Annotated in this window: 49 protein-coding genes (1 of these 49 running past the window's edge); 30 read left to right on the forward strand and 19 right to left on the reverse strand. The window is 70.6% G+C overall.

All coding sequences use genetic code 11. From position 1 onward, the window contains the following. Window positions 1-626, reverse strand: partial view of a metallophosphoesterase gene (locus FCI23_RS27750; RefSeq protein WP_136726675.1) — the 5' portion only. The gene continues 346 nt to the left of window position 1, outside the view; 626 of the gene's 972 nt are visible here — the first part of the coding sequence; it begins with the start codon at window positions 624-626; its stop codon lies beyond the left edge, outside the window. Window positions 627-724: 98 nt separating this feature from the next. Here FCI23_RS27750 and FCI23_RS27755 point away from each other — a divergent pair, with 98 nt between their 5' ends. Next, entirely contained in the window at window positions 725-1,183 is a 459-nt protein-coding gene (locus tag FCI23_RS27755) for a GatB/YqeY domain-containing protein (RefSeq protein ID WP_136726676.1), read from the forward strand. A gap of 100 nt (window positions 1,184-1,283) precedes the next feature. Here FCI23_RS27755 and FCI23_RS27760 read toward each other — a convergent pair whose 3' ends face one another. Beyond that, window positions 1,284-3,506: a transglycosylase domain-containing protein gene (locus tag FCI23_RS27760; RefSeq protein WP_136726677.1), complete on the reverse strand. Its 2,223-nt coding sequence runs from the start codon at window positions 3,504-3,506 to the stop codon at window positions 1,284-1,286. 385 nt (window positions 3,507-3,891) lie between these two features. Between FCI23_RS27760 and FCI23_RS27770 the strand changes: the two genes are divergently transcribed. Further along, complete coding sequence (locus FCI23_RS27770; RefSeq protein ID WP_136726678.1) at window positions 3,892-4,230, forward strand: WhiB family transcriptional regulator; 339 nt, start codon at window positions 3,892-3,894, stop codon at window positions 4,228-4,230. On the opposite strand, the gene FCI23_RS27775 is transcribed toward FCI23_RS27770, so the two are convergent. Next, window positions 4,212-5,558 (reverse strand): ArsA family ATPase, encoded by a 1,347-nt coding sequence (locus FCI23_RS27775; protein ID WP_136726679.1) that lies wholly within the window; start codon window positions 5,556-5,558, stop codon window positions 4,212-4,214. The two genes, FCI23_RS27770 and FCI23_RS27775, sit on opposite strands and share 19 nt — an antisense overlap. Then, window positions 5,555-6,598: an ArsA-related P-loop ATPase gene (locus FCI23_RS27780; RefSeq protein ID WP_136726680.1), complete on the reverse strand. Its 1,044-nt coding sequence runs from the start codon at window positions 6,596-6,598 to the stop codon at window positions 5,555-5,557. Before FCI23_RS27780 ends, FCI23_RS27775 begins: the two co-directional genes overlap by 4 nt. Window positions 6,599-6,669: 71 nt before the next feature. On the opposite strand from FCI23_RS27780, the gene FCI23_RS27785 reads away from it, so the two are divergent. From FCI23_RS27785 to FCI23_RS27800, 4 genes are all read left to right on the forward strand, one after another. Beyond that, window positions 6,670-6,831 carry a DUF4177 domain-containing protein gene (locus tag FCI23_RS27785; protein WP_136726681.1) on the forward strand — a complete coding sequence of 54 codons (162 nt, stop codon included), beginning with the start codon at window positions 6,670-6,672 and terminating at the stop codon, window positions 6,829-6,831. Next, window positions 6,828-7,292, forward strand: coding sequence for a RidA family protein (locus FCI23_RS27790; RefSeq protein ID WP_136726682.1), 465 nt, complete (start codon window positions 6,828-6,830; stop codon window positions 7,290-7,292). The genes FCI23_RS27785 and FCI23_RS27790 overlap by 4 nt, the downstream gene beginning before the upstream one ends. A 73-nt stretch (window positions 7,293-7,365) precedes the next feature. Next, window positions 7,366-8,211: an NUDIX hydrolase gene (locus FCI23_RS27795; protein ID WP_136726683.1), complete on the forward strand. Its 846-nt coding sequence runs from the start codon at window positions 7,366-7,368 to the stop codon at window positions 8,209-8,211. Next, window positions 8,208-9,032, forward strand: a complete 825-nt coding sequence (locus FCI23_RS27800; protein ID WP_136726684.1) for an MBL fold metallo-hydrolase — start codon at window positions 8,208-8,210, stop codon at window positions 9,030-9,032. The genes FCI23_RS27795 and FCI23_RS27800 overlap by 4 nt, the downstream gene beginning before the upstream one ends. 199 nt (window positions 9,033-9,231) lie before the next feature. Here the strand turns inward: FCI23_RS27800 and FCI23_RS27805 are convergent, their stop codons facing one another. After that, complete coding sequence (locus FCI23_RS27805) at window positions 9,232-9,906, reverse strand: Crp/Fnr family transcriptional regulator (protein ID WP_136726685.1); 675 nt, start codon at window positions 9,904-9,906, stop codon at window positions 9,232-9,234. A gap of 377 nt (window positions 9,907-10,283) precedes the next feature. Here FCI23_RS27805 and nth point away from each other — a divergent pair, with 377 nt between their 5' ends. Genes nth through FCI23_RS27820 form a run of 3 tightly spaced genes read left to right on the forward strand, consistent with a single transcriptional unit; the run spans window position 10,284 to window position 12,977 of the window. Next, window positions 10,284-11,060, forward strand: coding sequence for an endonuclease III (gene nth / locus FCI23_RS27810; RefSeq protein ID WP_246144084.1), 777 nt, complete (start codon window positions 10,284-10,286; stop codon window positions 11,058-11,060). After that, complete coding sequence (locus FCI23_RS27815) at window positions 11,057-11,755, forward strand: NUDIX hydrolase (RefSeq protein WP_136726686.1); 699 nt, start codon at window positions 11,057-11,059, stop codon at window positions 11,753-11,755. The genes nth and FCI23_RS27815 overlap by 4 nt, the downstream gene beginning before the upstream one ends. Before the next feature lie 22 nt (window positions 11,756-11,777). Then, the gene (locus FCI23_RS27820; RefSeq protein ID WP_136726687.1) at window positions 11,778-12,977 is read left to right on the forward strand and encodes a MarP family serine protease; all 1,200 of its coding nucleotides are present in this window, start codon (window positions 11,778-11,780) and stop codon (window positions 12,975-12,977) included. Window positions 12,978-13,154: 177 nt separating this feature from the next. On the opposite strand, the gene FCI23_RS60160 is transcribed toward FCI23_RS27820, so the two are convergent. From FCI23_RS60160 to FCI23_RS27855, 7 genes are all read right to left on the reverse strand, one after another. Further along, a complete protein-coding gene (locus FCI23_RS60160; RefSeq protein WP_136726688.1) occupies window positions 13,155-13,337 on the reverse strand; it encodes a hypothetical protein in 183 nt (60 codons plus the stop codon). 101 nt (window positions 13,338-13,438) lie between these two features. Continuing rightward, window positions 13,439-14,362 (reverse strand): alpha/beta fold hydrolase, encoded by a 924-nt coding sequence (locus FCI23_RS27830; protein WP_136726689.1) that lies wholly within the window; start codon window positions 14,360-14,362, stop codon window positions 13,439-13,441. Window positions 14,363-14,426: 64 nt separating this feature from the next. Continuing rightward, window positions 14,427-14,873: a phage holin family protein gene (locus tag FCI23_RS27835; protein WP_136726690.1), complete on the reverse strand. Its 447-nt coding sequence runs from the start codon at window positions 14,871-14,873 to the stop codon at window positions 14,427-14,429. 103 nt (window positions 14,874-14,976) lie between these two features. Continuing rightward, complete coding sequence (nhaA, locus tag FCI23_RS27840; RefSeq protein ID WP_136726691.1) at window positions 14,977-16,398, reverse strand: Na+/H+ antiporter NhaA; 1,422 nt, start codon at window positions 16,396-16,398, stop codon at window positions 14,977-14,979. A 181-nt stretch (window positions 16,399-16,579) separates the two neighbouring features. Next, entirely contained in the window at window positions 16,580-18,535 is a 1,956-nt protein-coding gene (gene acs, locus FCI23_RS27845) for an acetate--CoA ligase (RefSeq protein WP_136726692.1), read from the reverse strand. 140 nt (window positions 18,536-18,675) lie between these two features. Continuing rightward, window positions 18,676-20,934, reverse strand: coding sequence for a bifunctional SulP family inorganic anion transporter/carbonic anhydrase (locus FCI23_RS27850; protein ID WP_136726693.1), 2,259 nt, complete (start codon window positions 20,932-20,934; stop codon window positions 18,676-18,678). Window positions 20,935-21,210: 276 nt separating this feature from the next. Beyond that, entirely contained in the window at window positions 21,211-22,209 is a 999-nt protein-coding gene (locus tag FCI23_RS27855) for an ATP-binding protein (protein ID WP_136726694.1), read from the reverse strand. 145 nt (window positions 22,210-22,354) lie between these two features. Between FCI23_RS27855 and FCI23_RS27860 the strand changes: the two genes are divergently transcribed. Next, the gene (locus tag FCI23_RS27860) at window positions 22,355-23,200 is read left to right on the forward strand and encodes a Fic family protein (protein ID WP_211265495.1); all 846 of its coding nucleotides are present in this window, start codon (window positions 22,355-22,357) and stop codon (window positions 23,198-23,200) included. A 314-nt stretch (window positions 23,201-23,514) separates the two neighbouring features. On the opposite strand, the gene FCI23_RS27865 is transcribed toward FCI23_RS27860, so the two are convergent. Continuing rightward, window positions 23,515-24,345, reverse strand: a complete 831-nt coding sequence (locus tag FCI23_RS27865; protein WP_136726696.1) for an HAD family hydrolase — start codon at window positions 24,343-24,345, stop codon at window positions 23,515-23,517. A 460-nt stretch (window positions 24,346-24,805) separates the two neighbouring features. Between FCI23_RS27865 and ssd the strand changes: the two genes are divergently transcribed. The 7 genes from ssd (at window position 24,806) to FCI23_RS27900 (ending at window position 29,727) form a co-directional block, all read left to right on the forward strand. Continuing rightward, window positions 24,806-25,915 carry a septum site-determining protein Ssd gene (gene ssd, locus FCI23_RS27870; RefSeq protein ID WP_136726697.1) on the forward strand — a complete coding sequence of 370 codons (1,110 nt, stop codon included), beginning with the start codon at window positions 24,806-24,808 and terminating at the stop codon, window positions 25,913-25,915. A 65-nt stretch (window positions 25,916-25,980) separates the two neighbouring features. Further along, the gene (locus tag FCI23_RS27875) at window positions 25,981-27,162 is read left to right on the forward strand and encodes a TadA family conjugal transfer-associated ATPase (RefSeq protein WP_136726724.1); all 1,182 of its coding nucleotides are present in this window, start codon (window positions 25,981-25,983) and stop codon (window positions 27,160-27,162) included. Window positions 27,163-27,233: 71 nt separating this feature from the next. Continuing rightward, window positions 27,234-28,079: a type II secretion system F family protein gene (locus tag FCI23_RS27880; protein ID WP_246144087.1), complete on the forward strand. Its 846-nt coding sequence runs from the start codon at window positions 27,234-27,236 to the stop codon at window positions 28,077-28,079. Then, window positions 28,076-28,843: a type II secretion system F family protein gene (locus FCI23_RS27885; protein ID WP_136726699.1), complete on the forward strand. Its 768-nt coding sequence runs from the start codon at window positions 28,076-28,078 to the stop codon at window positions 28,841-28,843. Before FCI23_RS27880 ends, FCI23_RS27885 begins: the two co-directional genes overlap by 4 nt. 14 nt (window positions 28,844-28,857) lie before the next feature. Further along, window positions 28,858-29,058 carry a DUF4244 domain-containing protein gene (locus FCI23_RS27890; RefSeq protein ID WP_136726700.1) on the forward strand — a complete coding sequence of 67 codons (201 nt, stop codon included), beginning with the start codon at window positions 28,858-28,860 and terminating at the stop codon, window positions 29,056-29,058. After that, window positions 29,045-29,395, forward strand: coding sequence for a TadE family type IV pilus minor pilin (locus tag FCI23_RS27895; RefSeq protein ID WP_136726701.1), 351 nt, complete (start codon window positions 29,045-29,047; stop codon window positions 29,393-29,395). The genes FCI23_RS27890 and FCI23_RS27895 overlap by 14 nt, the downstream gene beginning before the upstream one ends. Continuing rightward, window positions 29,392-29,727 carry an Rv3654c family TadE-like protein gene (locus FCI23_RS27900; RefSeq protein ID WP_136726702.1) on the forward strand — a complete coding sequence of 112 codons (336 nt, stop codon included), beginning with the start codon at window positions 29,392-29,394 and terminating at the stop codon, window positions 29,725-29,727. The genes FCI23_RS27895 and FCI23_RS27900 overlap by 4 nt, the downstream gene beginning before the upstream one ends. Before the next feature lie 382 nt (window positions 29,728-30,109). Here the strand turns inward: FCI23_RS27900 and FCI23_RS27905 are convergent, their stop codons facing one another. Beyond that, a complete protein-coding gene (locus FCI23_RS27905; protein ID WP_136726703.1) occupies window positions 30,110-32,476 on the reverse strand; it encodes a DEAD/DEAH box helicase in 2,367 nt (788 codons plus the stop codon). 135 nt (window positions 32,477-32,611) lie between these two features. Between FCI23_RS27905 and bldG the strand changes: the two genes are divergently transcribed. The 5 genes from bldG to FCI23_RS27930 all read left to right on the forward strand — a co-directional run bounded on the left by bldG (window position 32,612) and on the right by FCI23_RS27930 (window position 38,650). Continuing rightward, window positions 32,612-32,953: an anti-sigma factor antagonist BldG gene (bldG, locus tag FCI23_RS27910; RefSeq protein WP_136726704.1), complete on the forward strand. Its 342-nt coding sequence runs from the start codon at window positions 32,612-32,614 to the stop codon at window positions 32,951-32,953. A gap of 86 nt (window positions 32,954-33,039) precedes the next feature. Further along, window positions 33,040-33,513, forward strand: coding sequence for an ATP-binding protein (locus FCI23_RS27915; RefSeq protein WP_136726705.1), 474 nt, complete (start codon window positions 33,040-33,042; stop codon window positions 33,511-33,513). A 362-nt stretch (window positions 33,514-33,875) separates the two neighbouring features. After that, window positions 33,876-36,281 carry a sodium-translocating pyrophosphatase gene (locus FCI23_RS27920; RefSeq protein WP_136726706.1) on the forward strand — a complete coding sequence of 802 codons (2,406 nt, stop codon included), beginning with the start codon at window positions 33,876-33,878 and terminating at the stop codon, window positions 36,279-36,281. Window positions 36,282-36,510: 229 nt separating this feature from the next. Further along, window positions 36,511-37,062 carry a small secreted protein gene (locus FCI23_RS27925; RefSeq protein WP_136726725.1) on the forward strand — a complete coding sequence of 184 codons (552 nt, stop codon included), beginning with the start codon at window positions 36,511-36,513 and terminating at the stop codon, window positions 37,060-37,062. A gap of 67 nt (window positions 37,063-37,129) precedes the next feature. Then, the gene (locus FCI23_RS27930; protein ID WP_456318839.1) at window positions 37,130-38,650 is read left to right on the forward strand and encodes a DUF7059 domain-containing protein; all 1,521 of its coding nucleotides are present in this window, start codon (window positions 37,130-37,132) and stop codon (window positions 38,648-38,650) included. A gap of 97 nt (window positions 38,651-38,747) precedes the next feature. On the opposite strand, the gene FCI23_RS27935 is transcribed toward FCI23_RS27930, so the two are convergent. Continuing rightward, window positions 38,748-39,011, reverse strand: coding sequence for a TM2 domain-containing protein (locus tag FCI23_RS27935; RefSeq protein WP_136726708.1), 264 nt, complete (start codon window positions 39,009-39,011; stop codon window positions 38,748-38,750). A gap of 165 nt (window positions 39,012-39,176) precedes the next feature. Beyond that, entirely contained in the window at window positions 39,177-39,611 is a 435-nt protein-coding gene (locus FCI23_RS27940) for a DUF2752 domain-containing protein (RefSeq protein WP_407646036.1), read from the reverse strand. A 103-nt stretch (window positions 39,612-39,714) separates the two neighbouring features. Between FCI23_RS27940 and FCI23_RS27945 the strand changes: the two genes are divergently transcribed. From FCI23_RS27945 to FCI23_RS27965, 5 genes are all read left to right on the forward strand, one after another. Continuing rightward, a complete protein-coding gene (locus FCI23_RS27945; RefSeq protein WP_322973902.1) occupies window positions 39,715-39,963 on the forward strand; it encodes a hypothetical protein in 249 nt (82 codons plus the stop codon). A 261-nt stretch (window positions 39,964-40,224) separates the two neighbouring features. Then, window positions 40,225-43,092: a type I DNA topoisomerase gene (gene topA, locus FCI23_RS27950; protein ID WP_136726710.1), complete on the forward strand. Its 2,868-nt coding sequence runs from the start codon at window positions 40,225-40,227 to the stop codon at window positions 43,090-43,092. Between the two features lie 133 nt (window positions 43,093-43,225). Continuing rightward, window positions 43,226-46,225 carry a dTMP kinase gene (gene tmk, locus FCI23_RS27955; protein ID WP_136726711.1) on the forward strand — a complete coding sequence of 1,000 codons (3,000 nt, stop codon included), beginning with the start codon at window positions 43,226-43,228 and terminating at the stop codon, window positions 46,223-46,225. Between the two features lie 533 nt (window positions 46,226-46,758). After that, window positions 46,759-47,316: an AfsR/SARP family transcriptional regulator gene (locus FCI23_RS60165; RefSeq protein ID WP_246144091.1), complete on the forward strand. Its 558-nt coding sequence runs from the start codon at window positions 46,759-46,761 to the stop codon at window positions 47,314-47,316. Next, window positions 47,313-48,014 carry a DsbA family oxidoreductase gene (locus FCI23_RS27965; RefSeq protein WP_136726712.1) on the forward strand — a complete coding sequence of 234 codons (702 nt, stop codon included), beginning with the start codon at window positions 47,313-47,315 and terminating at the stop codon, window positions 48,012-48,014. The genes FCI23_RS60165 and FCI23_RS27965 overlap by 4 nt, the downstream gene beginning before the upstream one ends. Before the next feature lie 21 nt (window positions 48,015-48,035). Here FCI23_RS27965 and FCI23_RS27970 read toward each other — a convergent pair whose 3' ends face one another. Both FCI23_RS27970 and FCI23_RS27975 read right to left on the reverse strand, forming a co-directional pair. Continuing rightward, window positions 48,036-49,808 (reverse strand): sigma-70 family RNA polymerase sigma factor, encoded by a 1,773-nt coding sequence (locus FCI23_RS27970; RefSeq protein ID WP_136726713.1) that lies wholly within the window; start codon window positions 49,806-49,808, stop codon window positions 48,036-48,038. Window positions 49,809-50,149: 341 nt separating this feature from the next. Further along, window positions 50,150-50,845 (reverse strand): TetR/AcrR family transcriptional regulator, encoded by a 696-nt coding sequence (locus FCI23_RS27975; RefSeq protein ID WP_136726714.1) that lies wholly within the window; start codon window positions 50,843-50,845, stop codon window positions 50,150-50,152. A gap of 188 nt (window positions 50,846-51,033) precedes the next feature. Between FCI23_RS27975 and FCI23_RS27980 the strand changes: the two genes are divergently transcribed. Next, window positions 51,034-52,497 carry an NAD(P)/FAD-dependent oxidoreductase gene (locus FCI23_RS27980; protein WP_136726715.1) on the forward strand — a complete coding sequence of 488 codons (1,464 nt, stop codon included), beginning with the start codon at window positions 51,034-51,036 and terminating at the stop codon, window positions 52,495-52,497. Window positions 52,498-52,565: 68 nt separating this feature from the next. Beyond that, window positions 52,566-54,197: an ATP-binding SpoIIE family protein phosphatase gene (locus FCI23_RS27985; protein ID WP_136726716.1), complete on the forward strand. Its 1,632-nt coding sequence runs from the start codon at window positions 52,566-52,568 to the stop codon at window positions 54,195-54,197. 67 nt (window positions 54,198-54,264) lie between these two features. Here FCI23_RS27985 and FCI23_RS27990 read toward each other — a convergent pair whose 3' ends face one another. After that, entirely contained in the window at window positions 54,265-55,554 is a 1,290-nt protein-coding gene (locus FCI23_RS27990) for an MFS transporter (RefSeq protein WP_136726717.1), read from the reverse strand. 117 nt (window positions 55,555-55,671) lie between these two features. On the opposite strand from FCI23_RS27990, the gene FCI23_RS27995 reads away from it, so the two are divergent. Further along, entirely contained in the window at window positions 55,672-56,232 is a 561-nt protein-coding gene (locus FCI23_RS27995; RefSeq protein ID WP_136726718.1) for a MarR family winged helix-turn-helix transcriptional regulator, read from the forward strand. The last annotated feature ends 397 nt before the right edge of the window (window positions 56,233-56,629 follow it).

Genomic DNA, 56,629 nt, shown 5'->3' on the forward strand with positions numbered 1-56,629 from the left:
TCGGGGTCGGGGCCGCCGGCGACCCGGGGGTAGCGGTCGCGCTTGATGTGCGGGTCGTCCAGGCCGGTGAGGGCGATCTGGATGCCGTCGTCGAGCTTGAGCCGGCCACGGGTGTTGGACAGGCCGACCCAGCCAGCCGCGTCGAAGGCGTCGCGTAGGCCCTCCCAGGGGTTGCGGAGGACGCCGGTGGCGTGGCTGGGCTTCTTGCCGTTGAGACCGTGCTGGCCCTTTGACTTCTCGACGAGATAGCGGGCGGGGTTACGGAACTTGGGGCCGTAGTAGTCGTTGGAGCCGAAGACATAGGTGCCGGGGAACTGGAGCAGCGGCCCGAGAGCGTCGAGGACTTCGGGGACGGCCTCGGGGTCGGAGAGGTTGTCGCCGGTGTTCACCACGAAGTCCGGACGGAGCCCGGCAAGGCTCTGCAGCCAGCGGCGCTTCTTGTTCTGGCCGGAAACCATGTGGATGTCGGAGACCTGGAGGACCCGGATCGGCCGCATGCCGGCGGGAAGGACCGGCACCTCCACCCGGCGCAGCCGGAAGGACCGCGCCTCGATCCCGGCGGCGTACGCCACGCAGGCCGCGCCGACTGCCGTGATGCCAAGGGGAACTCCGTATCGCGCGCGCATGGGTCCATGGTGTCAGACGGGCCGTTGGACCGTGTCAGGGCGGTGTCAGGTCCATATCCGCGGGCGTCCGGGGGCGTGCGCGTGCGAGACTCGACGGCATGACCACCACGCTCAAGCAGCGCCTTCGCGAGGATCTCACCGCGGCCATCAAGGACCGCGACGAGCTGCGCTCCGCCACCCTGCGGCTCACGCTCACCGCCATCACCAAGGAGGAGGTCGCGGGGAAGACCGCCCGCGAGCTCTCGGACGACGAGGTGCTGAAGGTGATCACCCGGGAGGCGAAGAAGCGGCGTGAGGCGGCCGAGGCCTTCGCCCAGGGCGGCCGTAAGGATTCCGCGGAGCGGGAGCTGGCGGAGGGGGAGCTGCTGGCAGCGTATCTGCCGAAGCAGCTCGGCGACGGCGAGCTGGCGGAGATCGTTTCCAGCGCGATCAAGGAGGCCGGGGCCGAGGGGCCGAGGGCGATGGGTGCGGTCATGAAGATCGTGAACCCGAAGGTCGCCGGACTGGCCGAGGGCGGCCGGGTGGCGGCCGAGGTACGGAAGCAGCTCGCGGGCTGAGGCAGCCGGTACGCCGATAGGTCGGCACGCTGGAAGGGGCGCGCCCGGGATTCCGGGCGCGCCCCTTATATGTGCGTCGTATATGCGCGGTCAGCCGTGCTCAGCCGTGGCCCCCGCCGTTCCCATTACCGCCGTTCCCGTTCCCGCCGATGATGTTCGGGAAGGAGAAGGTGGGGTTGGGATTGGCGCTGGCGCCGCCAGTGGTGGGGGTGCCGGTGGTGCCGCCGTTGTTGTTGCCGTTGCCCTTGTTGTTCTGGCTGGGGTTGGCGATGGGGACCGTCGGGAGGTTGGCGGAGGACTGGCCGGCGAGGGCACCGGTCATGGCCGCCTTCCAGATCGGGCCGGGCGTGTCGGCGCCGAAGACCTTGGCGTGGTAGACGCCGCCGATGGTGATGTCGGTCATCATCCGCTTGTGCGCCGGGTCGCCGACCCAGACCGCGCCGGCCATGTTGGAGGTGTAGCCGACGAACCAGGCGGCGTAGCGGGAGTCGGTGGTGCCGGTCTTGCCCGCGCTGTCGCGGTCGGAGAGGCCGGCCTGCTGGCCGGTGCCGTCCTCGACGACCCCCTTGAGGAGGGTGTTGAGGGTGGAGGCGGTGGTCTCCGACATGGCGCGCGTGCAGGTGCTCTGCGGGACGGCGAGTTGCTTGCCATTGGTGGTGTCGGTGATCGACTCGATGGCGACCGGGGAGCAGTAGACACCCTTGTTGGCGAAGGTGGCGTAGGCGTTCGCCATGGTCAGCGGGGTGACCTCCTGGGTGCCCAGGGTTATCGAGGGGACCTGTTGGATCTTCTTGCCGTCGGAGCGCTGGATGCCCATCTTGGCGGCCATCCGCGTCACGGGGCAGACGCCGATGTCGCTGATGAGCTGGACGTAGTAGGTGTTGACCGACTTGGCGGTCGCCTCCTTCATCCCCATCGGGCCGACTTCGCTCTGGCTCTCGTTGGAGACCATCGCGGGGCTGGTGGTGCTGTTGTGCCAGGTGCCGTTGCAGGTGGAGACCGGGCTCGGGTAGGCCATCTGGTACGGGGCCGGGTAGACGGTCGAGGCGCTGGTGCCCTGCTCGATGGCGGCGGCCGCGGTGATGGCCTTGAACGTCGAGCCGGGCTGGTAGCCGATGCCACCGCCGCGGTTCTCGTTGACCGAGAGATTGATCTGGGTCTGGTTCTTCCCGAAGCCGTACGGGCGGGACTGGCCCATGCCGAGGATCTTGCCGGTGCCGGGCTGGACGAGGGTCACCGCGGTGGCGACGGAGTCGCTGGAGTAGACGTGCGAGGCTATGGCGCTCTGGACGGAGGCCTGGGCGGTCGGGTCGAGCGTGGTGCGGATGGTGAGGCCGCCCTGGTTCCAGCGCTGGGCGCGGATCGCCTGGGTCTTGCCGAAGGTGCTGTCGTTGAGGAAGACCTCGCGGACGTAGTCACAGAAGAAGCCCGCGCCGTTGACGGCGGTGATGCAGCCGCTCTTCGGAGCGGTGATCTTCAGGCCGAGCGGCGTCTTCCCGGCGGCGTCGGCCTGCGCCTGTGTGATGTCCTTCACGTCGGCCATCCGCTGGAGCACCGTGTTGCGGCGCTTGAGGGCTTCCCGCGGGTCGTTGACCGGGTCGTAGACGGTCGGCGACTGGACGAGCCCGGCGAGCATGGCGGCCTGGGGGAGCGTGAGGTTCTTGGCGGAGGTGCTGAAGTAGCGCTTGGCGGCGGCCTCGACACCGTAGGCCTGCTCGCCGAAAAAGGTGATGTTGAGGTAGTTCTCCAGGATCGTCTTCTTGCCCAGCTCCTTCTCGAGCTGGATCGCGTACTTCATCTCTTTGATCTTGCGGCCGAGCGTCTGCTGGGTGGCCTGGGCGACCTTGGTCGGGTCGTCACCGGCCTCCTCGACGAAGACGTTCTTGACGTACTGCTGGGTGAGGGTGGACGCGCCCTGGGAGACCCCGCCGTTCTGGGCGTTGGTGTTGAGCGCGCGCAGGATGCCCTTGACGTCGATCGCGCCGTGCTGCCAGTAGCGCGAGTCCTCGATGGCGACGATCGCCTTCTGCATGGTCGGATTGACGTTGTTGAGCGACACGATCTGCCGGTCGCGGGAGTACACCGTCGCGATCAGGCCACCCTTGGCGTCCAGGATCTGGGTGCGCTGGCTCAGTGCCGGGCGCTTCAGTTCGCCCGGCAGTGAATCGAATTCGGCCGCTGTGCCCTTCGCCGACAGCCCGAGGGCGCCGGTCGCCGGCAAGGCGATGCCGGCCAGCACTACTCCGGCCAGCACACTGACTCCGAGGAACTTGACGGCCTGCTGGGCTGTGGTGAGCCCTCCGCCCGATCGCTTGTGACCCATGGGGAGCAGCCTACGTTGCCAATCGCCGGACGTACGCCCGTCTGTTCGCCTACTCTGTTACAGACAGGCGCGACCGTACATCTTGTGCCTGCCTCTCCTCCTCACTCTTGTGAGTGATGAGACTTGTCGCAATTATCGGCATATGCCATAGGTGCCGGGCAGTAGAACCAGTGAATTGACCGATTTGCCCGGTAAGTCAGTTATGGGATCACCTCACTCCGTTGGGTGATCTGTCACGTCTGCATAGTCCGTTCGGGCCATTCAACATTGGGCCTGAAAGGGCTGTTGCGCGGTGCCCACCTTCCGTAACGTCCTCAACTGGCGACGGCGAATATGCTGTTCGCCGCCGTGGGGGAGCCTCGATTCGGGAGAGGACGGCGCCAGCATGAGCGGCTGGGTAACCGACTGGAGCACGCAGGCAGCGTGCCGCACGACAGATCCAGATGAGCTTTTCGTCCAGGGAGCGGCCCAGAACAGGGCCAAGGCGGTGTGCACCGGCTGCCCGGTGCGGACCGAGTGCCTGGCGGACGCCCTCGACAATCACGTCGAGTTCGGAGTTTGGGGTGGGATGACCGAGCGGGAGCGCAGGGCGCTGCTGCGCCGGCGGCCCACCGTCACCTCGTGGCGCAGGCTGCTGGAGACGGCGCGGACGGAGTACGAGCGCGGCAGCGGCATCCTGTCGCTGGACGATGACGAGTACGGCGACTACGCGGCCGTCGGCTGAGCTTGGGCGAGGCGTTCACCGATCTCGCGCAGGCCCGCGAGGTCGTGCACGTCGCCGGGCAGCGCGGCCACGTCCACCATCGGCACCTCCGGGTGCACGGAGACGAACCGGTCGCGGGTGCGGCGCTCGCGTACGACCAACTGCATGCGCTCCGCGTGCAGGCGGAGAAGGCCGGCCGCGAGCTGGTCGGCGCTGTAGACATGGGTGCCGGGTTCGGGAGAGGCAGCACCGTCGGCGTCATCGGCGCTACGGAGTCCAGCCTTCCCGTCCGGGTGATCCACAATGCCGACGCTGTGAAGATTTTTTACCGGTGCCGCAGGCTCCGGGGGTTCCGCGGAACCCCCGGGTTCGTCCAACTCCCCGCTGGGGAGGGGAGTTGATGCCTCGGCCAGATCGTCCAGTGCCTCGGCCGCCGCCAGTGCCCGTTCAGCGGTGAGCTGGGCGGCCCCGCTGCTGTGCACCCGGTTCAGCACCAGCCCGGCCAGTGGCATGTCCTCCGCCGCCAGCCGCTCCACGAAGTACGCCGCCTCACGCAGCGCGTCCCGCTCCGGGGCCGCCACCACGAGGAACGCCGTGCCGTTCGCCTGCAGCAGCTTGTACGTGGCGTCAGCCCGCTTGCGGAAGCCGCCGAACATCGAGTCCATGGCGGCCACGAAGGTCTGCACATCGCGCAGCAGATGAGCGCCCATCACCTTGCTGAGCGCGCCCGTCATCATCGACATCCCCGCATTGAGGAACGCCATCCCGGCCCGGCCGCCGACCTTCGCGGGCGCCATCAGCAGCTTGATGAACCTGCCGTCCAGGAAAGAGCCGAGCCGCTTCGGCGCGTCCAGGAAGTCCAGCGCGGACCGGCTCGGCGGGGTGTCCACGATGATCAGATCCCACTGGTCCAGCGCTCTCAGCTGGCCCAGCTTCTCCATCGCCATGTACTCCTGCGTGCCCGCGAAGCCCGCCGACAGCGACTGGTAGAAGGGGTTCTCCAGGATCGCCCGGGCCCGGTCCGGGTCGCTGTGCTGGAGTACGACCTCGTCGAAGGTCCGCTTCATGTCCAGCATCATCGCGTGCAGCTCGCCGCCGGCCGACTCATCGATGCCCGCCACCTTGCGCGGGGTGTTGTCCAGCTCTGTAAGGCCCATGGACTGCGCCAGACGGCGCGCCGGGTCGATCGTGAGCACCACGGCCTTCCGGCCGCGCTCCGCGGCCCGTACGCCCAGCGCGGCGGCCGTCGTCGTCTTGCCGACGCCTCCGGATCCACAGCACACCACGATCCGGGTCTTCGGATCATCGAGGAGCGGATCGATCTCCAGTACCGGACTCTCTAGGGTCATGCGACCCCCACCCCCTGCTTACGCATGTTTTCAGCCAATCGGTAAAGCCCACCGAGGTCTACTCCGTCGCCACCCATCAGCTCCAGCTCGTACGTCGGCAGGCCCAGCTCCTCGATCTCCGCCCGCTCGCGCCGCTCCAGAGCGACCCGCTCCGCGTGCTCGTGCGCCTGCGCCAGCAGCGGGTCCACCAGACGCTCCGCCCGGCCGCCCCGCTGGGCCCCGCCCAGCCCCGCCTGCGACAGGGCCTTGGCCACGGCCGTACGGCGGCTGTTGGCGGCGTCCCGCACCGCGCCGTCGTCGAGCAGCACCGGCCGCAGCATGTTGACCACCACACCGCCCACCGGCAACCCCGCGGCCCGTAGTTCGGCGACCCCGTCCACGGTCTCCTGGACCGGCATCTCCTCGAGCAGCGTCACGATGTGCACCTGCGTCTCCGGTGATTTCAGCACCCGCATCACGGCCTGCGCCTGGTTGTATATGGGCCCGATGCGCGCCAGGCCCGCCACCTCGTCGTTCACATTGAGGAAGCGGGTGATCCGCCCGGTCGGCGGGGCGTCCATCACCACCGCGTCATATATGCGCCACCCGGCCTTGTCCTTGCGCCGCACCGCCTCACACACTTTCCCGGTCAGCAGCACATCACGCAGGCCCGGCGCGATCGTCGTCGCGAAGTCGATCGCGCCGAGCTTTTTCAGCGCCCGGCCGGCCCGGCCCAGCTTGTAGAACATGTCCAGGTAGTCCAGCAGCGCCAGCTCCGGGTCGATGGCCAGGGCATGCACATCCCCGCCGCCCGGCGCCGCGGCGATCTTCCGCTCCTCATAGGGCAGCGCATCGGTCTCGAAGAGCTGGGCGATGCCCTGCCGCCCCTCGACCTCGACCAGCAGTGTCCTGCGGCCCTCCGAAGCCAGGGCGAGGGCCAGCGCGGCGGCGACGGTGGTCTTTCCGGTGCCGCCCTTGCCCGTGACGATATGGAGCCTGGTGGCATTCGGCTCTTCGGCGCCTCGAGCGTTTCGAGGATTCTGCGGATTTCGAGGGCTCACATTGCGAGCCTAACCAGTGACCGGACAGGCTAAGCAGGAGGCTGTCGGTGGGAGGCATTACAGTCCCTCCCATGGCTAAGTGGGAATACGCGACCGTGCCGCTGCTTGTGCACGCGACGAAGCAGATTCTGGACACCTGGGGCGAGGACGGCTGGGAGCTCGTCCAGGTCATCCCCGGACCGAACAACCCCGAACAGCTCGTCGCGTACTTCAAGCGGGAGAAGCAGGCATGAGCGCTGTCGAGGACAAGCTCGCCGACCTCGGCCTGACCCTCCCCGGCGTCGCCGCGCCGCTGGCCGCCTATGTCCCGGCCGTCCGCACCGGCGCTTACGTCTACACCAGCGGCCAGCTGCCGCTGGTCGACGGCAAGCTGCCCCTCACCGGCAAGGTCGGCGCCGAGGTCACCCCCGACGAGGCCAAGGACCTGGCCCGTACGTCCGCGCTGAACGCCCTGGCGGCCGTCAAGTCCGTCATCGGTGATCTGGACCGGATCGCCCGCGTCGTCAAGGTCGTGGGCTTCGTCGCCTCCGCCCCCGACTTCACCGGCCAGCCCGGCGTCATCAACGGTGCCAGCGAGCTGCTCGGCGCCGCCCTGGGCGACAAGGGCATCCACGCACGCAGCGCCGTCGGCGTTGCCGTACTGCCGCTGGACGCGCCGGTCGAGGTCGAGATCCAGGTCGAGGTGGCGGACTAGCCCGCCACCGCCCCCGGGGCCTTTCCCTGGGGCCCTATCGAACATCGTCCCGGAAGCGCATAGCATCCGGGCCATGACCACCACTAACGGTCAGTGGTTCCCACCGTCCTGGCCGGACCGGATCAGGGCGCTGGCCGCCGGCACACTGGAGCCCGTCACGCCCCGGCGGGCCGCGACCGTGATGCTGCTGCGGGACACCCCCGCCGGGCCGGCCGTCCATCTGCTGCGCAGACGCGCCTCCATGGCCTTCGCCGGAGGCGCGTACGCGTACCCCGGCGGCGGGGTCGACCCCCGCGACGAACGCAACGTCGGCTGGGCCGGCCCCTCACCCGCACACTGGGCGGCCCGGCTGGGCGTCGACCCGGCCCCCGCGCAGGCGATCGTCTGCGCCGCGGTACGGGAGACCTTCGAGGAGTCAGGCGTGCTGCTCGCGGACGTCGCCGACACCACCGGCGACGACTGGGAGGCCGGCCGCTGCGCCCTGGTCAGCCACGAGCTGTCCCTCGCCGACTTCCTCACCCGCCGCGACCTGACCCTCCGCTCCGACCTCCTCGCGCCCTGGGCCCGCTGGATCACCCCGGAGTTCGAGGAGCGACGCTACGACACCTGGTTCTTCGTCGCCGCCCTCCCGCCGGGCCAGCGCGCCCGCGACGTCTCCGGCGAAGCCGACCACACCGTGTGGCTGCGCCCCGCGGAGGCCGCCGCCCGCTACGACCGCGGCGAGGTCCGCATGCTGCCGCCGACCATCGCCACACTCCGCCAGCTCGCCTCGTACGCCACCGTCGCCGATGTCCTCGCCGCCGCCCCGGGCCGCGACCTCAGCCCCGTACTGGCGCACGCGGCCCTCGACGGCGGCCAGATCGTCCTTACCTGGCCCGGCCACGAAGAATTCACCAAACGGATCGGAGCCGCCGAATGACCGCCGCCATCCTCCCCGGCGCTCCCCGCCCCACGGTCGGCGGCCGTGCCACCCCGCGTGCCCTCTGCGTACTCGCGCCGAACCCCTCGGCCATGACCCTCGACGGCACCAACACCTGGATCCTCGCCGAGCCCGATTCGAAGCTCGCGGTCGTCATCGACCCCGGGCCGTTCGACGAGGACCATCTGCGGAACGTCATCGCCACCGCCGAGTCCCTCGGCAAGCGCATCGCGCTCACCCTGCTCACCCACGGCCACCCCGACCACGCCGACGGCGCCGCCCGCTTCGCCGAACTCACCCGCACTTCCGTACGAGCCCTTGACCCCGCCCTCCGTCTCGGCAGCGAAGGCCTCGTCGCCGGCGACGTCATCACCACCGGCGGCCTTGAACTCCGAGTCGTTCCCACCCCCGGCCACACCGCCGACTCGCTCACCTTCCACCTCCCCGCCGACCAGGCCGTCCTCACCGGCGACACCGTCCTCGGCCGCGGCACCACAGTCGTCGCCCACCCCGAGGGCCGTCTCGGCGACTACCTGGACTCCCTCCGCCGGCTCCAGACCCTCACCATGTCCAGCTCCGTCGACACGGTGCTCCCCGGCCACGGGCCCGTACTCACGGACGCACGCGGAGCCGTCGAGTTCTACCTCGCGCACCGCGCGCATCGGCTGGCGCAGGTCGAGACCGCCGTCGAGGAGGGGTACACCGCCCCTGCGGAGGTCGTCGCGCAGGTGTACGCGGACGTTGACCGGGCGCTGTGGCCCGCTGCCGAGCTGTCCGTACGGGCGCAGCTCGAGTACTTGCGTGAGCACGGGCTGATCTGAAACTTTTCTGCCGCCCTCGCGCCGCTCGGCCCTGGCGGCCCTCCCGGGCGTGGGGACGGCCGCGCCGGACTCCGCCCGGCGGGCCCCGGCGCCCCCGTCCCGACCATGCAGGGCGAAGTGGTGCCGTCACGCTACGGCGGACAGTGGGGGTCCCCCCGCCGGAGGCTGGGGGAGGGCGGGCAAACACCCCAGGCGCGCGTCAGCGCGAACGCTTGGCCAGCCGCTCGACGTCCAGCAGGATGACCGCACGGGCCTCAAGCCGCAGCCAGCCACGCCCCGCGAAGTCCGCCAGCGCCTTGTTCACGGTCTCGCGGGAAGCTCCCACAAGCTGGGCGAGCTCTTCCTGCGTGAGGTCGTGGACGACATGGATGCCCTCCTCGGACTGCACGCCGAAGCGTCGCGAGAGATCGAGCAGCGCCTTGGCGACACGCCCCGGAACGTCCGAGAAAACCAGGTCGGACATGACGTCGTTGGTCCGGCGCAGCCGGCGCGCGACGGCCCGCAGCAGCGCGGTGGAGACCTCGGGCCGGACATTGAGCCAGGGCTGGAGGTCGCCATGGCCCAGACCGAGAAGCTTCAGCTCGGTCAGAGCGGTGGCGGTCGCGGTCCGCGGACCCGGGTCGAAGAGCGAAAGCTCGCCGATCAGCTCGCCGGGGCCGACGACGGCGAGCATGTTCTCACGACCGTCCGGCGAGGTCCGGTGGAGCTTCACCTTGCCCTCGGTGACGACGTAGAGCCGGTCCCCGGGGTCGCCCTCGTGGAAAAGCGAGTCGCCACGCGCGAGCGTGACTTCCTGCATGGAGGCGCGCAGTTCAGCGGCCTGCTCATCGTCGAGCGCCGCAAAAAGCGGTGCGCGCCGCAGAACGTCGTCCACGAGCTCTCTCCTTGTCTACATCGCTGGGTCGGTCCCCATCATGCCTGACAGCAAAACAGTGCGATCAATCACAAGTCTGTCTTATGCGTGCGCGACACCGTGCCCCGGGGGTCCGTTTGGGGTGCGGATCGCTGAGCGCCGGGGCGGATGTCAGTGCCGAGCCTTAGGCTGGCCGGGTGTCTGATACGCCGACTGCGCAGAGGAAACAACCGGACAAGAGGGCCGAGCGGGTGACGCGAACCGCAGATTCCGCTCTGAGCGAACAGAGTCGTGAGCCCGACGACCACAGTGTCGACGAGGGCGCCGAAAAGAGCGGCGAAAAAAGCGCCGACAAGGCAGACAAGGGCGTCGGCAGGCCGGCCGAGTCGCGCCTCGCGTTGGTGCGGCGCGCCCGCCGCATCAACCGCGAGCTCGCCGATCTCTACCCGTATGCCCACCCGGAGCTGGACTTCGAGAACCCGTACCAGCTCCTGGTCGCCACCGTCCTGTCGGCCCAGACCACCGACCTGAGGGTCAACCAAACCACCCCCGCGCTCTTCGCGAAGTACCCGACCCCCGAGGATCTGGCCGCCGCCGACCCGGAGGAGCTGGAGCAGCTCATCCGGCCGACCGGGTTCTTCCGGGCCAAGGCCAAGTCCCTGCTCGGCCTGTCCGCCGCGATCCGCGACCGCTACGACGGTGAGGTCCCGGGCCGCCTCGAAGATCTGGTGACCCTCCCCGGCGTCGGCCGGAAGACCGCCAATGTCGTCCTCGGCAATGCGTTCGGCGTCCCTGGAATCACTGTGGACACCCACTTCGGGCGGCTGGCCCGACGATTCGGCTGGACCACCTCCGACGATCCGGAGAAGATCGAGCAGGAGGTCGGCGCGCTGTTCCCCAAGTCCGAGTGGACAATGCTCTCGCACCGGCTGATCTTCCACGGCCGTCGGATCTGCCACTCCCGCAGGCCGGCCTGCGGCGCGTGCCCGATAGCGCCGCTCTGCCCCTCCTACGGCGAGGGCGAGACGGACCCGGAGAAGGCGAAGAAGCTGCTGAAGTACGAGATGGGCGGCGCCCCGGGCCAGCGGCTGCGACCGCCCGCCGGATACCCGGGCCGCCCGGCGCCCGCGCAGACACCGCGCCCCGCGACAGACGACAGACAGGAGAACGGATGACGACAGCGCACAACGGAGGAGCCGTCGGCGGAGCCACTGACGCGATCGGCGTGAGCTCCGAAGGGCTTCCGGACTGGCTGGGTCCGGTGGCCGACGCGGTCGCCGGGATCCGGCCCGAGCAGCTCAGCCGGTTCCAGCCACCGGAGACGGGGGGCAGGCCGTCCGCCGTGCTGATCCTCTTCGGCGAGGGGGAGCACGGCCCCGAGCTGTTGCTCATGGAGCGCGCCAGCAGTCTCCGCACGCACGCCGGGCAGGCATCCTTCCCCGGCGGTGCGCTGGACCCCCACGACGGGGATCCGGAGCGGGAGGGCCCGCTGCGGGCCGCACTGCGCGAGGCGCAGGAGGAGACGGGCCTGGACCCGTCGGGGGTCCAGCTGTTCGGAGTGCTCCCGCGTCTATACATCCCGGTGAGCGGCTTTGTCGTGACCCCCGTGCTCGGATGGTGGCGCGCCCCCACCCCGGTCGGGGCCGTCGATCCCGCGGAGACGGCACGGGTGTTCACCGTCCCCGTATCGCAGCTGACGGACCCGGCCAACCGCGCGACAGTGGCGCACCCGAGCGGCTTCCTGGGCCCCGCGTTCCTCGTCTCGGAAGCTCTGGTTTGGGGCTTCACGGCGGGATTGATCGACCGTCTTCTGTACTACGCAGGCTGGGAGCTGTCTTGGGATCGGGCAAAGACGGTCCCACTTGGTTGATCTGCCGTGAGACGGTGTCCGAGTGAACGTGCTGGACATCGTGTTGCTGCTCGCTGCCGTGTGGTTCGCGGTAGTCGGTTACCGTCAGGGCTTCGTCGTCGGCGTCATGTCGGTGATCGGCTTCCTCGGCGGCGGATTGGCTGCGGTCTATCTGCTGCCTCTCATCTGGGGCGGGGTGACCGCCAACGCCACCCCAGGCACAGTGGCGGTCATCGCCGCCGTGGTGCTCGTCATCATCTGCGCGTCGGTCGGCCAGGCATTCACCACACACCTGGGCAACAAGCTCCGTACGCACATCACCTGGTCACCGGCGCGCGCGGTCGACGCGACCGGCGGTGCGCTGGTGAACGTACTGGCCATGCTGACCGTGGCCTGGCTGATCGGCTCGGCCCTCGCCACGACCACTTTGCCGACGCTCAGCCGCGAGGTGCGGGAGTCCAGGGTGCTGCTCGGCGTCGCACGGGTGGTACCGCCACAGGCCGACAGCTGGTTCGTCAACTTCAGCTCCACACTGGCCCAGGGCGGCCTCCCGCAGGTCTTCACGCCCTTCGCGAACGAGCCGATCACCGATGTGGCCCCGCCGGACCCCGCGCTCGCCACCAGCGCGACCGTCAGCAACGCCGAGCAGAGCATCGTCAAGGTCGTCGGCACCGCGCCGAGCTGCGGCAAGGTGCTTGAGGGCAGCGGCTTCGTCTTCGCGCCGCACCGCGTGATGACCAACGCGCATGTCGTCGGCGGCGTCGACCAGCCCACGGTCCAGATCGGCGGCCAGGGCAAGCTCTACGACGCCAAGATCGTGCTCTACGACTGGCAGCGCGACATCGCCGTCCTCGACGTCCCGACCCTCAACGCCCCCGCGCTCAGCCTTACCACCACCGCAGCCAAGTCCCGCGACGGCGCGATCGTGGCCGGCTTCCCCGAGAACGGCAACTTCGACGTCCGCGCCGCCCGCATCCGGGCCCGTATCCAGGCCAACGGCCCCGACATCTACCACCGCTCCACCGTCCACCGTGACGTCTACTCCCTCTTCACCCTCGTCCGCCAGGGCAACTCCGGCGGCCCACTCCTCACTCCCAGCGGCCAGGTGTACGGGGTCGTCTTCGCCAAGTCCCTCGATGACGCCAACACCGGCTACGCCCTCACCGCCGGTGAGGTCATGGAAGATGCCACCGCAGGCGCGGCCGCCACGCAGCAAGTCGACAGCCAGGGGTGCGCGCTCTAGGACAGGCCTAAGAGGAAGGACAGGCCTAAGAGGAAGGACAGGCCCTAGAGGAAGGACGGGCCCGAGAGGAACAGGAGGCCGCGCTAATTGGCGGGCGGCCTCTTGGGCGTCCCGGCAGCGGCGGCTCCAGGTCCTGGGCGACAGGCGGGTTGCGGCGGAAATCCCGCGCCACCAGCATCAGTCGCTGCGCGCGTGGCGCAACCGCGCGCCCATCCAGCGCGCGCGGCGGCGCAGGATGCGTGGGATGCCCAACAGGGTGGGGTCTGCCCGGTGCCCCCCCGGGGGCAGCTCCTGTGCGATGCTCCGTGCGGCAATGCCGCGCTTGCGTGATACGTCACGGTAGTCGTGCGTCCAGCCCATACGGAGCTGTTTGCCCGGGGGTCAAGGTCGATAATCGCCGATGGGTCGCCCATTTGGCTTATGCACCCGGCATTTGGCGGGCGGTCACATGACGGGAACGGTCACCGATCCGGTTCCGGGTCCTTGAGCCAGTTGATGAGCTCCGCCGAGAACGCCGCCGGATCCTCCTCGTGCGGAAAATGCCCGAGTCCGTCGAACAGCCGCCAGCGATACGGGGCCTCCACGTACGCCCCGCTGCCGGCGGCGCTCCGGGCCCGCATCACGGGGTCGAGGGAGCCGTGCAGATGGAGGGTCGGGACTCGTACCGGCCGCTTCATACGGCGGTTGAACTGGAAACCGTCCAGCCGTGCCAGCGACCGCACCATCCAGCGGTACGGCTCGATCGCGCAGTGCGCGGTGGACGGGATCATCATCGCCCGCTGGTAAACCTCGACCGCTTCGTCGTCCGGCAGCCCGGGACCCGCCCAGTCCCGGATCAGCCGGCCGACGAGCGCGGCATTGTCCGAGACCAGTTGACGCTCCGGAAGCCACGGCGTCTGGAAGCCCCAGACATATGATCCGGCCGCGGTCTGCTTGTAGTCCGACAACATCGCGGCCCGCCAGCGCCGCGGGTGCGGCATCGAGCACACCGCCAGCCGGCGCACCAGCTTCGGCCGCATCGCGGCCGCCGTCCAGGCCAGATAGCCGCCGAGGTCGTGCCCGACCAGTGCCGCGTCCGGCTCGCCGAGCGAGCGGATCACCCCGGTGACGTCGAGCGCGAGGTTCGCCGGGTCGTAGCCACGGGGCGTACGGTCGCTGCCGCCCACCCCGCGCAGGTCCATCGCCACCGCGCGGTAGCCGGCGTCGGCGAGCGCGGTCAGCTGGTGCCGCCAGGTCCACCAGAACTGGGGGAAACCATGCAGAAGCAGCACCAACGGGCCATCGCCGAGCTCGGCGATGTGGAAGCGGGCGCCGTTCGCGGCGACGTCCCGGTGGATCCAGGGCCCGTCGGGGCGTACCACCGAGGAGTTCTCAGTCACCGTCATGCCAAGAGCGTGTCATAGAAATCTAGCCCGTCGGCCGGCTTGGGGCAAGCAGCCGGGCCGGTGATCAGCCCGCATCAGCCCGGCTCCCGGGCGGCAGCGGACCGGGCCGCGGATGCGGCTTGACGCTGTGGAGCACGGACGCCGTCTCCTTCGCCGAGGCGATGCTCTTCTCCGGCTTACTGATCTTCTTGAACTTCGCCACCGCGAGGAGTCCGAGGAGCCCGGCGAGCACCAGAAAAGCGCCGCCCACGATGAGGAACGACCAGGACAGCCCAAGCCCGAAGTTGTGGATCCCGTACGCCGCCGCGAAACTCAGCACCGGCAGCGCGAAGAGCGCAAGGACCCCCGCCGCCGCGATCGCGAGGCCGCCGAAGCCGGCCCGCTTGACGTCCTGGCGGAGCTCGGCCTTGGCGAGGGCGATCTCGTCGTGCACCAGGGCGGACAGCTCGGCCGTGGCCGAGGCCACCAATTGGCCGAGACTACGGCCCCCGTCCTCGTCCGCTGCGCTCATAGAATCCTCCGTCGTCCTGATCGGGTATCGGCTACCCCCGATCATGCCTGACCCGGCCGTGTCGCCGCCCCCGGTGCGAATCGTTTCGGGGGAGCCGCCCGGGTCAACGGCGCTCCCCGTCGCCCTCCCCGTCGCCCTCCCCCTCCCCGTCACCGCTACCGGCGCGGGCTGCTTCCGCGAGCCGCCGGTGCTCGGCGGCCTTCGCCTCGTGGATCGTGGCCATCCTCAGGTGGTACGCCGGGTTGCCCTGCTCGTAGACGTCCGGGATGCCGTCGAGATCCTCGTCCCGCTCCTCCTCCGCGCACATCGCCCGGTATCTGTTGTTGCGCAGCTTCAGCAGTACGGAGGCGAGCACAGCCGACAGCAGTGAGCCGACGAGCACCGCGGCTTTCACCTCCTCGGTCAGCGCGGGGTCCCCGGCGAAGGCCAGTTCCCCGATCAGCAGCGACACGGTGAAGCCGATACCCGCCAGTGAGGCGACGGCGAGGACATCGGCCCAGGCCAGCTCTGGGTTGAGCTCCGCCCGGGTGAAGCGGGCGGTCAGCCAGGTGCCGCCGAATACGCCGACCGCCTTGCCGACGAGCAGCCCCAGGACGACCCCGAGCGTCTCCGGCCTGGCGAAGACATCGGCGAGCACGCCGCCGGAGACCGCGACGCCGGCGGAGAAGAGCGCGAACAGCGGCACGGCCAGGCCTGCGGAGACAGGCCGTACCAGGTGTTCGACGCGCTCGCCGGGGGAGTGCTCCTCGCCCTCGCGCCTGACGCAGCGCAGCATCAGGCCCATCGCGACGCCCGCGATGGTGGCGTGCACTCCGCTGGCATGCACCAGGGCCCAGTTGACGACGGCGAGCGGGACGTAGACGTACCAGCCCCTCACTCCCGCGCGGAGCAGCGCCCAGAAGACCGCCAGCCCGACGGCGGCGAGGCCGAGCGCGGCCAAGTCGATGTCCGAGGTGAAGAAGACCGCGATGATCAGGATCGCGAGGAGGTCGTCCACGACGGCGAGGGTGAGCAGGAAGGCGCGCAGCGAGGACGGCAGTGAGGTGCCGATGACCGCGAGAACGGCGAGCGCGAAGGCGATGTCGGTGGCGGTCGGCACCGCCCAGCCGCCCATCGCGCCGCCACCGGAGGCGTTCACGACGGCGTAGACGGCGGCGGGCACCGCCATGCCACAGACGGCGGCGACGACCGGCAGCGCGGCGGCCTCGGGGGAGCGCAGCTCGCCCGCGACGAGCTCGCGCTTGAGCTCGATGCCGGCGACGAAGAAGAAGATGGCGAGCAGGCCGTCGGCGGCCCAGTCGCTGAGCGACAGATCCAGGTGGAGGGCCGCGGGGCCGAAACGATGGCCGACGACGGAGCCGTAGGAGTCGCGCAACGGGCTGTTCGCCCAGATCAGTGCGGTGACGGCGGCGGCGAGGAGCAGCACACCGCCGGTGGTCTCGGTGCGCAGCGCGTCAGCGACGAAATTCCGCTCCGGAAGCGGCATGCGTCCGAGGAAGACGGAACGGCGGCTGGGCGCGGTCATCGGGGCTGGCCTCCGGTCGGCGGACATGAATGATCATGTTGCCGACCAGACTTCCCGGCGCACCTGACCTCCTGACGCGATCGTAGTGCCGTTACGCCGGACGGCCTGATTTTCGGGCCGCCCGGCGTTCGAGCGCCATGACTGGGGGTGCGTCCAGGGGCGGGGGCCTGGGGGCGAGCTTCTAGTCCTCGCTGCCGGCCGTCGGGAGCTGGTTCTGGATCAGATCCATCACCGTCGAATCCGTCAGGGTCGTGACATCGCCCAGCTCCCGGTTCTCGGCGACATCGCGGAGCAGCCGGCGCATGATCTTGCCGGAACGGGTCTTGGGCAGCTCGGCCACCATCAGGATCCGCTTCGGCTTGGCGATCGGGCCGAGGACCTTGGTGACGTGTGCGCGCAGCTCCTCCGCGAGGGTGTCGCTGTCGGCGGCGCTGCCGCGGAGGATGACGAAGGCGACGATGGCCTGGCCGGTGGTGGCGTCGGCGGCGCCGACGACCGCTGATTCGGCGACCTTCGGGTGGGATACGAGGGCCGACTCGACCTCCGTCGTCGAGATGTTGTGGCCGGAGACGAGCATGACGTCATCGACCCGGCCGAGCAGCCAGATGTCGCCGTCCTCGTCCTTCTTGGCGCCGTCACCGGCGAAGTAGCGGCCCTCGAAGCGGGACCAGTAGGTGTCGATGTAGCGCTGGTCGTCGCCCCAGATGGTGCGGAGCATGGACGGCCAGGGCTCGGTGAGGACGAGGTAGCCGCCGGAGCCGTTGGGCACCTCGTTGGCCTCGTCGTCGACGACGGTGGCGGCGATGCCGGGCAGGGCGCGCTGCGCGGAGCCGGGCTTGGTCTCGGTGACGCCGGGCAGCGGGCTGATCATCATCGCGCCCGTCTCGGTCTGCCACCAGGTGTCGACGATGGGGGTGCGGCCGGCGCCGATGTGCTCCCGGTACCAGATCCAGGCCTCGGGGTTGATCGGCTCGCCGACCGAGCCCAGGATCCGCAGCGACGACAGGTCGAACTTCGCGGGGATGTCATCGCCCCACTTCATGAAGGTGCGGATGGCGGTGGGAGCGGTGTAGAGGAGGCTGACGCCGTATTTCTGGATGATCTCCCAGAAGCGGCCCTGGTGCGGGGTGTCGGGGGTGCCCTCGTACATCACCTGCGTCGCGCCATTGGAGAGCGGGCCGTAGACGATGTAGGAGTGGCCGGTGACCCAGCCGATGTCGGCGGTGCACCAGTAGACGTCGGACTCGGGCTTGAGGTCGAAGACGGCGTGGTGGGTGTAGCTCGCCTGGGTGAGGTAGCCGCCGGAGGTGTGCAGGATGCCCTTGGGCTTACCCGTGGTGCCGGAGGTATAGAGGATGAACAGCGGGTGCTCTGCCTCGAAGGCCTCGGGGGTGTGCTCGGCGGACTGGCGGCCGACCACGTCGTGCCACCACACGTCGCGGCCCTCGTCGAAGGCGGTCTCCTGGCCCGTACGGCGCACGACGAGGACATGCTCGACCTGCGGGCACTTGGCGACGGCCTCGTCGATGGCAGGCTTGAGGGCGGCGGGCTTGCCGCGCCGGTAGCCGCCGTCGGAGGTGATGACAAGCTTGGCGTCGGCGTCCTGGATACGGGAGGCGACGGCCTCGGCCGAGAAGCCGCCGAAGACCACCGAGTGGGCCGCGCCGATACGGGCGCAGGCCAGCATCGCCACCGCCGCCTCGGGGATCATCGGCAGATAGATCGCGACCCGGTCGCCGACGCCGACGCCCAGTTCGATGAGGGCGTTGGCGGCGCGCGAGACCTCGTCCTTGAGCTCGGCGTAGGTGATCGCGCGGCTGTCGCCGGGCTCGCCCTCGAAATGGATGGCGACCCGGTCGCCATGGCCGGCCTCGACATGACGATCGACGCAGTTGTACGCCACATTCAGCCGGCCGTCGGCGAACCACTTGGCGAACGGCGGGTTCGACCAGTCCAGCGTCTCGGTCGGCTCCACCGCCCAGCTCAGTCGGCGGGCCTGGGCGGCCCAGAAGCCCAGCCGGTCCGTCTTCGCCTGCTCATACGCTTCCGCCGTCACATTGGCGGCTGCCGCCAGCTCGGCCGGCGGAGCGAACCTGCGCTCCTCCTTCAACAGGTTGGCCAGGCTCTCGTTGCTCACGCCGTGCTCCTTCGCCGATGTACCGATGTGTCCCGGACCCAAGGGCCCTGCCCTAGCTCACCAGTCCCGGGACTGGCTGACAAGGGGCATCCAGCGACAATGGTTTAGACCTGCGAAGGAGCACGGCACCAGCCGGTCGTTCACACCGGGTCGAGCACCTCCTGAATCTCCGGCCGCACCGCAGCAAATGTGCTGGCGGCCCGGTTGAGGACGTACGCCTGAGCCTCGGCGACATGGAAGTACATGCCGTGCAGCTGCAGCGAGCCCTCGGCGACACGCCGGGCGACGCAGACGTGCGCCATCAGGTGATCAAGCTGCTGCATGACATTGACGAGGGAGAGTCGCTCCAGGTCGTCGGCGACCGGCCGGTCGGCGAGGGCGACTTCGCCACGCCCGAGCCGTCCGATGCGCTGCATCCTGGCGAGCGAGGGGCGGCCGTGCCTCAGCCAGCGGGCCAGCGGGGTCTGTGCGCCCGGCTCGTGGGTCGCGCCGAGCAGCGCCTGCATCGCGCCGCAGCCGGAGTGGCCGCAGACGGTGATGGAGCTGACCTCCAGCACCTCCACCGCGTACTCGATGGCGGCGGCGACCGAGTCGCAGGAGGCGTCGTTGCCGGGGGGCGGCATCAGGTTGCCTACATTGCGGACGGTGAAGAGGTCGCCCGGACCGCTGGAGGTGATCATGCTGGTGACCAGCCGGGAGTCGGCGCAGGTGAGGAAGAGCTGGCTGGGACGCTGGCCCTCGCGGGCGAGCCTGGCCAGCTCGGCCCGCACCAGGGGGGCGGTATTGCGCTGGAAGGCGCTCAGACCGCCGACGAGCTGTCCCGCGGCCCTGCCGGTGGCGGTACTCGCCGTGTTGCTCGGCTTGGTGCAGTGATGATTGCGCCAGGGTGTCCAGGGGCGGCAGGCATGGGCACTGGCGGGCTCCGAGACGGTCCCGCCGGAGCGGTCGCCGAGGGTGGCCCAGCCGCCGCGCGCCCGGTGGCCGTCGCACCAGGACTGCAGTGCCTCGTACGCCGCGTGGTCGATGAAGGAGCCGTCAAGCTCCACCACCGCACTGGTCCCTTCTGGCACCTGGGCGAATGCCCGGGCGAGTCTCGGCACGGCCAGGAAGGTCAACTGCCCCCGCACATGCACTCGGTGGACGCCCGCATCCTCGGTGACGGTGATACGGGTATGGGTGAGCCGGCGCAGCGAGAGGTAGACCGAGACGGCGATGCCGGCCGCCACCCCCTGCAGCACCCCGAAGACGACGACCGTGCCGAGAGTGGCCGCGTACACGGGGAATTCGCGGTGTCGCTGGACATGCTTGATGTGCGCGAAGCTCACCATCTTCACCCCGACGACCATTACCAGGGCGGCGAGCGCGGCCAGCGGGACCAGGTTGAGGACTTCGGCGAGCAATCCGGCGCACAGCACCACCCACACCCCGTGCAGCACCGCGGCGCGACGGGTCGCCGCCCCGGCTCTGACATTCGCCGAGCCGCGGATCGCCCCCCCGGCCACAGGCAGCCCGCCGAGCAGCCCGGAGACCACATTGGAGGCACCCTGGCCCAGCAACTCCCGGTTCAGCCCGGCCCGGGCTGTGTTGTCGCCGGGGCCGCCGCGCTGGGCCCGCAGCTTGTCGACCGCGACGGCCGACAGCAGCGACTCCATGCTCGCGACGAGGGTGACGGTGAGAACGGCGGCGATGGTGCCGAGCACCGGGCCGTCCGGAATCCCGGGCAGTACCAGGGAGTTCCAGGCCGGGAGGTCGACGCGGGGAAGGGTGATGGCAGCGCCCGCCGCGGTGGCGGCGGCCACGGCGGCCAGCGGTGCCGGGAGCGTGCGCAGTGCTTTTCCGGTCCGTCCGGGCAGCTGCGGCCACCCCGCCAGTACGGCGACAGTGATCGCGCCGACCATCATCGTGGCCGGGTTGAAGGAGCCCAGCTGGGCAGGCAGGGCAGCGATGTTGGCGAGCGCCGAGCTGTCCGGGCTGCCGCCGAGGACGACATGCAGCTGGGCGATGGCGATGGTGACCCCGACACCGGCGAGCATGCCGTGCACTATCGCCGGGCCGAGGGCGAGCGCGGCCCGGGCCACCTGCATGGTGCCGAGGATGAGTTGGGCGATCCCGGCGAGCACGGTGATGGCGCAGGTGGCCTGCCATCCATAGCGCTGCACCAGGGCCGCGGTGACGACGACAAGGCTGGTCGCCGCCCCGCTGACCTGTAGTGGGGCGCCGCCGAGCAGTCCGGCGACGATGCCGCCGACGGCTGCGGCGACGAGCCCGGCCTGTAGCGGTGCGCCGGTGGCGAGCGCGATGCCGAGCGACAGTGGGACGGCGATCAGGAACACAGTGATCGAGGCGGACAGATCTCGGCGCCAGTGGGCGCTGTCGGTCCTGGTCAGAGTGGTGTGCATAGGTCCCGTCTCCTCCGGGGCGGCGCGGCTGCGGGCGGCGCGGGTGCGCGTGCGCGGTCGTGGTCACGGCTGTGCGGCGGGGTTTGCCACCAAGACCTCGAGAGATGACGGTGTGTGATTGCATCGTCACTCTCAAGGCTCGGTAAATGGAGAGTAATGCACAGGTGTGGAGGAGCGGGAGGTCGAAGGCCCGTACGAGCCTCAAATTAGCCCGATCGAGTGATCGCTTCAGTCCTGCGAATGCTTCACCCGCAGGTGCTGTGCCGGGCGGCTGCTTTACCGGGTGAGTGTCTCGGCTGTCCGTTCTTCCCGGTCTTCGGCGAGGGTGAAGGAGGGGTCGACCTGCGAGGCGAGGTCGGCGCCGGTCCGCTCGTTGCCCCAGCTCTCCGCGTTCTTCAGGTGGAAGTGCACCATCTGGCGGGTGTAGCGCTCCCAGTCGCGGCGCTCGTACGACGCGTCGGCGGCCACGTGCATCGTCCGCAGCGCACGCAGGTTCGACTCCTCCAACCGCTCGAAGCGCGGCGGCCGGCCCTTCTCCATCGCCCGCACCCAGTCCGAGTGGCCCACCGTGACCAGCAGGTCGTCGCCGACCTCGGCGCGGAGGAAGTCCAGATCGTCCGGGCCCTGCACCTTGTTGCCGACCACCTTGAGGGCGACCCCGAAGTCGCGGGCGTACTCCTTGTACTGGCGGTAGACGGCGATTCCCTTGCGGGTCGGCTCGGCGACCAGGAAGGTCATGTCGAAACGGGTGAACATCCCAGAAGCGAAGGAGTCGCTCCCGGCCGTCATGTCGACCACTACGTATTCGCCGCGACCGTCGACCAGGTGGTTCAGGCAGAGCTCGACGGCGCCGACCTTTGAGTGGTAGCAGGCCACCCCCAGGTCGGTCTCACTGAACGGTCCCGTCACCATCAGCCGCGCCGTGCCCTCGTCGAGCGGAACGGCGCGGGCGCAGGCGGTGTAGACCGGGTTCTCCTCGACGACCCGCAGCAGGCGCGAGCCGTGGCCGGGCGGGGTGGTCTTGATCATCGTCTCGGCGGAGGAGATCCGCGGGTTGGCGCCGCGGAGGTACTCCTTGATCTCCGGGAGGTGCGCGCCCATGGCGGGGAGCGTGGCGGCCTCTTCCTCGTCGAGGCCGAGGGCGGGGCCGAGGTGCTGGTTGATATCGGCGTCGACCGCGACAACGGGGACGCGAGCTGCGGCGAGGTGGCGGATGAAGAGAGAAGACAGCGTCGTTTTGCCGCTGCCACCCTTCCCGACGAAAGCGATCTTCATGTTCAGTAAGGGTAGCGGCTCCTCGGCGCGAGACCGACGAGATGGCTCCGGATTCACCCGTCAGGGGGCGGTGCCGTCCGCCTGTGACCCGCCGGACAGGACCTGGCCGGCCGGGCGGCCGGGCCGTATGCGTAGGGTCGCACTCATGAGTACGCCAGCTGCTGATCCGCTCGCTGTCCTCGGCTCGCTCCCGGGCGTCGCCGAGTCGGTGGACTCCGTACGGCAGGCCGTGGACCGGGTCTACGGGCACCGGGTGATGCGTCGCCGCTCCGACGAGGTGGCGTCCGAGGCGGCGCTGCGCGGGGCGCGCGCCTCCGCGGCGCTCTCCGGGGCCGACTGGCCGTTGGAGGAGGTGCGTCGCCGCAGTGACTTCTCGGCGACCACGTCCACCGATGGCTCGGCCCTTCAGGTCGGCGCGGCACTGCGGCTGACCGCCGAGGCCGGCCAGCTGCTCGGCGTCTGGCGTCAGTCGCCGGTACAGGCGCTGGCCCGGCTGCACCTGGTCGCGGCCGGCGGGGCGGTGCCGGACGAGATGGTGGGCCGGCCGAGGCTGGTCGGCGAGAAGGTCGACGAACCCCTCGTGGGGCTCGCGGAGCTGTCGCTGCCGGAACCCGGGGAGGTCATGGCGCGGCTCGACGGGCTGGCCGGGCTGCTGCTCGCGGGCAGTGAGGCACCGGCGCTGGTGGTGGGCGCGGTGGTGCACGGCGAACTGCTGGCGCTGCGGCCCTTCGGCTCGTTCAACGGGGCGGTGGCGCGCGCGGCCCAGCGGATCGTCCTGGTCGGCAGCGGCCTCGACCCGAAGTCGATCTGCCCCGCGGAGGTCGGGCACGCCGAACTGGGGCGGGCCGGATATCTCAAGGCGCTCGAGGGCTATGTGTCCGGGACGCCGGAGGGTATGGCCGGGTGGATCGCGCACTGCGGCGAGGCGCTCGGGCTCGGGGTGCGCGAGAGCGTGGCGGTCTGCGAGGCGCTCCAGCGCGGGGCCGCGTAAGCCGGCCGCTTGACCTGTCCGGACAGAGTTGCGGCGGCACCTTGGGGTGCCGCCGCTGACATGTCCGCAGGGTTACCAGTGCGTGCACGATATTTGCCCAACAGGTCGGGAACTTCGCCCGTCACCTGATGCGGCTGGCCCGGTCAGCGGGTCTGCGTCGCGTGGGTGCCCGACTTTCATGCTCGGTCCGTGGGGCCTTGATTCGACGGGGTTCCTCTCGGATGTCCGTGGTCTCGCGGGCCGCTAATTCATTTCTACAGCGATGACGACGTGATCGGAAGCCTTCGTTGCATTTCTTTTCCTTTTGCCATCAGTCAGGACAATACGGGCCTGCGGCGCCGCGCCGCGTACCAGACCAATCCGGCGGTGGCCGCCGCCGCGCCGACCGCGGCCATCGCGAGCACCGGACGCGGCGGCATCGACAGTGATCCGATCCGCTGGTGCAGCCGTACGGGGCGGTTGAAGGTGAGTACCGGCCACTCGCGGGCCACCGCCTCGCGCCGCAGTGCGCGGTCCGGGTTGACGGCATACGGGTGACCCACCGCCTCGAGCATCGGGATGTCCGTCACCGAGTCGCTGTACGCGAAGCAACGCTCCAGGTCGTACCCCTCGGACTCGGCGAGGGAGGCGATCGCCTCGGCCTTGGCCGGCCCGTAGACGTAGTGCTCGATCTCACCGGTGTACTGGCCGTCCTTGGCGATCATCCGGGTCGCGATCACATGGTCGGCGCCGAGCATCTCGCCGATGGGTTCGACGACCTCGGCGCCGGACGCGCTCACGATGACCACGTCGCGGCCGGCCAGGTGGTGCTCCTCGATGAGCGAGGCGGCCTCGTCGTAGATGATCGGGTCGATGAGGTCGTGCAGCGTCTCCGCCACGATCTCGCGCACCTGCTGCACATTCCAGCCACGGCAGAGCTCGGAGAGGTACTTGCGCATTCCCTCCATCTGGTCGTGGTCCGCCCCGCCGACGAGGTATACGAACTGGGCGTATGCCGTACGCAGCACGGCCCGTCGGTTGATCAGGCCGACCTGGTAGAACGACCTGCTGAAGGCGAGGGTGCTCGACTTGGCGATCACTGTCTTGTCGAGATCGAAGAAGGCTGCGGTCCGCGGGAAGAGGTGGTTTTCCACGAGGACGAGCATAGGGACCCACCATTCGGCGTAAGCTGCTGCGCGTGGGTTTGCCTGAGAAGGCCTTCGGGTACACCATGGAAGTCACGGATCGTTCGCGACCGTGCTAACCCGGTCTGGCTCCTCCCCCCCCGAGTCGGACTGTGGGGACGACCCCCGCTCTCCCCCCCGGCGGGGGTCGTCGCATGTCCAGATGCGTTTTCGCGGCGGCATCAGGGGTGGGCCATTCCACTTCCCTCCGTTTCCCCGTTGCTCCCCGCCTCTGGCAGTGAGTACGACGCGTGACGGTGCGTAATCGTTGCGTTGTTTTTCCGGATTAGCCCATACGGGTGATGGAGTTATCCACAACAGCGAGGTTATCCACAGTTTCAGACCAAGATCATCCAGAATCGCCCACTCGGTCCATCCTGTCCACAGGCGGTGCACAAGCGGTGCCACCGCCGCACACGGGACGAACGAGGGGGATGGGACCGTGGCTGAATCCATCACGCCCGGCCGGAGGCCGACCGCCGCAGACGGGCCGGGCCGGACACTGATCATCACCGAGGACGACGCGCTCCTCGACGATCTGCTGCGACTTTGCGCCGCGGCCGGCGCCGAACCGGAGGTGGCGTTCACGGCGCCACCGAGAGCGGGCAGCTGGGAAACCGCACCGCTGGTGCTGGTCGGAGCCGAAGCCACCCGACGAGTCAGCGGCGAAGCCCGGCGTGGCGGCGTACTGCTCATCGGGCGCGATCTCGACGACCCCGACGTATGGCGCCGGGCCGTCGCGATCGGCGCCGACCATGTGCTTTTCCTGCCCGACGCCGAAGCCTGGCTCGCCGACCGGATCGCCGACGCCGCGGAGGCCGTCGGCGAACCTGCCGTGACGGTCGGCGTCATCGGCGGCCGTGGCGGCGCCGGCGCCAGCACCCTCGCCTGCGCACTCGCCGTCACCGCCGCGCGCGGCGGCTGCCGCACGATGCTCGTCGACGGCGACCCCCTCGGCGGCGGCCTCGACATCCTGCTCGGCGCCGAACAGACGGGCGGCCTGCGCTGGCCCGACCTCGCGGACTCCCGGGGCCGGGTCAACAGCGGAGCCCTGGAGGAGTCCCTGCCCCGCACCCACGCGCTCTCCGTCCTCAGCTGGGACCGCAGCGACGCCGTCGTCATCCCTCCGCAGACGATGCGCTCCGTCCTGGGCGCCGCCCGACGGCGCGGTGGGATCGTCGTGGTCGACCTGCCCCGCCGGATGGACGAGGCCGTCACCGAGGCACTGGCCCAGGTCGACGTGGGGCTACTCGTCGTGCCCGCCGAGCTGCGGGCGGTCGCCGCAGCCGGGCGGGTCGCCTCCCGGATGAGCATGGTTCTGCGGGACCTGCGGGTCGTCGCCCGGGGACCGTTCGGCTCCGGCCTCGACGACGAGGAGATCGCCAGGCTCGTAGGGCTGCGGCTGGCAGGCGAGCTGCCGCCCGAACCCGGCCTTCTGGAGGCCCAGGACAGTGGCGAACCCCCCGGCTCCAGCCCTCGCGGACCCCTGGCCCGCTTCTGCTCCGCCTTCCTGGCCGAGGCCCTGCCCAGCGGCGGGAGCGTGGCCGCGTGAGCACCGCCGACACCGCGCCCCGGCGCCGGGAGCTGCGCGAGCGTGACGCCGAGGAGCATGCCGCGCTGCTGGATGCCGTACGGCTGCGGCTCGCAGCCGCGGGTGACGATGCCACCCCGGGTGGGGTCGCCGCCGCACTGCGGGCGCAAGGACGGCTGCTGGGGGACACCGAGATCCTCGGGGTCGTCACCGCCCTGCGGTCGGAGATGGTGGGGGCCGGCCCCCTGGAGCCGCTGCTTGCCGCACCGGACGTCACCGACGTGTTGGTGAACGGGCCGCAGGAGGTGTGGGTCGACCGCGGCTCGGGGCTGGAGCGCGCGGATGTCGGCTTCGCCGACGCCGCTGCCGTGCGGCGACTCGCCCAACGGCTGGCCACGGCTGCCGGGCGGCGGCTGGACGATGCCCGCCCCTGGGTGGACGCCCGGCTCCCCGACGGGACACGGCTCCACGCGGTGCTGCCACCGGTCGTCGTAGGCGGGCCGTGCCTGTCGCTGCGAGTCGTACGCACCCGGGCGTTCACCCTGGAGGAGCTCATTGCGGCGGGCAGCATGGACGCCGGCACCGCCCGGCTGCTGCGGGCCGTGCTCGACGCCAGGCTGTCGTTCCTCGTGAGCGGCGGCACCGGGTCCGGCAAGACCACTCTGCTGAGCTGCCTGCTCGGTCTCGTCGAGCCGGACGAACGGATCGTCCTCGCCGAGGACTCGGCGGAGCTGCGGCCCCGCCACCCGCATGTGGTCCGACTGGAGACCCGCCCTGCCAACCAGGAGGGCATCGGTCAGGTCACCCTCCGGGATCTGGTCCGGCAGGCCCTGCGGATGCGCCCCGACCGGCTGGTGGTGGGTGAAGTGCGCGGGCCCGAGGTGCTTGACCTGCTGGCGGCGCTGAACACCGGGCACGAAGGCGGCTGCGGCACCGTGCACGCCAATGCCGCGTCCGACGTCCCGGCCCGGCTGGAAGCGCTCGGCTCCACCGCCGGGCTCGACCGGGCCGCGCTGCACAGCCAGTTGGCCGCCGCGCTCTCCGTGGTCGTACACCTCGTCCGCGATCGCTCCGGGCGGCGTCGCGTCGCCGAGATCCACGTCCTGGAGCGTGGCAGGGACGGCCTTGTGACGACCCTCCCCGCCCTCGCGGGCACCGAACGCGGCCCGGGATGGGCACGATTGGCCGCCCTGTGCGAACGGGGCCGGGCGGCCCAGGCTGTCCAGGCGGTTTCCCCGGCCGGCACCGCTGCCGGGAGGCCGCGGTGAACGGGCACCCCGGCCTGGGGGCGGTGCCGGTGTGGGCCGCGACCCTGTGCGCCGGAGCGGCCGCCTGGGCCATGTGCGGGCGTGACGAAGCACTGCGCCGCGCACGGCTGCTTCTCGGGGACGGCGGGGGCCCTGGCGGCCCCCTGTCCAGGGGGCCCGCGCTGGGGGCGCTGGGGGCGTTCTGGGGATCGCTACGGGCCCGGTTCGGGTGGCGGCTGGGGCGCGAAAGCCTTTGCGTACCCGTGGGCCTGGTCATCGCGGTGCCGGCGCACTCGGTGCTGCCGGCCCTGGGCGGGGCGGCTGCGGTGCCGCTGGTCGGGAGCTGGCTGCGCGGTCGGGAGCAGCAGGCGGCCGTGGAGCGGCGGGCGGCGTCGGTGGGCGATCTCTGCGGCTCCCTGGCCGGCGAGCTGCGGGCCGGGCGCCCGCCCCACGCCGCACTGGCCGGGGCCGTCGAGCGCGCCGGCTGGCCCGACTGCCCCGATCTGGCGGAGTCCGCGACCTTGCTGCTGGCCGCGGCCCGCTTCGGCGGTGACATCCCGGCCGCGCTGCGGGAGGCTGCCCGGTCGCCGGGCGCGGAAGGGCTCGCCGGAGCAGCCGCTTGCTGGCAGGTCGCTGTCGACGGCGGGGCCGGTCTCGCCGACGGGCTGGACCGGATCGCGGCGGCGCTGCGCGCCGAGCACGACCAACGGGAGGATCTGCGGGCCCAGTTGGCCGGCCCACGCTCCACCGCGGTGATGCTGGCGCTGCTCCCGGTGTTCGGTGTGGTGCTCGGCACCGGAATGGGGGCCGATCCACTGCGGGTGCTGCTGGGCACCCCGGCAGGGGTGGGGTGTCTGGTGGCCGGCGGCCTGCTGGAGTGGGCCGGGCTCGCCTGGACGGCACGGATCGTGCGCTCGGCGGAAGAGGGCGCGTCATGAACGGCGAGTTTGTCCACAGCCTGGGGATGGCCGTCGGGGCCGGCGCGCTGGCGGTCTGTGTCGTCGGCGCCGTGGTGGCCGTGCGGCGCGAACGGTCCGCCCGGCGGCGGCTGCGGGCACTGTTCGGCGTCGTGCGCGGGCCGTCGAGGGCGAGCGCGCTCCGGGACCGTTTCGGGGCGGTCCGTGGCTGGGTGCCGGTCGCCGGTGTCGCGCTGGGTGTCGCTGTGCTGGTTGGCGGCGTCGCCGGGTGTCTGACCGGGGCGGCTGCCGCGTACGGCATATGGCGCCGCCGGCTCCTGCCCCGGCCCGGCCCGGACCCGCTGCGCGAAGCCGCCCGGCAACTCCCGCTCGCCGCGGACCTCATGGCCGCGTGCCTCGCCTCTGGCGCCGGGCCGCGCGAGGCGGCGGACGCGGTCGGGCGTTCGCTGAGCGGACCGCTCGGCGAGGCGCTCACCCGCATCGCCGCGGAGCTGCGGCTGGGCGGCGACCCCGCGCGGTGCTGGGGCCGGTTCGGCCCGTACGACCTGGGGCGCTGCATGGAGCGCGCCTGCACGACCGGTGTACCGCCGGTCGATGAAGTGTCGCGGCTCGCCGCCTCGTACCGGACGGAACGGGGGCGCGTGGCTCTCGCCCGGGCGCGGCGGGCCGGGGTGCTGGCCACCGCCCCGCTGGGGCTGTGCTTCCTGCCGGCCTTCCTGCTGGTCGGGGTGGCGCCGGTGGTGATGGGGCTGGCGGGGACGATCCTCGCCGGCGGATCGAACTGAGGGGGATTCTCGTGATGCGGAAAATGATCAAGCGACTGCGTTCGCTGCGTGCGCTGAGCGCAGGGCGTGACGCCGGTATGACCACGGCTGAATACGCGGTCGGCACTCTGGCGGCATGCGGGTTCGCCGCGGTGCTCTACAAGATCGTGACGAGCGGCGCGGTGAACTCGAAACTCACCGGGCTGATCGGGAGGGCGCTCGATGTGGCGTTCTGAGAAGGGCTACGTCACCGCTGAGGCGGCGGTTGTGATCCCATCACTGGCGCTCTTCGCGGTCATGCTTCTTTGGGGGCTGATGGCGGCCGCCGCGCAAATCCGGTGCGTCGACGCCGCCCGCGCCGGGGCCAGAGCCGCTGCCCGCTCCGAGTCCGACGCGGCCGTCCTGGCCGCAGCCCGGTCGGCCGCCCCGCCTGGAGCGGTGGTCGCGCTGGAACGCGCCGGGGACATCGTGCGGGTACGCGTCACAGCGCGGCCCCCAGGCCCCCTGGCGGTCACCCTCCGCGCGGACGCGGCGGCGCTGGCCGAGGACTCCGTCGCCGGCGCGGCGCCATGACCTCCGACCGTGGGTCCGCCACCGTTTGGACGGCGCTGGTAGGCGTGGTGCTGTGCGTCGTCGTGGGTGCCCTCCTCGCCATGGGCCACGCCATCGCGGCCCGCCACCGCGCCGGCGGCGCCGCCGATCTGGCCGCCCTCGCTGCCGCCGACCACGCGCTGCTCGGGCAGTCCCAGGCCTGCTCGTTGGCCGCGCGCGTCGCCGCCGCCCAGGGCGCCCGGCTCCTGCGCTGCTCCGTCCTCGGTGAAATCGCGGACGTCACCGCCGCCGTCGGCCCCGCCCACGCCCGCTCCCGGGCCGGGCCGCCTCAGGGCCTGTCGGGTGACTTCTGATCGGGCGGCCACGCCCTGGCACGCACGCTTCCCGCGTTGCCGAAATGCCCTAGTAGCTCCTCCCCCAAGCTCTCGGCTTCGCTCGAGCAGGGGGGACCCCATCGAGGACATGCCGGCGCCTTGGAATCGCACGCACCAGACCGCGTCCGCTTTCCGATCGAAGGTCACCCGACAGGCTCTCAGGTCGACCCACCGCCGGGCGAGCTCTCCCCCCCATCCCGCTTCGCCCGCCCATGAGGCGGGACCGCACCGCCATCGGGAGGAGCTGACGCCGGCAGACCGGTTCCGCCGCAGGCGGGGCGGGCCGGTGCCTGCCGGACGATGGCGCCACCGCCCAGCCCCGTCGGCCCGGCGCAGGGCAGGGCTGGCAGGCACGGGAGGTTCAGCCGTCGCTGGGGGCGAGAAGGGAGTCGAGGAGGCGGACGGCGGCGGCTTTGTCCAGGGGGTCGTTGCCATTGCCGCATTTGGGGGACTGGACGCAGGAGGGGCACCCGAAATCGCATTCGCAGGAGGCGATTGCCTCGCGGGTCGCGGTGAGCCAGGTGCGGGCGGTGTGGAAGGCGCGCTCCGCGAATCCGGCGCCGCCGGGGTGGCCGTCGTAGACGAAGACGGTGGGGAGGCCGGTGTCGGGGTGGAGTGGGATGGAGACCCCGCCGATGTCCCAGCGGTCGCAGGTGGCGAAGAGCGGGAGGAGGCCGATGGAGGCGTGCTCGGCGGCGTGGAGAGCGCCGGGGAGCTCCTCGGGATGGACGGCGGCGGCGTCGAGCTGGGCGCTGGTGACGGTCCACCAGACGGCGCGGGTGCGCAAGGTGCGTGGGGGGAGGGTGAGTTTGGTCTCACCGAGGACCTCGCCGGTGATGAGTTTCCGGCGGAGGAAGGAGACGACCTGGTGGGTGACCTCGACGGAGCCGAAGTGGAGGCGGGAGTCGCCCCAGGGCTCTTCGAGGTCGGTGTCGAGGACGGAGATCGTCGTGGTGTCGCGGGCCATCGTGGAGTAGGGCGGGTCGGCCTGCTCCACGAGCGCGACGGAGTCGTCCAGGTCGAGGCTGCGGACGAGATAGGTGTGGCCCTGGTGGAGGTGGACCGCGCCGTCGTGGACGGTGGTGTGGGCGGCGGAGGCGTCGACGGTGCCCAGGAGGCGCCCGGTGGCGGCCTCGACGATCTGGACGGGGGTGCCGCCTTCGCCGCGGATGTCGGTGAGGTCGGCGGCGCGTTCGCGACGGGTCCAGTACCAGCCGGTGGCGCGGCGGCGGAGCAGGCCACGGCCTTCCAACTGGGGGAGGAGATCGGCTGCGGCGGGGCCGAAGAGCTTGATGTCGGCGTCGGTCAGGGGGAGCTCGGCGGCGGCCGCGCAGAGGTGCGGGGCGAGGACGTAGGGGTTGTCGGGGTCGAGGACGGTGGATTCGACGGGGCGTTGGAAGAGGGCTTCCGGGTGGTGGACGAGATAGGTGTCGAGGGGGTCGTCACGGGCTATGAGGACGGCCAGTGCGCCCTGCCCCGCCCGCCCGGCCCGGCCCGCCTGCTGCCAGAGGGAGGCGCGGGTGCCGGGATAGCCGGCCAGCAGGACGGCGTCGAGGCCGGAGACGTCGACACCGAGCTCCAGGGCGGTGGTGGAGGCGAGGCCGAGGAGGCGCCCGGAGTGCAGATCGCGCTCGATGGCGCGGCGCTCCTCGGGCAGGTAGCCGCCGCGATAGGCGGCGACACGCCGGGGGAGGTCCCGTGACACGCCGGCAAGGCGTTCCTGGGCGATGAGGGCGATCAGTTCAGCGGCGCGGCGGGAGCGTACGAAGGCGACGGTACGGGTGCCCTGGATCACCAGGTCGGTGAGGAGGTCGGCGGTTTCCGCGGTGGCGGTACGGCGGACGGGGGCGCCGTGCTCGCCGCTGAGTTCGGTGAGCGGGGGCTCCCAGAGGGCGAAGACGACTTCGCCGCGGGGTGAGGTGTCTTCGGTCACTTCGGTGACGGGGACGCCGGTGAGGCGGGTGGCCGCCTCGGCGGGCTCGGCGGCGGTCGCGGAGGCGAGGAGGAAGACGGGGTCGGCGCCGTAGCGGGCGCAGATCCTGCGCAGCCTGCGCAGGACCTGCGCGACGTGCGAGCCGAAGACGCCGCGGTAGGTGTGGCACTCGTCGATCACGACATAGCGCAGTTGGCGCAGGAAGGAGCCCCAGCGGGGGTGGGCGGGGAGGATGCCCCGGTGCAGCATGTCGGGGTTGGTGAGGACGTAGGTGGCGTGCTGGCGGACCCATTCGCGCTCCTCGACGGGCGTGTCGCCGTCGTAGACCGCGGGGCGGATCGCGGTTCTTCCCAGCGACGGAGCCGCGGCGAGCGCGGCCACGGCACGGCGCTGATCGGCTGCGAGGGCCTTTGTGGGGGCCAGGTAGAGCGCGGTGGCCCCACGGCCGTTGGGCGCCTCGGAGCCGTCCAGGAGGGCGCTCAGGACCGGGACGAGATATGCCAGCGACTTGCCGGACGCGGTGCCGGTGGCGACCACGACGGAGGTACCCGCGATAGCGTGTGACGCGACGCGCGCCTGGTGCTGCCAGGGGCGCTCGATGCCGGCTGCCCGGACCGCTTCGATCACCTCGGGGCGGATCTGATCAGGCCAATCGGCATGGTGACCGGCTTGTGCGGGCAAGTGCTCCGTATGGGTAATGCGCGCGGCTCTGCCTGCCCCCGTGGCGAGCCGCTCGAGAAGGACGCGGGGGGATTGGCGGCCGTGCGCCGACTGCGGAAGGTGATCGTGGGCCATCGGCACTCAGTGTGTCACTGGCCCGACGGACAATCGTCGTAAGGCGTCGTACTCAGCCGCCTGTAGGTGATTGAATGCCAACGCGGCTGCCGATCCATGGGGGGCGACCGCTCGATGCAAGGTGCTGGAGGATCCGTGGACCTGTCCCTGTCGACCCGAACCGTTGGTGACCGTACGGTCGTCGAGGTCGGTGGTGAGATTGATGTGTATACCGCGCCCAAGCTGCGAGAGCAGCTGGTCGAACTCGTGAACGACGGCAGCTACCACCTGGTCGTGGATATGGAAGGCGTGGACTTCCTCGACTCCACCGGGCTGGGAGTGCTCGTCGGCGGGCTCAAGCGGGTGCGTGCGCATGAAGGCTCGCTGCGCCTGGTGTGCAACCAGGAGCGCATTCTGAAGATTTTCCGGATCACCGGACTGACCAAGGTGTTTCCGATTCACCAGACGGTCGATGAGGCCGTCGCGGCGACGGACTGACGGTCGCCTTTGCAAGACGCGGGGCACCGGGCTCGTATGCGGCCCGGGTCCCGGTGACGCCCGCCCACAGGCACGAGGGGGAGGCCATGCCCACCGTAGAACTGCTCTTCAGCGCACTGCCGGAGCACGTCCGCACTGCACGTCTGGTGGCGGCTGCGGTAGCTCGCAGAGCAGGGGTGGACGAGGCCGTCCTCGATGAGGTCCGGCTCGCTGTGGGCGAGGCGTGCAGCCGGGCTGTCGGTCTGCACCGGGCCGGCGGTCTTGACCGGCCCGTGCGGGTGGTGCTGACCGACGAGGAGAAGAAGTTCTCCATCGAGGTCGGCGACGAGATCCCCGGCCGCGCCGCGCCCGGCGACGCCGATGGAGTGCCGGCGCGCGCGGATGAGCCCGCGTCCCACCCCGAGCCTTCTTCCGCGCAGCTCTCCGAGGATTCCGAGGAGGAGAGCGAGATGGGTCTGGCTGTGATCAGCGGCCTGGTGGACGACCTCGAGGTCATCGCGAACGAGAACGGCGGCCTCATCCGGATGAGCTGGCCGCTCGCTCCGGCTGTCGTTTCGTAGCCCGCCCTCGCCCTCGCTTCGCCCCGCCTCGCGGCCTCTTCCGTAGCGCCTTCAGCGCCTTCTGTAGCGCTTTTTGCGGCGCCATCCGTGGCGGGTGGTCCTTCACCCGTTTCAGCCACCTCGCACCCCCGGTCACCCGATCGTGCGTCCACTCGCGGGTCGGCGCCTCACCTATTACGGTGAATTCTGTCGGTGCGGGTGCCTTTGTATTCCCGGCCTCAGGCGAATTTACGCTCCTGCGCCCTGTTTTGATCTAGTTGGGCTCCCTACAATCCGTCCATCTTTGCTCAGCTCGCCTGAGTGTCGCGGCTCTCAAAGTCGCAAGAGCCGCGCGCCCATGCGCCAAACGTCAAGGAGGACGAATGGCGGGGCCACTTACCCCTCACACGCACGACTTCGCCCGGAACCTGGCTGCCTCACCGGTGCTGACCGACGGCAACCGCAATCTGGTACTGGTCATCGCGGTCGTCGCGTTGGCTGCACTGGCGCTCGCAGCGGTGCTGGTACGACAAGTGCTCGCCGCCGACGAGGGCACCGACAAGATGAAGGAGATCGCGAGTGCCGTCCAGGAAGGAGCGAACGCCTACTTGGCGCGGCAGTTCCGCACACTGGGCGTTTTCGCCGTCGCCGCTTTCTTCCTGCTCATGCTGCTGCCCGCAGACAACACCTCGCAGCGCATCGGACGCAGTGTGTTCTTCCTGGTCGGCGCCGGGTTCTCGGCCGTCACCGGTTACATCGGCATGTGGCTCGCGGTGCGCAGCAACGTACGCGTCGCCGCCGCCGCACGGGCGGCGACGCCGGCGCCCGGGGAGCCGAAGGCCGACCTGACGGCTGTCTCGCACCGCGCCATGAAGATCGCCTTCCGTACCGGCGGTGTGGTCGGCATGTTCACGGTCGGCCTGGGATTGCTGGGCGCCTCCGTCGTCGTCCTCGTCTACAAGGCGGACGCCCCCAAGGTGCTGGAGGGCTTCGGATTCGGCGCGGCGCTGCTGGCGATGTTCATGAGGGTCGGCGGCGGTATCTTCACCAAGGCCGCCGACGTGGGCGCCGACCTCGTCGGCAAGGTGGAGCAGGGCATCCCGGAGGACGACCCGCGCAACGCCGCGACCATCGCCGACAACGTCGGCGACAACGTCGGCGACTGCGCGGGCATGGCCGCCGACCTCTTCGAGTCGTACGCCGTCATGCTGGTCGCCGCGCTGATCCTCGGCAAGGTGGCCTTCGGCGACTCCGGGCTGGCGTTCCCGCTGCTCATCCCGGCGATCGGGGTGCTCACCGCGATGGTCGGCATCTTCGCGGTCGCGCCACGCCGCGCCGACCGTAGCGGCATGACCGCCATCAACCGCGGCTTCTTCATCTCCGCCGTCATCTCGCTGGTCCTGGTCGCGGTGGCGGTCTACGTCTACCTGCCGTCCAGCTACGCGGACCTCAAGGGCGTCTCCAGCGACATCTCGGGCCACCCCGGTGACCCGAGGGTCCTGGCGCTGGTCGCGGTCGCCATCGGCATCGTGCTGGCCGCGCTGATCCAACAGCTCACCGGCTATTTCACCGAGACCACCAGGCGTCCCGTCCAGGACATCGGCAAGACCTCGCTCACCGGGCCGGCCACCGTCGTGCTGTCCGGCATCGCCCTCGGCCTGGAGTCGGCGGTCTACTCGGCCGTGCTGATCGGGCTCTCGGTCTACGGCGCCTTCCTGCTCGGCGGTACGTCGGTGTGGCTGGCGCTCTTCGCGGTCGCGCTGGCCGGCACTGGTCTGCTCACCACGGTCGGCGTGATCGTCGCCATGGACACCTTCGGACCGGTCTCCGACAACGCCCAGGGCATCGCCGAGATGTCCGGCGACGTCCACGGCGAGGGCGCCCAGGTCCTCACCGACCTGGACGCGGTCGGCAACACCACCAAGGCGATCACCAAGGGCATCGCCATCGCGACAGCGGTGCTCGCCGCGACCGCGCTCTTCGGCTCCTTCAAGGAGGCGATCGATACAGCCGTCGCCAAGGCCCACCCCGCCGCGTCCGACGCACGATGGCTCAACCTCGACATCTCCCAGCCGAACAACCTGGTCGGGCTGCTGCTCGGCGCGGCCGTCGTCTTCCTCTTCTCGGGGCTCGCCATCAACGCCGTATCGCGGTCGGCGGGCGCGGTGGTCTTCGAGGTGCGGCGGCAGTTCCGCGAGCACCCCGGGATCATGGACTACACCGAGAAGCCGGAGTACGGCCGGGTCGTCGACATCTGCACCAAGGACGCGCTGCGCGAGCTCGCCACGCCCGGCCTGCTGGCGGTTCTCGCACCTATTGCGGTCGGTTTCTCGCTCGGCGTCGGCTCGCTCGCCTCCTACCTGGCGGGCGCGATCGGAGCGGGCACGCTCATGGCCGTCTTCCTCGCCAACTCCGGCGGCGCCTGGGACAACGCCAAGAAGCTCGTCGAGGACGGCCACTACGGCGGCAAGGGCAGCGAGGCGCACGCCGCGACCGTCATCGGCGACACGGTCGGCGACCCGTTCAAGGACACCGCAGGTCCGGCGATCAACCCGCTGCTGAAGGTGATGAACCTGGTGGCGCTGCTGATCGCCCCCGCGGTGGTCAAGTTCAGCTACGGCCAGGACGCGAACCTGGGCGTCCGGATCGGTGTCGCCGCCGTCTCGATCGTCACCATCGTCGGCGCGGTCTACGTCTCCAAACGGCGCGGCATCGCCGTCGGGGACGAGGGCGACGAGGGTGGCTCCGAGCCGACCCGGCGATCAACCGACCCGGCGGTGGTCTCCTAGGCAGTGGCTTAGCGGAGACGCCGTCAATTACGGCGTCAGTATCGTGGCGGGCGTCACCCCTTTGGGGTGGCGCCCGCCACGATGTTGTACGAGCGTCGCGTACGTCACGGGTTACCTGGTGCAAATGGCTTTAAATAGTTATGAATGGTGCGACCGAATGGTGGTCCGCACCCCGAGGGCGTGTAGGTTCCGGGGCCGTAGAGCCACGGAAGGAACAGACATAGTGAAGATGAAACTCGCGGCAGCGCTGTCCGGTGCGGCTCTGGTGATGGCCCTCGCGGGATGCGGCGACAACTCCAACAGCAAGCTGAACGCCTGGGCGAAGACTGTCTGCGATCAGGCCTCCACACAGGTCAAGAAGATCAACGACGCCAACACGGCGATCACCAAGGTCGACAGCGCCGGCAAGCCCGCCGATGTGAAGAACGCGGACTCCGCCGCCTTCCAGCAGATCTCGGACGCCTACAAGTCCCTGGCCGGCATCGTCAGCAAGGCGGGCGACCCGCCGGTCAAGAACGGGACCAAGCTCAAGACGCAAGCGGTCAACGACCTCAACCAGCTCTCCACTTCCTACTCCAACCTCAAGAAGCAGGTCGACGGGCTCAACACCGCAGACCAGGCGAAGTTCGCCGACGGCCTGAAGGCTGTGTCGGACAGCCTCGGCAAGGTGAGCAAGACCGGCGGGCAGGCGCTTGACAGTCTCCGGCAGGGAGATGTCGGGGCCGCGATGGCCAAGCAGCCCGGCTGCCGGAGCGCCAGCGCTTCGCCGAGCGCGTCCTGAGCGCACCCGCGACCGAAGCGGCGCACGCCGGCCCTGGCCGTCCGGGAGAATGGACCCTGTGAACACCATGCACCTTCCCGCTGCGGACCCGGACCGCATCTCCCGGTTGCGCGACGCGCTGCGTACCGCCGCGTTCACCCCCGACGGCTGCCTGGAAGTGCTGGGCGCGACCGCGTTCGCCGCGCTCTCCCGGGCGGAGACCGTGCCCTCGCTGCGCGCCACGCGCGGGGACACGCCGATCGAGACACTGGTGCGGCTGTTCCTGCTGCAGCAAACCGTCCCATATACGCGGGCCCGCGAGGCGCTGCCCGTGGAGGAGTGCCTCGCTGACGGCTGGCTCGTACGCGACCGGGACGCCGACGGCGGGGACGCGGTGCGCGCGACGGTTGACGTACGGCCCTACGGGGGCGAGGCGGGCGAGGACTGGTGGATCGTCTCGGACCTCGGGTGCGCGGTCGGTGGGGCGGCCGGGATCGGGGCGGTGCCCGGCGTCGCCCGGGAGGACGTGGTCTTGGGCGTGGGCGGCGCGTCCACCACGCTCGCCGGGATCACGGTGCGTACGCCGGTGGGCAGCGCACTCGACCTCGGCACCGGCTCCGGGGTGCAGGCGCTGCACGCGTCCCGGCACGCCACGCGGGTCACGGCGACCGATCTGAACCCACGCGCCCTGCACTTCGCGCGGCTGACGCTGGCGCTGTCCGGCGCGCGGGAACCGGCCCTGAGACAGGGGAGCCTCTTCGAGCCGGTCGGTGAGGAGCGGTTCGACCTGATCGTGTCCAACCCGCCGTTCGTGATCTCACCGGGCAGTCGCTTCACGTACCGGGACGGCGGTATGGCGGGCGACGACCTGTGCCGCACGATCGTCCAGCAGTCAGCCGAGCATCTGAACGACGGCGGCTACTGCCAGCTGCTCGCCAACTGGCAGCACGTGGCGGGAGAGGACTGGCGCGACCGGATCAGTGGCTGGGTCCCGCAGGGCTGCGACGCGTGGATCGTGCAGCGGGAGGTCCAGGACCCCGCACAGTACGCCGAACTGTGGCTGCGCGACGGGGGCGACCATCAGACGGACCCGGCTTCCTATGCCGCCCGGTACGACGCCTGGCTGGAGGAGTTCGACCAACGCAAGGTCAAGGGCGTCGGCTTCGGCTGGATCACGATCCACAAGTCCGGCGCCGACCGCCCCGACGTGATCGCCGAGGAGTGGCCGCACCCCGTCGAGCAGCCGCTCGGTACGCACATCGGCGCCTGGTTCGACCGCCGGAGCTTCCTGCGTACGCACGATGACGCCGCGCTCCTCGAAGCCAGGTTCCGGCTCGCCGACGAGGTCGTCCAGGAACAGGTCGGCCTTCCCGGCGCGGAGGACCCGGAACATGTGGTGCTGCGCGCCAACCGGGGCATGCGGCGCGCCTCCAAGGTCGACACCGTCGGGGCCGGCTTCGCCGGGGTCTGCGACGGCACCCTCCCGGCCGGCCGGATCCTGGATGCCATCGCCCAACTCCTCGGCGAGGACCCGGTGGTGCTCCGGGACCGTACGCCGGAGGCTATCCGGCTGCTGGTCGAGCAGGGCTTCATCGAGCCTGCCGAATGACGAGCACCGGGCACCGGGCACTGAGCAGTGAGTAGTGAGCACTGAGTGCGGCACGGCCAAGCACGTGTGACCGTGCCGCAGAGGGTGCCGACACCTGTCAGCTGCGCAGCGTGCGCCCCTGGGCGTCGGTGCGGTCGTTGCTGGTGAGGAAGATGATGCCGTCGATCAGCGACCAGACGCCACAGCCGCCGCACGTGAAGAGCTGGCCGAGCGCCATGCCGGTGTGGCCGGTGTAGAAGCGCCCGATGCCGAGCCCGCCGAGGAGGATCTGGAGGATGCCGGCGGTGACCTTGGACTTGTCCGAGAGCGGCCGCCCGGCGGCGTCGTAGCCGAACGGGGCGTCAGGGGTGGGCGTTGCCACGGAGGATGCTCCTTGCAGAAGGGACGAAACGGCAGGGGTGAGCACACACCTGCGCCTTGTCCCCCCGCCAGAAAAGCTGATTCTCACACTGGAAATCGGCCAATGTCTCGTGTGACCGCGTCACGTCACCCAACCGTGACCAACCCAACCGTGCCCAACGGGCCGCTACAGCGTGTTGCGCAACACGGCCCAGGCCACCGCCACGCCGAGCACGACGGCCTGCCCGTAAGGGCGCAGGACGGGCTGGTAGGACCTGCCGCGCAGCCCCTCGGCCAGCCAGCGCCCGTAGAGATAGAGGCCCGCAGGGCTGACGAGCAGTAGCAGGGCGTTGTCGTGGAACGCGGCCGCGAAGTGTCCGTGCATCAGGTCGTAGGCCATGCGGGTGCCGCCGCACGCGGGGCAGAGCAGACCGGTCGCCCAGTTGAACGGGCAGCGGGGCAAAAAGTGTCCTGGCTGGTGCGGATCGGTGCCCCAGAGGTATGCGGCCCCCGCGATACCGGTGACCACGGACCCGAGCGCGAGCGCGCGGTTGCGGCGTCGCACAGCGTCCGGTGCCGGTGTCGCAGCCAGGGCCGGCCCTGGTGCCGTCGTGTCAGCCACGGCAGTTATCTTGCCACGCGACTCACGCGGCTGTTTTCGGACAGTCGTTTGGGGCTTCATTCATCCGGGGTTTGCTGGGAGGCCGCCATGATGCCGTCCCGCTGTGGCAGCCTCCGGCGCACGACGGGCGCACGACGCACAAAGGGGCGACGAGGATGGAAAGCGCACCGGCGTTCTTCGCCATGGGATGGTCTTCGCGCTCTTCGGCGCCGGGCTGCTGCTGTGGTCGGCGAGGTGCGTGATGCGAAACGTGCCGGTGGCACAGCATGCCGGGCCGGTCGCCGCCGTCATTGTCACGGCCTGCGGAGCGATCTCCCTCCTCGTCGGCGTCTGGTGTTTCCTACGCGTCTGAGCGCACCGATGGCGTATCCCGGTACTGGCCCCGTCCCGTAGCCGGGCCTCTCGGAAGGCCCCGCTCCGGCCCGGCGCACGCGGGGCGGACCCAGGGCGGACGCAGCGCAGAAATCTACCGTCATGTGGGCCCGCGCGGCAGGGATGGCGGTTGTCGGGTTACCGTTCGAGTGGCGTTGTGGGGTTTTCCCGTTTGACACGGGACCGGGATGTACGGTCACACTCCGCAGCGGAAGTCCTTCGACCGGAGAGAAGAGCGAAGTTGTCCCCGACCCACGAGACCGCATCCGGCGGCCGCCGACTCGTTATTGTCGAGTCGCCCGCCAAGGCGAAGACGATCAAGGGCTATCTCGGCCCGGGTTACGTGGTCGAGGCCAGCGTCGGGCACATCCGCGACCTGCCCAACGGGGCCGCCGAAGTGCCGGCCGAGTTCAAGGGCCAGTCCTGGGCGCGCCTCGGCGTCAACGTCGACAGTGACTTCCAGCCGATCTATGTCATCAATGCCGACAAGAAGGCGCAGGTCAAGAAGCTAAAGGACCTGCTGAAGGACTCCGACGAGCTGTTCCTGGCAACAGATGAGGACCGGGAGGGCGAGGCCATCGCCTGGCACCTCCAGGAAGTCCTCAAGCCCAAGGTCCCGGTCCGCCGGATGGTCTTCCACGAGATCACCAAGGACGCCATCCAGGCCGCCGTCCGCAATCCCCGCGAGCTGAACCAGCGCCTGGTCGACGCGCAGGAGACCCGCCGGATCCTCGACCGCCTCTATGGCTACGAGGTCTCGCCGGTCCTGTGGAAGAAGGTCATGCCGCGCCTGTCGGCGGGCCGCGTACAGTCCGTCGCCACCCGTCTCGTCGTCGAGCGCGAACGCGAGCGCATCGCCTTCCGCTCCGCCGAATACTGGGACCTCACCGGCACCTTCGCCACCGGCCGCACCGGCGACGCCACCGACCCCGGCGTCTTCGCCGCCCGCCTCACCGGCGTCGACGGCCGCCGCATCGCCCAGGGCCGGGACTTCAGCTCCACCGGCCGGCTCAAGGAGAGCGCGACCGTCCTCCACCTGGACGAGGCCGCCGCCCGCACGCTGGCCGCCGCGCTCCAGGACAGCGACTTCTCCGTACGCAGCGTCGAGTCGAAGCCGTACCGGCGCTCGCCATATGCGCCGTTCCGCACGACCACCCTCCAGCAGGAGGCGGCGCGCAAGCTCGGCTTCGGTGCCAAGTCCACCATGCAGGTCGCCCAGAAGCTGTACGAGAACGGCTTCATCACCTATATGCGTACGGACTCCACCACGCTGTCGGAGACCGCCATCACCGCCGCCCGCGCCCAGGTCACCCAGCTGTACGGCGCCGCCTACCTCCCCGACAAGCCTCGCGTCTACACCGGCAAGGTCAAGAACGCCCAGGAGGCGCACGAGGCGATCCGCCCCTCCGGCGACCGCTTCCGCACCCCCGCCGAGACCGGCCTCACCGGCGACCAGTACCGGCTCTACGAGCTGATCTGGATGCGTACCGTCGCGTCCCAGATGAAGGACGCGGTCGGCCAGTCCGTCACCGTGAAGGTCGCCGGGCGCTCGGCTGACGGCCGGGACGCCGAGTTCTCCGCGTCCGGCAAGATCATCACCTTCCATGGCTTCATGAAGGCGTACGTCGAAGGCGCAGACGACCCCAACGCCGAGCTCGACGACCGTGAGCGCCGTCTGCCGGCCCTCTCCGAGGGCGACGCCCTGCGCGCCGAGGAGATCGCCGCCGACGGCCACGCCACCAAGCCCCCGGCCCGCTACACCGAGGCCTCGCTGGTCAAGGAGCTGGAAGAGCGCGAGATCGGCCGCCCCTCGACGTATGCGTCCATCATTGGCACCATCCTCGACCGCGGATATGTTTTCAAGAAGGGCACGGCCCTCGTGCCGTCCTTCTTGTCGTTCGCCGTCGTGGGTCTGCTGGAGAAGCACTTCGGGCGGCTCGTCGACTACGACTTCACCGCCAAGATGGAGGACGACCTCGACCGCATCGCCCGCGGCGAGGCCCAGTCAGTGCCGTGGCTGCGGCGCTTCTACTTCGGCTCCGGCCAGGAAGCGGACCGTCAGCCGCAGGGCCCCTCCGCCGCCGACGCCGGCAATGGCGACGGCGACCACCTCGGCGGGCTCAAGGAGCTCGTCACCGATCTGGGCGCGATCGACGCCCGCGAGGTGTCTTCCTTCCCCGTCGGCAACGGCATCGTGCTGAGGGTCGGACGGTACGGCCCGTACGTCGAGCGGCCGAGTGACATCGAGGGCGAGCCCGGCCAGCGCGCCGATGTACCGGACGACCTTCCGCCGGACGAGCTCACCGTGGAGCTGGCCGAGGAGTTCCTCGCCAAGCCCAGCGGCGACTTCGAACTCGGTACCGACCCCGCGACCGGCCGCCAGATCGTCGCCAAGGACGGCCGCTACGGGCCGTACGTCACCGAAATCCTTCCCGAGGACACCCCGAAGACCGGCAAGAACGCCGTCAAGCCGCGTACCGCGTCCCTCTTCAAGTCCATGTCACTCGATACGGTGACGCTCGAGGACGCCCTCAAGCTGATGTCCCTCCCGCGCGTCGTCGGCGTGGACCCCGAGTCCGGCGCCGAGATCACCGCGCAGAACGGCCGCTACGGGCCGTATCTGAAGAAGGGCACCGACTCACGGTCGATCGGCAGCGAGGAGCAGCTCTTCACGATCACCCTCGACGAGGCCCTGGCCATCTACGCGCAGCCCAAGCAGCGTGGCCGCGCCGCCGCCAAGCCCCCGCTGAAGGAACTGGGCACCGACCCGGTCAGCGGGCAGCCGGTCGTCGTCAAGGACGGCCGCTTCGGCCCGTATGTGACCGATGGCGAGACCAACGCCACGCTCCGGCAGGACGACAGCGTCGAGGCCATCACCCCGGAGCGCGGGTACGAGCTGCTGGCCGAGAAGCGGGCCAAGTCCCCGGCGAAGAAGACTGCCGCGAAGAAGGCCCCGGCGAAGAAGGCCCCGGCGAAGAAGGCCACAGCCAAGAAGGCGACAGCTGCCGCAAAGAAGACAACCGCGGCCAAAACCACGACCGCCCAGAAGGCGCCCAGCAAAAAGGCGCCCGCCAAGAAGACGGCCGCGGCGGCCAAGGCGGCCGACTAGCCCTGCTCCGACGGGCCGGCGCCGCCGGCCAGGCCGCCCGGTACCAGCTCCCGGCAGCGCCCGCACCCATGTCCGCAGCCCGCGTGTTCGGGCGGATAGTCATGGACCACCTTGCTCCGGATAGGCTGGCAGAATGACGCGATCCGAGCATCCAGCCGATCTCGCCGCCGACTCCCGCGAACGTGCGGTGGGCGCACTCCTCAGGATCCCGCCATTGCGGAAACTGTGGGGCGCCCAACTGACGGGGGCGGTCGCCGACCGACTCGGGCTGCTGGTGCTGCTCGGGCTCACCGTGCAGGCAGCGACCATGGCACAGACCTTCGGTGGCGGCTACCGCGGAGCGGCCTTCGCGGTAGCCGCGGTATTCGGCGTACGAGTGGTCGCCGCCCTGCTCTTCGGCGCCGTACTCCTCGGCCCCCTCAGTGCGCTCATCGCGCCCGGCGGCGTGCTCGACCGGCGCTGGACCATGATCGGCGCGGATGGCGTACGGCTCGCTTTGCTGCTTGTCGCGCCCCTGTGGATCGACTGGACCCCGGACTCGGCCGTCGCCTGGCTGCTGATAACGGTCTTCGTCGTGGGTGCCGCCGAGCGCCTGTGGAACATCGCCAAGGACGGCGCCGCGCCCGGGCTGCTCCCGAATCCGGCACCAGGTGACGGAATAGTCCGCCCGGCACCCGACACCCTCTCCACCCTGCACAAGCTCGACCTCCGAACCGCCTTTGTCGCGCTGCCCCTCGCCGCCGCCGTGCTCGTTGTCGTCAGTCTTGTGGGCAATCTGCTGGCCGTCGGCGTCGGCTGGTTCGGCGCCCACCAGGTCGCGCTCTCCTCCTACGTCGCGGCCGGGCTCTTCTCCGCCTCCGCCGCCGTCCTGTATCTCCTGGAGCTGCCGAACGCGCCCACCGCGCGCCCGCGCCCACGCTCCCCCCTGGAGGGCCTGCGTGTTCCCGACCGCGGCCGTACCGGCGCCATCCCCCTCTTCGTCCTGGCCACCGCCGCCACGGCCGGAGCGATCGCCGCCGCCGTCTCCGTCGCCGTACTCCATTCCGCCGGTCTCGGCGGCGGCCCCACCGGTTTCGGACTCCTCGTACTGGCGCTGACCGCCGGCACCGTCCTCGGCATCCGTGTCGCCCCACGCACGCTGCCCGCGCTGTCCCGGCGCCGCCTGTTCGCCATCGCCATCGCCGTCACCGGGCTCGCCCTGCTCCTCACCGGGCTGGTCCCCGACCCGACCACGGTGCTGCTGCTCGCACTGCTCGCGGGTACGTCCGCCGGTGTGACCGCCAACACCGGCCACACCCTCATCGACCAGGAGGCCGAGGAGCCGCGCCGCGCCCGCACCACGGAACATCTGCACGCCGTCGTACGCGTCCTCGCGGCCTTCGCCGCGGTCGTCGCCCCCCTGCTGGCCGGCGTGATCGGTCCGCGCCGCGTCACCAACGGTCACTTCACCTTCGATCACGGTGGCGCCGCCTACACCCTCATGCTCGTCGGTGCGCTGCTGCTGCCGGTCGCCGCGGTTGTGCTCGGCAAGACCGACGACCGCCAGGGCGTGCCGCTCCGGCGCGACCTGCGTGAGGCGCTCCGCGGCGGCGAACCCGCGCAGAGGCCGACCTCCAGCGGCTTCTTCCTCGCCATCGAGGGCGGCGACGGGGCCGGCAAGTCCACCCAGGTCGAGGCGCTCGCCGACTGGATCCGAGACAAGGGCCACGAAGTCGTTGTGACCCGGGAGCCGGGCGCGACCGCGGTCGGCAAGCGGCTGCGATCGATCCTGCTGGACGTGTCGAGCGCCGGGCTGTCCAACCGGGCAGAAGCCCTGCTGTACGCCGCCGATCGCGCCGAGCATGTCGATTCCGTCGTCCGGCCCGCCCTCGAGCGCGGCGCCATAGTCATCTCCGACCGCTACATCGACTCCTCCGTCGCCTACCAGGGCGCGGGGCGCGACCTCGCTCCGACCGAGATCGCGCGCATCTCGCGCTGGGCGACGGACGGCCTTGTGCCTCATCTCACGGTGCTGCTCGACGTCTCCCCCGAGACCGCCCGCGAGCGCTTCACCGAGGCCCCGGACCGGCTTGAGTCCGAGCCCGCCGAATTCCATCAGCGAGTACGCGCCGGTTTCCTCGCGCTCGCCGCCGCCGATCCGGCCCGCTATCTCGTCGTCGACGCCGGCCAGGAGCCAGAGGCTGTCACGACTGTCCTACGGCACCGGCTCGACCAGGCCCTTCCCCTCTCCGAGAAGGAGATCGAGGCCCGGGAAGAAGCGCGGCGCCTGGCGGAAGAGGCCGCCCGTAAGCGAGCAGAAGAAGAAGCCGCCCGCAAGGCGGAAGAAGAGCGGCTCAAGCGCGAGCGCGAGGCCCAGCTGGAAAGGCTTCGACAGGAAGAGGCGGAGCGGAAGCGGCTCGATGAGGAGGCCGCCCGCCGCGCTGCCGAGGAAGCCGCTGCCGCGGAGGCCGCGCGTCGCGCCGAAGAAGCGCGGCGGCTCGCCGAGGAGGAGCGCGTACGCCGCGAAGCGCAGGAGCGCGTCCAGCGCGAGGAAAAGGAGCGGCTGCGCCGCCAGGCCGAGGAGCAGGCCCGGCTGCGCGCAGAGGCGGAGGAACGGCGCCTGGACCGGCAGCGCAAGGCGGAGGAGGCGCTGCTGAGGGCGGAGGAGGCGCGAAGCGCTGCTGCGGCGGCTTCGGCGGCTGCGGCCGCCGCCGCGGCTGCCTCGGCGCCGGAGCCGATCCCGGAACCCGTCAACGAGGCCGCCGAGGCCGACGGAACTCACGAAGAGGACACGCGGACCATCGAGGTGCCGCGTCCGGCTGCGTCGGCTTCCTTCGACGCCGAGGAGACCGCCGTCCTGTCGCCGGTCGTGCCCGTCGAGATCGATGCCGAGCAGACCGCTGTCCTGCCGCCCGTGCGGCCCGTGCAGGCCGAACCCGCGACTCCCGCTGAGGAGCCTGTGGACCGAGTGCCGCCCGGCTTCTTCCGTTCCGAGGGCGACATGGGCGACGGGCCCACCCGCGAGTTTCCCGCCGTCGCGCCACCGGCCCAGCCTTCTCGCCGGTCCCGGCCGTCATGGGCCGAGGAGACGCCGCTGGATGACTTGCCGTCGCTTGCGGATGAGTTGCTCGGGCCCCATGAGGATGATCGCTGACGCGGTTCGCGGTTTTTGCCCACGCGGCGGCACCGGCCCGCCCGGCGCTGCGGCGTGCCCGTTCGGCGTGCCTGAGCCCTCGGCTATCTGATGGCCCCGGGCAATGGGCGGTAGACGCCGGAATGAGGTCGTGCGGTACCCCTGATCCTGGGCTCGACAGCGGCGCGCAGCGCACAAGGGACTGCCATCGCGTTGGGTGGCGGCCGCCTGTGTGCGCTGCTGCCCACGCCGGCGCTGCGGGCGCCCCACACGGCGTCCGTTGAGGCGCTGATCGAGGATGTGTGGGGGCGGAGCCGCCGCAGGATGCGCCGGGGGCGTTGCAGGCGTTGTCGGGGCGGCTGCGGAGGGCGCCGGGGAGGGAGGTCATCTCCTCGGGCCCGGGCGGATACCGGTTGCTTGCCGAGGTGCAGGACATCGATCTGCGCGCTTTCGAGCGGCTCGTACGTGAGGGCGGCGCGGCGCTCCCGCGGTGGCCGGCGCCGGCGGACCTGCCGGGCCGGAAGCCGGCCGGGGCGGGCCCGGAGGCGCTGCGGATGACGGCGCTGCACCGCGGGGTTGACGCGGATCTGGCGCTGGGCCATGCCGGGGAGGTGCTGCCGGAGTTGCGGGAACTGGTAGCGGACCACCCGTTGGACGAGCCGTTCCATGCGCAGCTCATCCGTGCGCTGCGCGCGATCGAGGGCTCGGCCGAGGCGCTGGTGGCGTACGAGGAGGCCCGGCGCGTGTTCGCCGACCACCTGGGCGCCGATCCTGGCCCCGAACTGGCGTCGCCGCACGTGGAGTCGCTCGTCGGCACGCGGCCCCGGCTCCAGCCGCGTGAAGAGACGGGAAAGCGGCAAGGCAATCTCCGCGCCCGCCGCCCGCCTGCACGGTGCCGCCGACGCCCCGCGTGGACCGCTGCCGCGCACGGTGCCGGACCAGGCGGACCCGCGTACGGTCGAGGGCGCCGCGCGTGCCGCGCTCGGCGACGCCGCGTACGACAGCGCCCGTGCCGAGGGCCGGCCCTTGGACCCGGACACGGCGCACGCGCTGCTCGCGGGAATGAAATCGGGAATGAAATGGGGCATGGATTCCGTTCCAGTGCCTCATGAAGGTGGAGATCTACAGTGACATCGCCTGCCCCTGGTGCTACGTCGGCAAGCGCCGCTTCGAGCGTGCCCTCGCCGCCTTCCCACAGGCCGACTCCGTAGAGGTGGTGTACCGCCCCTACCAGCTCGTCCCGGACAAGTCCGAACAGCCCGAGCCGCACCGGCAGTACCTCACCCAGCGGTTCGGTCCCCAGGCCGAAGCAATGGACGCGCGTCTCGTCGAGCTCGGGCGTGTCGAAGGGCTCCCCTTCGACCTCGACCGCGCCATCGAGAACAACACGCTGCTCGCACACCGGCTGCTCTGGCACGCCCTCACCGTCTATGGCCCCAAGGTCCAGGGTGCCCTCAAGGACCGCCTCCTCACCGCCCACTTCGCCGAAGGCGCCGACATCGGCGACCGTCACACCCTGGCGGACCTCGCCGCCCAAGCCGGCGTCGACCGCGACGGGGCGGCTGCCTTCCTCGCCTCCGACGACGGCCGGGAAGAAGTTCTCGCCGAGATTGACGAGGCCCGGCAGCTCGGCATCACAGCCGTCCCCACCTTTGTCTTCGAGGGCCAGTGGGCTGTCCAGGGCGGCCAGGAGTCCTCGACCTTCCTCAGCGTGCTCGAGCAGGTCGCGAAGGGGACGGGCGCCACGGTGTCGGCCGCCCCGGCGGGCGACACCTGTGCGGACGGTGCCTGCGAGGTCCCGGCCCCCTGAGGCCATGTGCGCAGGGACGCGTCACTGACCGCAGGTGATACGCGGCATGGCCCAGTCGGCGACATTCACCGGCTGCGACGGATTCGTCGCCTCGACGACGAGCCGGATCGTCTCCCGCCCGGAAACCGCCACATGGACGGGCACCGCCGGGTCACCGCCGTGCAGGACGCCGGACTGCCAGAGCCGGGCCCCGTCGCCGTAGACGGAGAAGCGGGCCGCGCCGAGCCCCAGAGCCAGGTCGTCGATGCCGGCCAGGGCGTCGTATGACGTACAGGCGCGATTGAGGTCGATGAGGACGGACGACGGGGTGCTGACGGTCAGCCCGTGACTGTAGCTCCTGCCGCCGGCCGAGAGCCCCCGGCGCTGCCAGACCCAGTTGCTGACGGTGGCCCGGATGGTGGGCGTGGTGCCGTTGCCGATGCCGGTGTGGCCGAATTGGCTGACCGGGTAGATCTGCGGCGCCGGAGTGGGGGTCGGGGTCGGGCTCGGGCTCGGTGTGGGTGTCGGTGTGAGTGTGGGCTTGGGAGAAGGAGTCGGCTTCGGCGTCGGCTCGGGCGTGCGGAACATCACCGGAGCCGGCCTGGAGCCGGCCGCCGGGGCCGTGGGGGAAGGCGGAGCCGAGGACGGGCTCGGTTTGGGGCGAGGCGAGGGCCGGGCCGGTACGACCGGCGCTGCCGAAGGCTTCTTCGCCGCCTGCACCGGCGCCTTGCCGCCGCCACCGGTCAGTACGACCGCGAGCGCCACCCCGGCAGCCGCGACGACCACACCCGCCGCGATGGCCGTCTTCACCGGCGCCCCCAGCCCCTCGGCCGCCGCCGCGCCACCCGAAGCCGTACCGCCCGCCGAAGAGCCGCCCGCGGCACCCGCAGCGGCGCCCGCGGCACCCGCAGCGGCGCCCGCGGCACCCGCAGCGGCGCCTGCGCCGGCCACGGCGGCACCGCCCGCCGCCACCCCGGCCGCCTTCGCCACGTACGCCGTGGCGAACCAACCGATGACCGCGACCGGCAGCAGTCCCTTGAGCGCCGCATTGACGTCGGCCAGTTCCGCCGCCGCCAGCCGGCATCTCGCGCACCTTGCGAGGTGCTTGCGCAGCTCCCTGTCGGCCCGTGTCCGCAGGCCCTCGCGCACATGAGCGCCCAGCCGGTCGGCGTACCGCGTACAGGAGGCCTCGGCGGTCGGCGTGGAGCTGACGTGGGCCCGCAGATACGCCTGACGCAGCCCCTCACGCGCCCGGTGCGCGAGCACGGCGGTCGCGTTGGCGGTCAGCCCGAACAATGGCGCGATCTCGCTCGGCGACTCCTCCTCCACAGCGGTGTGCCACAGCACGGTCCGCCAGCGCTCCGGCAGGGTCAGGAACGCCTGGTACGCCGGCGATTGCTCGGCCTCGCGCATGGCCAGTACGTCCGGGCCGGGATCCAGCCCGCTCCCGGAACCCGAGGCCTCGTTCGTGGACGACCCGGCCGCCGACACGGCGAACGCCGCGAAGTCCTCGACCAAATGCTCCCGCTTGGCGGTGGCGCCCCACACCGCGGCGACCCGCCGCACCGTCGTCAGCAGATAGGCCCTTACCGCTGAATCCGGCCCGCTGCCGCCCCGGATCGCCTGGAGCGTGCGCGCGAAGACCTCGCCGGTCAGATCCTCCGCCGTATACCCGTCCCGGCAGCAGCCGCGTGCGTAACGCCGTACGGAATCGGCGTGCCGTCGGTACAGATCCTGGTATGCGCTGTCGTCCCCGCCCCGCACCCGAGTGACGAGGTCGGCGTCCGACGGAGGCACGTGCGACAAGGAGTCCATTGGCTCGAACAATGAATCCGAGAAATCTGATCGATCCAAGCGATCCGAAAAACCCGAGAAACCGATAATGGCCGGATCTCGCTGTCCCGGCACCCGATGCGATGGCAGTTCTCCGCCGCGCCCCGAGCCCAAGTCCCCCGAGTTCGAGTCTCCCGAGCCCGAGTCCCCCGGCCCCGAAGCGGACGCCGACTCCCCGATTCCCTCATCCACGGCGCCAGACTGTCACATGCCGGAAGCCCCGCAAGCTGCCCGCCGCAGGAACCACTCGTCCGGGGAGTTTTCACTCCCGGACGAGTGGACGCCACCCGATCGGGGCAACTTTCTCGCGCCGTCGCCAGTGGTCACTCCTTTACGCCCGGCCGGGAGCGCAAGCCCTCCAGCAGGATGTCCAGCAGCCGGGCCGAGGCCGCCGCCTGTTGTACCGGATCCGGCAGCGAAGGAGCCGCCGTCGCGATCACCAGCAGCACGTCCGCGACGGCCACATCCCCGCGCAGCTCGCCGGATCTACGGGCCCGGTCGACCAACTGCCCGACCACATCCAGCAGCGCCGGCACCCCGGAGTCGTCGGCCGCCTCCGCGGCCACCGCCCGCACGCTTCGCTGCTGGGGCACCCGCGTCTCGTCCGGCAGGGCGGACTGCTGCACCTGGAGCACCTCGGGCGGCAACAGCCGCCCCGCACCCGAGGCCACCGACGTCCGCAGGAACCGCGAGAGCGCCGACCACCCCTCGTCCTCCAGGCCGAGCGCGGTCCGCGCCTGCTCGGTGAGCCGTTCCGTCTCCTCCTCGGCTATCCGCCGGACCAGGACGTCCTTGCTCGGGAACCGTCGGTACACCGTCCCGACACCGACTCGCGCCCGCCGCGCCACATCTTCCATCGGCGCCCCGTACCCGGACTCGCCGAAGACCTCACGCGCCGCCCGCAATACGTGTTCCAGATTGCGCTGGGCGTCCACCCGCAGCGGGGCCGACCGGCCCGCTTCGCTGTCGCCCTCGGCTGTAGCCATCGCGGTGGCCCACTGCTGATCCTGAATATGCATATGTCTTCCCCCGGAAATCACGTCTCCCCCCGGAGACATTCCCACCCCTATGACGGCCGGGACGCGGATCTCGCGCACACCGGCGGAGTACGAACATAGTTGAGGCCCGCGCAAGATTGAAGGGGGTCTGAGAGACGATCACCGTATGCCCTGTGGACAAACCCCCGTTCGCCCCCTGTGATGGAGCAATGGGAGCGACGAAGGAGTCCGCCGAGGAGCGCACGGTTCCGCGCATTCTCGTGGTCGGTGGCGGCTATGTCGGTATGTACACCGCCTTGCGCCTGCAACAGAAGCTCAAGCTCGAACCCGGGGGTCGGTCCAGGGCTCAGTCCAGGGTCAAGTCCTGGGCGAAGCCGCGGTCCAGGGCGCCGGAGGCGGAGATCGTAATCGTCACGGCGCAGCCGTACATGACGTACCAGCCCTTCCTTCCCGAAGCCGCGGCCGGCTCGATCTCGCCCCGGCATGTGGTCGTTCCGCTGCGGCGCGTCCTGGGCCGCTGCCGGATCGTCATCGGCGAGGCCCACCGCATCGACCACTCCAAGCGCGTGGCGACCGTCTCCACCCTCGCCACCGAGGAGGAAGGTTCCGCCGACATCGACATCCCGTACGACCAGCTGGTCATCGCCCCCGGCTCCGTCTCCCGCACCCTCCCGATCCCCGGCCTCGCCGAACACGGGATCGGCTTCAAAACCGTCGAAGAGGCCATCGGCCTGCGCAACCACGTGCTCGAACAGCTCGACATCGCCTCCTCGACCCGCGATGTCGAGGTCCGCGACGCAGCCCTCACCTTCGTGTTCGTCGGCGGCGGGTACGCGGGCGTCGAGGCGCTCGGCGAGCTGGAGGACATGGCCCGGTACGCCGCGCGGTACTACCACAACGTCACCGCCGACGACATGAAATGGGTCCTCGTCGAAGCCGCCGACCGGATCCTCCCCGAAGTCGGCGATGAGATGGGCCGCTACGCCATCCATGAACTGCGTGGCCGTAGCATCGACATCCGCCTCAACACGCGCCTGGAGTCCTGCGAGAACCGCGTCGCCGTCCTCGACGACGGCTCCCGCTTCCCCACCCGTACGGTGGTGTGGACCGCCGGAGTCAGAGCGCACCCGATGCTGGACCACACCGACCTGCCCCGCGACGACCGCGGCCGTGTCAAAGGCACCGCCACCCTCCGCGTCGAAGGCACCGACAACGCCTGGGTGGCCGGTGACGCGGGCGCCGTCCCGGATCTCAACGCCGGCCAGGAGCGGGACGCTGCGGGCGGAGTGTCGGGCAGGGTGCTCCTGGCCCCCAATGCCCAGCATGCCGTCCGCCAGGCCAGGGTCCTCGCGGACAACATCGTCGCCACACTGCGCGGCGAGCCCGTCAAGGAGTACCGGCACAAGGACGCCGGTTCCGTAGCCTCGCTCGGCCTGCACAAGGGCGTCGCGTACCTCTACGGTCGTAAAGTCAAGGGGTACCCCGCGTGGTTCATACACCGCGCCTACCATCTGAGCCGGATGCCCACTTTCAACCGCAAGGCCCGAGTACTGGCGGAGTGGACCTTGTCCGGGCTCTTCAAACGCGAGATCGTTTCCCTGGGATCGTTGGAGCATCCGCGCGCCGAGTTCGAACTGGCAGCCAATGACGGCCGGAAGCCGGACGCACCCTGACACACTGGGGCTGTGACCATGCGTGCGTCAGCACCTGCAAAGAGTGACAAATACGAGGAATCGGACGTTTGAACCTCACGCGTTGGAGCGCCCGGCTCCCCGGAACACAGCGACGCAACGCCGCGGTCCCCGCTGCACGGGGCGAGGGCGGCGACCCTCCCGAGACCCCGCCACCAGTCGGCACCGACGGCGCAGGCGTGAGCGGACTGTCCGTCCCGGACGTCCTCGGCCAGGTCCCGGCCCTCATCGCCGTCACCTACGGCCCTCACCACCGCCTCGGCTACGTCAACGACGCGTACGCCGATGTCTTCGGCCCCCGCAAGCCCGGCGAACCCGCCCGCGAGGCCCTCCCCGAACTCGACGAGCTCGGCCTCCTGCCCCTCATGGACCAGGTCTTCCGCAGCGGCAAGCCCCGCACCGTCAAGGCCCGCAAGGTCGCCCCGCCGACCGCCTCCCGCCAGGGCTACTTCACCTTCACCTGCACCCCTGTGCAGGCCGAGGGCGAGGGCGGCGTCCTTGTCTTCGCCGCCGACGTCACCGACCAGGTCCAGTCCGCCGACCGCCTGCGCGACAGCGAGCGCGAACTGCGCGAGACCGCCGTCACCCTCCAGCGCAGCCTCCTCCCCCAGGAGCTGGAACAGCCCGACGACCTCCGTGTCGCCGCCACCTACCAGCCAGGCGGCACCGAAGCCGCCGTCGGCGGCGACTGGTACGACGTCATCACCCTCGGCGCCGGCCGCACCGCCCTCGTCATCGGCGATGTCATGGGCCGCGGTGTCCGCGCCGCAGCCGTCATGGGTCAGCTCCGCACCGCCGTACGCGCCTACGCCCGGCTCGACCTCCCGCCGCACGAAGTCATCCAGCTTCTCGACGGCCTCGCCGCCGAGATCGACCCCACCCAGATCGCCACCTGCGTCTACGCCGTCCACGACCCCAGCGAGGGGCGGCTCTCCTACGCCAGCGCCGGGCACCTCCCCATCCTCGTACGGGACCCCGACGGCATCGTCCACCGTGCAGACGAACCCAACGGGCCGCCGCTGGGCACCGGCGGATGGATCCACACGTCCGGATGCATCTCCCTTCGCCCCGGCTCCACCGCCGTCCTCTACACCGACGGCCTGGTCGAACGCCGCGGTGAGGACCTCGACGAGGGCGTCGAGTCCCTCAGACGCGCCCTCGCCGGTGCCACCGGCACCCCGCACGTCATCTGCGACCGTCTGCTCCGGGCCCTTGGCGTCACCTCCGAACACGACGACGACGTGGCTGTGCTCGTGCTTCAGTACCCCGATCACGAGGGCGCTTCCGTCGAGCTCTTCCGCAACGCCTCCCTGGAACTGCTCGGCGGCATCGAAGCCGCCCCCCGCGCCCGTGCCTTCGCCCAGGGCGTCCTCGCCTCATGGCGCTTCCCCGTCGAGCTGCGCGACCTCGGCGTTCTCGCCGCCAGCGAAATGGTCGCCAATTCCTTGCAGCACGGCACCCCGCCCATGCGGCTCCGGCTACGCCGCACCAACCGCCGTCTGATCATCGAAGTCACCGACGGTGACGATCACCTGCCACGCCGACGCCGCGCCGAACCCGGCGACGAAGCCGGACGCGGCATCTCCATCATCGCCACGATCGCCTCCAACTGGGGATCGCGGCGTACGCCCGGCGGCGGCAAGGCCGTCTGGTGCGAATTCGCGCTGCCGCAGTCGCACTGACCGACGGTTTCCCCCACCCACCCGCCCCCTCCCGGGTCGGGTGGGTGGGACCCGCCCCGGCAACGGCTCAACGGCCTGCGGCCGCCGGTACCCGGGCCGGGCCGCGGGCCACAATGCTGCTCCGCCCGGCAGGGCAGTCCTGCGCCGGAGCGAGCAAGCGCCCCAGCCGGAGGCTGAGCCACGTAATGCCCAGCGAGCAGGCGACAAGCATCGTGATGTACGCCCCGTACAGCCCGGCACCGGCCAGCAGGCCGCCCACCGCCGGGCCGACCGCCAGGGCAAGCTGCTTCACCAGCGCGAACGCGGAGTTGTACTGCCCCACCAGCCGGGGCGGCGCCAAATCCGCCACCAGCGGCGCCACCGTCGGCGACAGCATCGCCTCGCCGAGCCCGAAAATCGCATACGTAGAGATCAACAGCGCGGTCGCCACGGCGTGAGCCGAATGCACCAGCCCCGACGCCCCGGCCCCCAGCCACGCGACTGCCCACAGCGCTCCTACCGCAGCGATGACGCGGCTGCGCCGCCGCCGCTCGACCGTGCGCAGGATCAGGAACTGCGCCGCCACGATCATTGCCGTGTTCGCCGCCAGGGCGATCCCCAGTGTCGACGGTGAGATCCGCGTGACCTGCGTCGCGAACGCCGCGAGTCCCGACTCGAACTGCCCGTAGCAGGCGAAGAACAGCACCGCGCCCAGCACACACAGGCGAACCATCGCCTTGTCGGCGAGGAGCGTCCGCCACCCGTTCGCGGGCTTCTCGGCGGTCGGCGCGGGCCCCGGACGCAGCGTTGCCCTCGGCAGCCGGACGGACGCCACCACGGCAGCCAGCACCAGGAACATCGTGGCCTCGACCGTGAACAGGACCGTGAAGGACCCCGGCCGTGACGTGTCCACCATCAGGCCGCCGATCAGGCCGCCAATGCCGAGTCCCAGGTTGTTGAGGAAGAACTGCGTCGCGAAGGCCCGGGAACGGGTCTTCGGCGTCGAGCACCATACGATCAGCGTCGCCAGCGCCGGCTGCATGATCGCGATCCCCGCTCCCATCACCACGGACGCCGCCACAGCCGCGACCGCGCTCGTCGCGAGCCCGAGCCCCATCGCCCCGAACGCCGCCGCCACGGACCCGGCCAGCAGAACAGGCAGCGGACCGCTCCGGTCGATGGCCCGGCCGGTGAACGGCAGCACCGCGAGCGCCGCAACGGCGAACGCGGACAGCACCACACCGGCGGTACCGGCCCCAAGGCCCCGCACCTGCGCTACGTAGACGAAGAGAAACGGAACCGTGAAGCCGTTGCCGAACGCGCTCAGCGCGTTCCCCAGCTGGATCCGGCGCAGCGCGGTGCCCATCTCGGTGGTCACACCCACCCCCTAGGTAGTTGTTCATTGAGCCCGAAAGACTTCAGAGCTAAAGTTCGAATCTAAACGGTACATCTCTGAAGTCTTCAACGCCAACGAGTTCAGTGCCATACTCATTCCATGACCGCAGCCGACCGGCCCCCCGGTCCTCCGCCGGAGCTGGACCTCGATGAGCAGATCGCGATCTACCAGCGCGAATATCCCGAGGTCGACCCCCAGGTCGAGAAGGCCGTCACCGCGCTGGGGCGCCTTACCCGGCGCATGAACGTCGCCTACGCCCGCCAGCTCTCCGCCGTCGGCATCAGCAACGCCGAGTGGGAGGTCCTCAAAGCTCTCCTCGTCGTCGGCAAGCCCTACCGCCTCGGCCCCGGCGACCTCGCCAAGCGGCTCGGTCTCACCCCGGCCGCCATGACCCACCGCATCGACCGCATGGTCGCCGAGGGTCTGGTCACCCGCGAGCGGGACGAGACCAACCGCGTAAGAGTCATCGTCGAGCTGACGGACGAGGGCCGCGGCAAATGGCTCGAGACGATGCGCATGGCCTCAGCCTTTGAACAGGACCTCCTGCAGGACCTGTCCCCCGACGAGCGCACGCAGCTGGGGGAAGTACTTGAACGGCTCCTCCGTCGTGTCGAGGCGACCCAGCCCGACGCCGGCGGTAGGCTCGAAGACCTCGGTTGACATCGGGCAGGCGGCTGGGTAATGTTCTTCGAGTTGCCCGCCGGTGAACGCCGACCACGGTCGGCCCCGAGGCAGCCATTCCGCAATCACACGAACGTCAAGTCGTCATGGCTTCGGCGTGCGTAATTGCGAAATGAGGAACCGAAAACGCTCGATTGGACCGAGCGGGCGAGGATCCGCTAAAGTTTCACTCGTCGGAACGGCCGAGAGGCCGGGAAGACAAAAGTAAGAATCCCGCCAGCGGGAATCGGGCCTGAAAGGGTCTGGTAAGCTGGGAAACACGAAGGGAAAGCCCGGAGGGGCCGGTGAGACGGTCTCGAAGGAAGCTTCCGTTCCTTGAGAACTCAACAGCGTGCCAAAAGTCAATGCCAGACTATAAAATACCCCGGGCAGGCCG

The sequence above is a fragment of the Actinacidiphila oryziradicis genome (assembly GCF_005047355.1).
GTDB classification, from domain to species: domain Bacteria; phylum Actinomycetota; class Actinomycetes; order Streptomycetales; family Streptomycetaceae; genus Actinacidiphila; species Actinacidiphila oryziradicis.

Coding starts and splice junctions, on each gene's coding strand:
- FCI23_RS27755 (WP_136726676.1), top strand. CDS start 725: ATGACCACCACGCTCAAGCAGCGCCTTCGCGAGGATCTCACCGCGGCC.
- FCI23_RS27760 (WP_136726677.1), bottom strand. CDS start 3,506: ATGGGTCACAAGCGATCGGGCGGAGGGCTCACCACAGCCCAGCAGGCC.
- FCI23_RS27770 (WP_136726678.1), top strand. CDS start 3,892: ATGAGCGGCTGGGTAACCGACTGGAGCACGCAGGCAGCGTGCCGCACG.
- FCI23_RS27775 (WP_136726679.1), bottom strand. CDS start 5,558: ATGACCCTAGAGAGTCCGGTACTGGAGATCGATCCGCTCCTCGATGAT.
- FCI23_RS27785 (WP_136726681.1), top strand. CDS start 6,670: ATGGCTAAGTGGGAATACGCGACCGTGCCGCTGCTTGTGCACGCGACG.
- FCI23_RS27790 (WP_136726682.1), top strand. CDS start 6,828: ATGAGCGCTGTCGAGGACAAGCTCGCCGACCTCGGCCTGACCCTCCCC.
- FCI23_RS27795 (WP_136726683.1), top strand. CDS start 7,366: ATGACCACCACTAACGGTCAGTGGTTCCCACCGTCCTGGCCGGACCGG.
- FCI23_RS27800 (WP_136726684.1), top strand. CDS start 8,208: ATGACCGCCGCCATCCTCCCCGGCGCTCCCCGCCCCACGGTCGGCGGC.
- FCI23_RS27815 (WP_136726686.1), top strand. CDS start 11,057: ATGACGACAGCGCACAACGGAGGAGCCGTCGGCGGAGCCACTGACGCG.
- FCI23_RS60160 (WP_136726688.1), bottom strand. CDS start 13,337: ATGGGCTGGACGCACGACTACCGTGACGTATCACGCAAGCGCGGCATT.
- FCI23_RS27830 (WP_136726689.1), bottom strand. CDS start 14,362: ATGACGGTGACTGAGAACTCCTCGGTGGTACGCCCCGACGGGCCCTGG.
- FCI23_RS27835 (WP_136726690.1), bottom strand. CDS start 14,873: ATGAGCGCAGCGGACGAGGACGGGGGCCGTAGTCTCGGCCAATTGGTG.
- nhaA (WP_136726691.1), bottom strand. CDS start 16,398: ATGACCGCGCCCAGCCGCCGTTCCGTCTTCCTCGGACGCATGCCGCTT.
- FCI23_RS27850 (WP_136726693.1), bottom strand. CDS start 20,934: ATGCACACCACTCTGACCAGGACCGACAGCGCCCACTGGCGCCGAGAT.
- FCI23_RS27855 (WP_136726694.1), bottom strand. CDS start 22,209: ATGAAGATCGCTTTCGTCGGGAAGGGTGGCAGCGGCAAAACGACGCTG.
- FCI23_RS27860 (WP_211265495.1), top strand. CDS start 22,355: ATGAGTACGCCAGCTGCTGATCCGCTCGCTGTCCTCGGCTCGCTCCCG.
- FCI23_RS27865 (WP_136726696.1), bottom strand. CDS start 24,345: ATGCTCGTCCTCGTGGAAAACCACCTCTTCCCGCGGACCGCAGCCTTC.
- FCI23_RS27880 (WP_246144087.1), top strand. CDS start 27,234: ATGTGCGGGCGTGACGAAGCACTGCGCCGCGCACGGCTGCTTCTCGGG.
- FCI23_RS27885 (WP_136726699.1), top strand. CDS start 28,076: ATGAACGGCGAGTTTGTCCACAGCCTGGGGATGGCCGTCGGGGCCGGC.
- FCI23_RS27890 (WP_136726700.1), top strand. CDS start 28,858: ATGCGGAAAATGATCAAGCGACTGCGTTCGCTGCGTGCGCTGAGCGCA.
- FCI23_RS27895 (WP_136726701.1), top strand. CDS start 29,045: ATGTGGCGTTCTGAGAAGGGCTACGTCACCGCTGAGGCGGCGGTTGTG.
- FCI23_RS27900 (WP_136726702.1), top strand. CDS start 29,392: ATGACCTCCGACCGTGGGTCCGCCACCGTTTGGACGGCGCTGGTAGGC.
- FCI23_RS27905 (WP_136726703.1), bottom strand. CDS start 32,476: ATGGCCCACGATCACCTTCCGCAGTCGGCGCACGGCCGCCAATCCCCC.
- FCI23_RS27915 (WP_136726705.1), top strand. CDS start 33,040: ATGCCCACCGTAGAACTGCTCTTCAGCGCACTGCCGGAGCACGTCCGC.
- FCI23_RS27920 (WP_136726706.1), top strand. CDS start 33,876: ATGGCGGGGCCACTTACCCCTCACACGCACGACTTCGCCCGGAACCTG.
- FCI23_RS27925 (WP_136726725.1), top strand. CDS start 36,511: ATGAAACTCGCGGCAGCGCTGTCCGGTGCGGCTCTGGTGATGGCCCTC.
- FCI23_RS27930 (WP_456318839.1), top strand. CDS start 37,130: ATGCACCTTCCCGCTGCGGACCCGGACCGCATCTCCCGGTTGCGCGAC.
- tmk (WP_136726711.1), top strand. CDS start 43,226: ATGACGCGATCCGAGCATCCAGCCGATCTCGCCGCCGACTCCCGCGAA.
- FCI23_RS60165 (WP_246144091.1), top strand. CDS start 46,759: ATGACGGCGCTGCACCGCGGGGTTGACGCGGATCTGGCGCTGGGCCAT.
- FCI23_RS27965 (WP_136726712.1), top strand. CDS start 47,313: ATGAAGGTGGAGATCTACAGTGACATCGCCTGCCCCTGGTGCTACGTC.
- FCI23_RS27970 (WP_136726713.1), bottom strand. CDS start 49,808: ATGGACTCCTTGTCGCACGTGCCTCCGTCGGACGCCGACCTCGTCACT.
- FCI23_RS27975 (WP_136726714.1), bottom strand. CDS start 50,845: ATGCATATTCAGGATCAGCAGTGGGCCACCGCGATGGCTACAGCCGAG.
- FCI23_RS27980 (WP_136726715.1), top strand. CDS start 51,034: ATGGGAGCGACGAAGGAGTCCGCCGAGGAGCGCACGGTTCCGCGCATT.
- FCI23_RS27995 (WP_136726718.1), top strand. CDS start 55,672: ATGACCGCAGCCGACCGGCCCCCCGGTCCTCCGCCGGAGCTGGACCTC.